The sequence below is a fragment of the Mesorhizobium sp. CAU 1732 genome (assembly GCF_039888675.1).
Lineage (GTDB): Bacteria > Pseudomonadota > Alphaproteobacteria > Rhizobiales > Rhizobiaceae > Aerobium.
This window is the reverse complement of sequence record NZ_JBDQQR010000003.1, coordinates 338,405-392,874: the sequence shown is the minus strand read 5'-3', so window position 1 is coordinate 392,874 and position 54,470 is coordinate 338,405. Positions and strand designations below refer to the sequence as shown.

The 54,470-nt window shown below is 62.9% G+C and carries 58 protein-coding genes (2 of these 58 running past the window's edge); 20 read left to right on the top strand and 38 right to left on the bottom strand.

The window, feature by feature from the left end:
* Positions 1–572, bottom strand: partial view of a DUF459 domain-containing protein gene (locus AAFN55_RS23505; protein ID WP_347801411.1) — the 5' portion only. Its footprint begins 655 nt before the window's first position; only the first 572 of its 1,227 coding nucleotides appear in the window; its start codon is at positions 570–572; the stop codon falls past the left edge of the window.
* 26 nt (positions 573–598) lie between these two features.
* On the bottom strand, positions 599–1,822 hold the full coding sequence (locus tag AAFN55_RS23500) for a lytic murein transglycosylase (protein WP_347801410.1): 1,224 nt from the start codon (positions 1,820–1,822) through the stop codon (positions 599–601).
* Positions 1,823–2,020: 198 nt separating this feature from the next.
* Between AAFN55_RS23500 and galU the strand changes: the two genes are divergently transcribed.
* Entirely contained in the window at positions 2,021–2,899 is an 879-nt protein-coding gene (galU, locus tag AAFN55_RS23495; protein ID WP_347801409.1) for a UTP--glucose-1-phosphate uridylyltransferase GalU, read from the top strand.
* A gap of 14 nt (positions 2,900–2,913) precedes the next feature.
* Here galU and AAFN55_RS23490 read toward each other — a convergent pair whose 3' ends face one another.
* A complete protein-coding gene (locus tag AAFN55_RS23490; protein WP_347801408.1) occupies positions 2,914–4,233 on the bottom strand; it encodes an outer membrane beta-barrel protein in 1,320 nt (439 codons plus the stop codon).
* Between the two features lie 474 nt (positions 4,234–4,707).
* On the opposite strand from AAFN55_RS23490, the gene AAFN55_RS23485 reads away from it, so the two are divergent.
* On the top strand, positions 4,708–5,706 hold the full coding sequence (locus tag AAFN55_RS23485; protein ID WP_347801407.1) for a KpsF/GutQ family sugar-phosphate isomerase: 999 nt from the start codon (positions 4,708–4,710) through the stop codon (positions 5,704–5,706).
* Here AAFN55_RS23485 and AAFN55_RS23480 read toward each other — a convergent pair.
* The 12 genes from AAFN55_RS23480 to AAFN55_RS23425 form a co-directional block, all read right to left on the bottom strand.
* Positions 5,703–6,170 carry an NfeD family protein gene (locus AAFN55_RS23480; RefSeq protein WP_347801406.1) on the bottom strand — a complete coding sequence of 156 codons (468 nt, stop codon included), beginning with the start codon at positions 6,168–6,170 and terminating at the stop codon, positions 5,703–5,705. The genes AAFN55_RS23485 and AAFN55_RS23480 overlap by 4 nt on opposite strands.
* A 35-nt stretch (positions 6,171–6,205) precedes the next feature.
* Positions 6,206–7,159 (bottom strand): SPFH domain-containing protein, encoded by a 954-nt coding sequence (locus AAFN55_RS23475; RefSeq protein ID WP_347801405.1) that lies wholly within the window; start codon positions 7,157–7,159, stop codon positions 6,206–6,208.
* A gap of 124 nt (positions 7,160–7,283) precedes the next feature.
* Entirely contained in the window at positions 7,284–8,492 is a 1,209-nt protein-coding gene (locus AAFN55_RS23470) for an FAD-binding oxidoreductase (protein ID WP_347801404.1), read from the bottom strand.
* Positions 8,493–8,553: 61 nt separating this feature from the next.
* Positions 8,554–9,618: a ferrochelatase gene (hemH, locus tag AAFN55_RS23465; protein ID WP_347801403.1), complete on the bottom strand. Its 1,065-nt coding sequence runs from the start codon at positions 9,616–9,618 to the stop codon at positions 8,554–8,556.
* A gap of 90 nt (positions 9,619–9,708) precedes the next feature.
* Positions 9,709–10,962 (bottom strand): AMP-binding protein, encoded by a 1,254-nt coding sequence (locus AAFN55_RS23460; protein ID WP_347801402.1) that lies wholly within the window; start codon positions 10,960–10,962, stop codon positions 9,709–9,711.
* Between the two features lie 37 nt (positions 10,963–10,999).
* Positions 11,000–11,677, bottom strand: a complete 678-nt coding sequence (locus tag AAFN55_RS23455; RefSeq protein WP_347801401.1) for a zinc metallopeptidase — start codon at positions 11,675–11,677, stop codon at positions 11,000–11,002.
* 20 nt (positions 11,678–11,697) lie between these two features.
* On the bottom strand, positions 11,698–12,108 hold the full coding sequence (locus AAFN55_RS23450) for a hypothetical protein (protein ID WP_347801400.1): 411 nt from the start codon (positions 12,106–12,108) through the stop codon (positions 11,698–11,700).
* A 94-nt stretch (positions 12,109–12,202) separates the two neighbouring features.
* The gene (locus AAFN55_RS23445; protein WP_347801399.1) at positions 12,203–13,648 is read right to left on the bottom strand and encodes a homospermidine synthase; all 1,446 of its coding nucleotides are present in this window, start codon (positions 13,646–13,648) and stop codon (positions 12,203–12,205) included.
* 76 nt (positions 13,649–13,724) lie between these two features.
* Entirely contained in the window at positions 13,725–14,651 is a 927-nt protein-coding gene (locus AAFN55_RS23440) for a DUF3445 domain-containing protein (protein WP_347801398.1), read from the bottom strand.
* Positions 14,648–15,322: an aminotransferase class IV family protein gene (locus AAFN55_RS23435; protein WP_347801397.1), complete on the bottom strand. Its 675-nt coding sequence runs from the start codon at positions 15,320–15,322 to the stop codon at positions 14,648–14,650. Before AAFN55_RS23435 ends, AAFN55_RS23440 begins: the two co-directional genes overlap by 4 nt.
* On the bottom strand, positions 15,271–16,428 hold the full coding sequence (locus tag AAFN55_RS23430; protein ID WP_347801396.1) for an aminodeoxychorismate synthase component I: 1,158 nt from the start codon (positions 16,426–16,428) through the stop codon (positions 15,271–15,273). The genes AAFN55_RS23435 and AAFN55_RS23430 overlap by 52 nt, the downstream gene beginning before the upstream one ends.
* A 29-nt stretch (positions 16,429–16,457) precedes the next feature.
* A complete protein-coding gene (locus AAFN55_RS23425; RefSeq protein ID WP_347801483.1) occupies positions 16,458–18,260 on the bottom strand; it encodes a M3 family oligoendopeptidase in 1,803 nt (600 codons plus the stop codon).
* 188 nt (positions 18,261–18,448) lie between these two features.
* Here AAFN55_RS23425 and AAFN55_RS23420 point away from each other — a divergent pair, with 188 nt between their 5' ends.
* Positions 18,449–19,981 (top strand): sigma-54 dependent transcriptional regulator, encoded by a 1,533-nt coding sequence (locus tag AAFN55_RS23420; protein WP_347801395.1) that lies wholly within the window; start codon positions 18,449–18,451, stop codon positions 19,979–19,981.
* A 246-nt stretch (positions 19,982–20,227) separates the two neighbouring features.
* Positions 20,228–22,033 (top strand): DUF882 domain-containing protein, encoded by a 1,806-nt coding sequence (locus AAFN55_RS23415; protein ID WP_347801394.1) that lies wholly within the window; start codon positions 20,228–20,230, stop codon positions 22,031–22,033.
* A gap of 98 nt (positions 22,034–22,131) precedes the next feature.
* Here AAFN55_RS23415 and AAFN55_RS23410 read toward each other — a convergent pair whose 3' ends face one another.
* Positions 22,132–22,782 (bottom strand): 2-dehydro-3-deoxy-phosphogluconate aldolase, encoded by a 651-nt coding sequence (locus tag AAFN55_RS23410; RefSeq protein WP_347801393.1) that lies wholly within the window; start codon positions 22,780–22,782, stop codon positions 22,132–22,134.
* A gap of 72 nt (positions 22,783–22,854) precedes the next feature.
* Complete coding sequence (locus tag AAFN55_RS23405) at positions 22,855–23,754, bottom strand: N-acetylmuramidase domain-containing protein (RefSeq protein WP_347801392.1); 900 nt, start codon at positions 23,752–23,754, stop codon at positions 22,855–22,857.
* Positions 23,755–23,880: 126 nt separating this feature from the next.
* On the opposite strand from AAFN55_RS23405, the gene AAFN55_RS23400 reads away from it, so the two are divergent.
* Complete coding sequence (locus tag AAFN55_RS23400; protein ID WP_347801391.1) at positions 23,881–24,807, top strand: rhodanese-related sulfurtransferase; 927 nt, start codon at positions 23,881–23,883, stop codon at positions 24,805–24,807.
* Positions 24,808–24,917: 110 nt separating this feature from the next.
* Entirely contained in the window at positions 24,918–25,652 is a 735-nt protein-coding gene (locus tag AAFN55_RS23395; RefSeq protein ID WP_347801390.1) for a tellurite resistance TerB family protein, read from the top strand.
* A 3-nt stretch (positions 25,653–25,655) separates the two neighbouring features.
* Here the strand turns inward: AAFN55_RS23395 and AAFN55_RS23390 are convergent, their stop codons facing one another.
* On the bottom strand, positions 25,656–26,282 hold the full coding sequence (locus tag AAFN55_RS23390) for a TetR/AcrR family transcriptional regulator (protein ID WP_347801389.1): 627 nt from the start codon (positions 26,280–26,282) through the stop codon (positions 25,656–25,658).
* 135 nt (positions 26,283–26,417) lie between these two features.
* Here AAFN55_RS23390 and AAFN55_RS23385 point away from each other — a divergent pair, with 135 nt between their 5' ends.
* From AAFN55_RS23385 to AAFN55_RS23375, 3 genes are all read left to right on the top strand, one after another.
* On the top strand, positions 26,418–26,852 hold the full coding sequence (locus AAFN55_RS23385; protein ID WP_347801388.1) for an ABA4-like family protein: 435 nt from the start codon (positions 26,418–26,420) through the stop codon (positions 26,850–26,852).
* 13 nt (positions 26,853–26,865) lie between these two features.
* Positions 26,866–27,723 (top strand): hypothetical protein, encoded by an 858-nt coding sequence (locus AAFN55_RS23380; RefSeq protein WP_347801387.1) that lies wholly within the window; start codon positions 26,866–26,868, stop codon positions 27,721–27,723.
* Between the two features lie 197 nt (positions 27,724–27,920).
* Positions 27,921–28,679 (top strand): SDR family oxidoreductase, encoded by a 759-nt coding sequence (locus AAFN55_RS23375; protein ID WP_347801386.1) that lies wholly within the window; start codon positions 27,921–27,923, stop codon positions 28,677–28,679.
* Positions 28,680–28,736: 57 nt separating this feature from the next.
* Here AAFN55_RS23375 and AAFN55_RS23370 read toward each other — a convergent pair whose 3' ends face one another.
* Together AAFN55_RS23370 and AAFN55_RS23365 are read right to left on the bottom strand one after the other, a co-directional pair.
* The gene (locus AAFN55_RS23370; RefSeq protein ID WP_347801385.1) at positions 28,737–29,108 is read right to left on the bottom strand and encodes a YciI family protein; all 372 of its coding nucleotides are present in this window, start codon (positions 29,106–29,108) and stop codon (positions 28,737–28,739) included.
* A gap of 47 nt (positions 29,109–29,155) precedes the next feature.
* A complete protein-coding gene (locus AAFN55_RS23365; protein ID WP_347801384.1) occupies positions 29,156–30,340 on the bottom strand; it encodes a pyridoxal phosphate-dependent aminotransferase in 1,185 nt (394 codons plus the stop codon).
* Between the two features lie 82 nt (positions 30,341–30,422).
* On the opposite strand from AAFN55_RS23365, the gene AAFN55_RS23360 reads away from it, so the two are divergent.
* From AAFN55_RS23360 to denD, 4 genes are read left to right on the top strand one after another with little or no spacing between them, the layout of a single operon-like run.
* Positions 30,423–31,109, top strand: coding sequence for a GNAT family protein (locus tag AAFN55_RS23360; protein ID WP_347801383.1), 687 nt, complete (start codon positions 30,423–30,425; stop codon positions 31,107–31,109).
* 8 nt (positions 31,110–31,117) lie between these two features.
* Positions 31,118–32,071: a cation diffusion facilitator family transporter gene (locus tag AAFN55_RS23355; RefSeq protein WP_347801382.1), complete on the top strand. Its 954-nt coding sequence runs from the start codon at positions 31,118–31,120 to the stop codon at positions 32,069–32,071.
* Between the two features lie 12 nt (positions 32,072–32,083).
* On the top strand, positions 32,084–32,290 hold the full coding sequence (locus AAFN55_RS23350) for a hypothetical protein (protein ID WP_347801381.1): 207 nt from the start codon (positions 32,084–32,086) through the stop codon (positions 32,288–32,290).
* 1 nt (position 32,291) lies between these two features.
* Entirely contained in the window at positions 32,292–33,266 is a 975-nt protein-coding gene (gene denD, locus AAFN55_RS23345; RefSeq protein WP_347801380.1) for a D-erythronate dehydrogenase, read from the top strand.
* 15 nt (positions 33,267–33,281) lie between these two features.
* Here the strand turns inward: denD and AAFN55_RS23340 are convergent, their stop codons facing one another.
* From AAFN55_RS23340 to AAFN55_RS23325, 4 genes are all read right to left on the bottom strand, one after another.
* A complete protein-coding gene (locus tag AAFN55_RS23340; RefSeq protein WP_347801379.1) occupies positions 33,282–34,370 on the bottom strand; it encodes a nickel/cobalt transporter in 1,089 nt (362 codons plus the stop codon).
* 5 nt (positions 34,371–34,375) lie between these two features.
* The gene (locus AAFN55_RS23335; protein ID WP_347801482.1) at positions 34,376–35,017 is read right to left on the bottom strand and encodes a DUF1007 family protein; all 642 of its coding nucleotides are present in this window, start codon (positions 35,015–35,017) and stop codon (positions 34,376–34,378) included.
* Positions 35,018–35,120: 103 nt separating this feature from the next.
* Positions 35,121–36,020, bottom strand: a complete 900-nt coding sequence (locus tag AAFN55_RS23330) for a LysR family transcriptional regulator (protein WP_347801378.1) — start codon at positions 36,018–36,020, stop codon at positions 35,121–35,123.
* A 2-nt stretch (positions 36,021–36,022) separates the two neighbouring features.
* A complete protein-coding gene (locus AAFN55_RS23325) occupies positions 36,023–37,219 on the bottom strand; it encodes an amidase (RefSeq protein WP_347801377.1) in 1,197 nt (398 codons plus the stop codon).
* A 546-nt stretch (positions 37,220–37,765) separates the two neighbouring features.
* Here AAFN55_RS23325 and odc2 point away from each other — a divergent pair.
* Both odc2 and AAFN55_RS23315 read left to right on the top strand, forming a co-directional pair.
* A complete protein-coding gene (odc2, locus tag AAFN55_RS23320; protein ID WP_347801376.1) occupies positions 37,766–38,899 on the top strand; it encodes an ornithine/lysine decarboxylase in 1,134 nt (377 codons plus the stop codon).
* Between the two features lie 90 nt (positions 38,900–38,989).
* Positions 38,990–39,604, top strand: coding sequence for an N-acetyltransferase (locus AAFN55_RS23315; protein ID WP_347801375.1), 615 nt, complete (start codon positions 38,990–38,992; stop codon positions 39,602–39,604).
* 77 nt (positions 39,605–39,681) lie between these two features.
* Here AAFN55_RS23315 and AAFN55_RS23310 read toward each other — a convergent pair whose 3' ends face one another.
* Positions 39,682–40,008: a hypothetical protein gene (locus tag AAFN55_RS23310; RefSeq protein ID WP_347801374.1), complete on the bottom strand. Its 327-nt coding sequence runs from the start codon at positions 40,006–40,008 to the stop codon at positions 39,682–39,684.
* A 145-nt stretch (positions 40,009–40,153) separates the two neighbouring features.
* Positions 40,154–40,435 carry an SCP2 sterol-binding domain-containing protein gene (locus AAFN55_RS23305; protein ID WP_347801373.1) on the bottom strand — a complete coding sequence of 94 codons (282 nt, stop codon included), beginning with the start codon at positions 40,433–40,435 and terminating at the stop codon, positions 40,154–40,156.
* Between the two features lie 516 nt (positions 40,436–40,951).
* On the opposite strand from AAFN55_RS23305, the gene AAFN55_RS23300 reads away from it, so the two are divergent.
* From AAFN55_RS23300 to AAFN55_RS23285, 4 genes are all read left to right on the top strand, one after another.
* Complete coding sequence (locus AAFN55_RS23300) at positions 40,952–42,124, top strand: acyl-CoA dehydrogenase family protein (protein WP_347801372.1); 1,173 nt, start codon at positions 40,952–40,954, stop codon at positions 42,122–42,124.
* 90 nt (positions 42,125–42,214) lie between these two features.
* Positions 42,215–44,092, top strand: coding sequence for a feruloyl-CoA synthase (locus AAFN55_RS23295; protein ID WP_347801371.1), 1,878 nt, complete (start codon positions 42,215–42,217; stop codon positions 44,090–44,092).
* A complete protein-coding gene (locus AAFN55_RS23290) occupies positions 44,089–45,336 on the top strand; it encodes a thiolase family protein (RefSeq protein ID WP_347801370.1) in 1,248 nt (415 codons plus the stop codon). The genes AAFN55_RS23295 and AAFN55_RS23290 overlap by 4 nt, the downstream gene beginning before the upstream one ends.
* Positions 45,337–45,345: 9 nt before the next feature.
* Positions 45,346–45,768, top strand: coding sequence for a thioesterase family protein (locus tag AAFN55_RS23285; RefSeq protein ID WP_347801369.1), 423 nt, complete (start codon positions 45,346–45,348; stop codon positions 45,766–45,768).
* Positions 45,769–45,775: 7 nt separating this feature from the next.
* Here the strand turns inward: AAFN55_RS23285 and AAFN55_RS23280 are convergent, their stop codons facing one another.
* Complete coding sequence (locus AAFN55_RS23280; protein ID WP_347801368.1) at positions 45,776–46,243, bottom strand: MarR family transcriptional regulator; 468 nt, start codon at positions 46,241–46,243, stop codon at positions 45,776–45,778.
* Positions 46,244–46,458: 215 nt separating this feature from the next.
* Here AAFN55_RS23280 and AAFN55_RS23275 point away from each other — a divergent pair, with 215 nt between their 5' ends.
* On the top strand, positions 46,459–47,253 hold the full coding sequence (locus tag AAFN55_RS23275) for a crotonase/enoyl-CoA hydratase family protein (RefSeq protein ID WP_347801367.1): 795 nt from the start codon (positions 46,459–46,461) through the stop codon (positions 47,251–47,253).
* A gap of 24 nt (positions 47,254–47,277) precedes the next feature.
* Here AAFN55_RS23275 and AAFN55_RS23270 read toward each other — a convergent pair whose 3' ends face one another.
* The 11 genes from AAFN55_RS23270 to AAFN55_RS23220 all read right to left on the bottom strand — a co-directional run.
* Positions 47,278–47,799: a hypothetical protein gene (locus tag AAFN55_RS23270; protein ID WP_347801366.1), complete on the bottom strand. Its 522-nt coding sequence runs from the start codon at positions 47,797–47,799 to the stop codon at positions 47,278–47,280.
* The gene (locus tag AAFN55_RS23265; RefSeq protein ID WP_347801365.1) at positions 47,796–48,146 is read right to left on the bottom strand and encodes a hypothetical protein; all 351 of its coding nucleotides are present in this window, start codon (positions 48,144–48,146) and stop codon (positions 47,796–47,798) included. The genes AAFN55_RS23270 and AAFN55_RS23265 overlap by 4 nt, the downstream gene beginning before the upstream one ends.
* A gap of 96 nt (positions 48,147–48,242) precedes the next feature.
* Positions 48,243–48,794, bottom strand: coding sequence for a rod-binding protein (locus AAFN55_RS23260; RefSeq protein WP_347801364.1), 552 nt, complete (start codon positions 48,792–48,794; stop codon positions 48,243–48,245).
* Positions 48,795–48,858: 64 nt separating this feature from the next.
* Complete coding sequence (locus AAFN55_RS23255) at positions 48,859–49,245, bottom strand: hypothetical protein (protein ID WP_347801363.1); 387 nt, start codon at positions 49,243–49,245, stop codon at positions 48,859–48,861.
* Between the two features lie 2 nt (positions 49,246–49,247).
* Complete coding sequence (gene fliR / locus AAFN55_RS23250) at positions 49,248–50,006, bottom strand: flagellar biosynthetic protein FliR (RefSeq protein ID WP_347801362.1); 759 nt, start codon at positions 50,004–50,006, stop codon at positions 49,248–49,250.
* A gap of 14 nt (positions 50,007–50,020) precedes the next feature.
* Entirely contained in the window at positions 50,021–52,108 is a 2,088-nt protein-coding gene (gene flhA, locus AAFN55_RS23245) for a flagellar biosynthesis protein FlhA (RefSeq protein ID WP_347801361.1), read from the bottom strand.
* 113 nt (positions 52,109–52,221) lie between these two features.
* A complete protein-coding gene (gene fliQ / locus AAFN55_RS23240; RefSeq protein WP_347801360.1) occupies positions 52,222–52,488 on the bottom strand; it encodes a flagellar biosynthesis protein FliQ in 267 nt (88 codons plus the stop codon).
* A 31-nt stretch (positions 52,489–52,519) separates the two neighbouring features.
* A complete protein-coding gene (gene flgD / locus AAFN55_RS23235; RefSeq protein WP_347801359.1) occupies positions 52,520–52,915 on the bottom strand; it encodes a flagellar hook assembly protein FlgD in 396 nt (131 codons plus the stop codon).
* Positions 52,916–52,919: 4 nt separating this feature from the next.
* Entirely contained in the window at positions 52,920–53,351 is a 432-nt protein-coding gene (flbT, locus tag AAFN55_RS23230) for a flagellar biosynthesis repressor FlbT (protein WP_347801358.1), read from the bottom strand.
* Positions 53,348–53,695 (bottom strand): flagellar biosynthesis regulator FlaF, encoded by a 348-nt coding sequence (flaF, locus tag AAFN55_RS23225; RefSeq protein ID WP_347801357.1) that lies wholly within the window; start codon positions 53,693–53,695, stop codon positions 53,348–53,350. Before flaF ends, flbT begins: the two co-directional genes overlap by 4 nt.
* Before the next feature lie 43 nt (positions 53,696–53,738).
* Positions 53,739–54,470: the 3' portion of a flagellar hook-associated family protein gene (locus AAFN55_RS23220; protein ID WP_347801356.1), read on the bottom strand. 318 nt of this gene lie beyond the right edge of the window; the window shows 732 of its 1,050 coding nt (coding positions 319–1,050); its start codon lies off the right edge, out of view; it ends in the stop codon at positions 53,739–53,741.

Sequence of the window (54,470 nt, the reverse complement as noted above, 5' to 3'; positions counted from 1 at the left end):
CAGACTTGGGAACGGGGCTGTTCGCGGTTGTCCTGCACACGCATCTGCTGGCGGTCGTTTGACCCGAGCATGATGACCACGACCGCGGGCTTCTCCGCGTCGATGACCGAGCCGATCTGGCTGGGCCAGTCGTAGTAGTCGTCACGAACCAGCCCGGACGAACCGTTCGACCGATCGACGACGAGGGCATTGGCATTCTCGCCAAAGGCGACGGTCAGGCCATCGGCCAGTCCGCCGGCCAGGAAGTCGCCGACGACGAGAATACGCTTGGCGTTCTCGGCTTTTTCGACCACGGGTTTTTCGGGCACGGCAACCACTCCGGGTTGCGCGCGACGGGTGGTGGCCGGCGCACGCCTGGCCGGTTGCTGGACGCGCTCCCGCGGCACCGCACGGTCCTGCCTCTGGCGCTCCGCTGGGCGCTGGAAGAAGAAGCGCAGGATGCCGGTGCCGCCTTGCCGCTCGCCGGCCTGTTGAGCTAGCGCGAAGGACGGCGATCCCGGCAGTGCCGGCAGCATGACGACGAGCGCCAGGGACAGACAAAGCAATTGCCCCAGTCGCCCGAATGCCGCCATTGCTGCCTTCATCTCAGTCCCGAGCCTTACTGGCCTCTCAGCCGCGACAGGAGTTCCTTGCTTGGATGGCCGTCCTGCTCCATGCCAAGGCGGTTCTGTATCGCCATGATGCCCGCGCGCGAACCGCTGCCGATCTTGCCATCGATCTTGCCGTCATAATAGCCATGCGCCGACAGGTGCTTCTGCAATTCCTGCGTCTCGCCGAAGGACAGGCGCGTGAACGGCCTGTTCCAGTCGCGGACGAGGCCGCCATGGCCGGCGATCTCGTCGGCAAGAAGACCGACGGCAAGTGCGTAGCGATCCGAATTGTTGTAGCGCTTGATGACGTTGAAGTTCTTCACCATCAGGAAGGCCGGTCCCTCGCGCCCGTCGAGCACCTTGAGTTCCGAACTCTGCGACGGAGATGGGAACGGCTTGTTGCGGGCGCGTTTGACGCCGATCGAATCCCACTTCGACAGAGACATGGACCCAGCGGGGAACTTGCGTCCTGCCGGCAGTGTCACTTCGTAGCCCCAGGTCGCGCCCGACTGCCAGCCATTCTGGCGAAGCAGGTTTGCGGCCGTCGCGAGGGCGTCGGGGACCGAGTTCCAGATGTCGCGCTTGCCGTTGCCGTCAGCATCGACCGCATAGGCGAGATAGCTGGTGGGGATGAACTGGGTGTGGCCCATCGCGCCGGCCCATGAGCCCGTCAGATGGCTTTCGTCGATATCGCCGCTTTGCAGGATCTTCATCGCCGCGACAAGCTGCTGCCGGCCGAACTTCGCGCGGCGCTTGTCGGCATAGGCGAGCGTTGCCAGTGAGCGGATGACGTTGCGCATCACACTCTCATTCTTGAGGATTTCGCCGTAATTCGATTCCATCGACCAGATAGCCAGGAGAATGTGGCGATCGACGCCGTAGGCGCGCTCGATCCGGTCGAGCCAGGGCTTCCACTCGCGCGCCATCTGCCGACCGACCGCGATGGAGTTCTCGTTGACGCGATTGTCGAAGTAATCCCAGACAGGCGCCGTGAATTCGGGTTGGTAACGTGCCTTCTCCAGAACTTCCGGGTCGGGCGCGGAGACGTTCCTGAAGGCGCGATCGAAAGTCGAATTGGAAATCCCATTGCTGGCAGCAACGCCCCGGAAATCCGCGACCCAGCGCTGGAATCCGGCATCCGCGAATGCATGAGACGGGACGAGCAGGCCCAGCGCGACCGTGGCCGCCATGAAGGGCGCAGCAAAACGTCTTGCAGGTGAGCGAGCGATCATATGTGCCTCCTTTTGCTTGCTGGAACCATTCATCGACCATCTAAGTTAGTAAACGGTTTACCATGCCCCCTGCGATCACGCGATCTCACGCCACTGAACTCCTCCCAGGCCCAGAAACGGTGCAATATTTATCAATAACGGCGTGATAGTGTCGCACCCATCGTGAGCCTGTCCAAACATACAAGATCGTGAGCGAGAATGACAAAAGTAAGAAAAGCGGTTTTCCCCGTTGCTGGACTGGGCACGCGATTTCTTCCGGCAACGAAGGCCGTTCCGAAGGAGATGCTGACTGTCGTCGATCGACCCGTCATCCAGTATGTCGTCGACGAGGCGAGGGCCGCCGGCATCGAGCACTTCATCTTCGTGACCGGTCGTAACAAGACCGTGATCGAGGATCATTTCGACATCCAGTTCGAACTCTACGACACGCTCGAGCACCGCGGCAAGGTGGAGCAACTGGAGCGGCTTCGTTCCATGCAGCCGGCTCCCGGCGAGACAAGCTTCACCCGCCAGCAGGTGCCGATGGGCCTGGGCCATGCGGTCTGGTGTGCCCGTGATCTGGTGGGCGACGAGCCGTTCGCGCTGCTGCTTCCGGACATGATCATGCAGTCGGACGAGAGCTGTCTCAAGGGCATGGTCGATCTCTACGCGCAGACCGGAAACAACATCGTTGCCGTTCAGGAATGCGACCCGGCCGAGACACACAAATACGGCATCGTCGCGAAGGGGGCGGATGTGCATACGGGCTTCGAGATTTCCGACATGGTCGAAAAGCCGGCGAAGGGCACCGCGCCGAGCAATCTCTACATCAACGGGCGGTACATCCTGCAACCGCAGATTTTCGATCTTCTGGCCAAGCAGGAGCGTGGCGCGGGCAACGAAATCCAGCTCACCGATGCGATGCTGAAGCTCGGCAAGGAACAGCCGCTCTACGGCTATCACTACCGTGGCGAGACGTTCGACTGCGGCTCGCCTGACGGGTTCGTGGAGGCCAACATCGCATTTGCGATGCAGCGCGCCGATCTACGCGACGTGGTGATCAACACCGTGAACAGGCTGTCAGCCAGGAAGGGCTGACCTTCGATCGCGGGTCAGCGCTGCAACGTCATGCCGAGGAAGACGCTCGTCGCGTCATAATCGCGATCGTCGATGCTGCTGCGCTGGACTTCGTGGCGGGCTCGTCCCGTCACGCCGACGAAGCGGTTCATCCACCATGTCAGGCCGAGTTCGCCGCTCAGGATAAGGTCGTGCTCGCTGCTGCCGGAATAGTCGCGCCAGTCGAGCCCGGCCGATGCCGTGCCGGTGAGGTTGGCGCGAAGCTCGCGCCGCAATGCCAGACTTCCCGAATAGAGAAGCGAGCCCGGATCGCCAGCCGTGGTGGAGCCTTCGACGGTCGTCGCGCCGTTGAGCTCGACGATCGTGCCGCGAACCGGCGACCATTGCAGGTTGCCGGCGAGCGCCAGACCGGAGATCGAGGACAGGCGATCGTCGTCGGGACGTTCTTCGAGCCAGCCGATCGAAAATTCGCCCGTCGTCTTTTCGCTCAGGTCGAGTTCGACGCCGCCTCGTATTGCGTAGCGATCGGCCGACCGGGCGAAGCCGTCGCGGTCGAATTCCTCATCGTAGTTGCGTCGTCCGATCTCGGCTTCGAGGAACGGCGTGATCGCGGGCGACAGTTCGAAGCCCGTGCGCAACGCGACCGTGGACAGGACCGAATCGCGATCCGCCTGGGAGATCACGCCGCCGCTCGACAGATCGGCATCATCGTAGAGATTGCGCTCCACCGCGCCGGTCACGCCGAGCTTGAGGCGGCCCAGTTCACGCGACACGCCGGCACTGCCGCTGAACGTGTGGCGGAGCGGCTGCGAAACCGTGCCTTCGATGAAGGTCGGTGACGAGGCCGATTCCGGCCGGACGCGATAGGCGACGGACCCGGTCGCTTGCCATTGGTCGCCGAGATCAAGCCTGATGTCGGCGCTGATCCCGCCTTCGAATTCATCGATCTCCTCGCCAGACAGCGATTTGCGGTAGATTCCGTCTGCCTGGAGCGCGGCGCTGTGGCGCGACCAGTCGGAGATCGCGTTGAGGCGCAACGCGGTTTCGGAAAAGACCGAACTTCCGCCACCTGGACTGGAACTGCCATTGGTCGTGGCGCCGATGCCCTGCTCAAGCCTCGGCGTGAAGACGAATGTGCCGAGCCGCATGCCGAGTGGTGCATAGGGGTCTTCTTCCGGCGTACGCGCGAGGCCTTCGATCGCACCGATACGCTGGTTGTCCCGCGTCATGCGCGTGTTGCGGTCCTCGTCGGCCAGGTCGATCTGTTCCGCGCGCACCGTGCCGGTCGTGAGGTCCTCTTCGGGCTCAGCCGCGGCGGTCGGGCTTGCCGCTTGCGTCGTTGTTCTGCCGCTCATCTGCTGTTCGGCGGCGTCCAACGCTCCCGGCTGTTCGTCCAGGGCGTCCAACGGGTCTGACGCAGAGTCGTCCAAGATTGCGCGCGAGCCTATGGCTTCGTAGGGTGGCGCATCGAGGGTGCTTGCGCCTCCGAGCGGCGACGTTGCTTGCGTGTTGTCGTTTCCAAGCAGATCGCCGATGCGTCGATCGAGCGCCGACCCACGCATCTCCGGCTGCTGCTGCGCCCATGCAAATGCAGCGCTGCATGCCAATGCGGTCGCCGCCAGCGTCAGAACGCCGGCGCGGCGTCGCGTCGGAAATCTCAATGACGGATGTCGTGCCATTGCTGCCTGGTCGATAGGGACGCGGAAATGCGCCGAAACTTTACCGGACCGTAAACAAGGTTGGTTAATGGAAGGTTGAACGTCCGATCCGAAGCCCGGTTGAGCAGTCAGGATTGGACAGCGCCAATCGGACGCGCTAATCGCTTCGCCATGCAGAGAAAAGCGATCACCAAGCCCCTCGACACAGCCCTCGTCAGCGCCTCGGCGCTGCGCACGGTCCGCACCGAAATGAGCGGGCTTACGGCACTTGCAACAGCGCTCGAAAACAATCTGGCGGAGCCGTTCGCGGAAGCGGTCGAGACGATCGGCAGCATCACGGGCCGCGTGATCATCACGGGCGTCGGCAAGAGCGGGCATATCGGCTCGAAGATCGCCGCGACGCTCGCTTCGACCGGCACACCGGCGTTCTTCGTGCATGCGGCGGAGGCGAACCACGGCGATCTCGGCATGATCGCGACCGACGACGTGATCGTCGCCCTGTCCTGGTCCGGGGAAACGGCGGAGCTCAGGGGCATCGTCGCCTATGCACGACGCTTCGCGATCCCGCTGATCGCCATCACGTCGGGTATCGACTCCGCGCTTGCGCGCGAATCCACCATCGTGATTGCCCTGCCCAAGGCGGCCGAAGCCTGTCCGCACGGCCTAGCCCCCACGACATCGACCCTAATGCAACTCGTCGTCGGCGATGCTCTGGCGATCGCCCTGCTCGAAGCACGCGGTTTCACTCGCGACCATTTCCGCACCTATCATCCGGGCGGAAAATTGGGAGCGAGTCTCATCAAGGTCGGCGAGATCATGCATAGCGGCGACGAGCTTCCGCTGGTGCGCAGCGGCACGGGCATGCGCGAAGCGGTTCTGGAAATCTCGCGCAAGGGTTTTGGCTGCGTCGGCATCGTCTCGGAGGATGGTGTTCTTCAGGGCATCATCACCGATGGCGACCTGCGCCGTCACATGGACGGCGACCTGCTTTCGCGGACCGTCGACGAGGTGATGACCCGCAACCCGAAATGCGCCGAGCCCGACGATCTGGCAGGTGCGGTGCTGCAACTGGTCAACGCATCCTCGATCACGACCGTGATGGTTGTCGAGGACGGCAGGCCCGTCGGCCTCGTTCACATGCACGATCTCTTGCGGATCGGCGCAGCCTAAGCGTCCACCTGCTCGACGGTCAGTTGACCGCTGCTTGCAGCAGTGACCCGCACGCGCGCGCCTGCGGGCAGATCGGGACCGGACACGCGCCACAGCGTGTCGCCCAAACGGATGCGCCCGCGGCCTTCGCGGATAGCCTCTTCCAGCGTGGCGGTGCGGCCAACCAGTTGCTGGTCGCGCTGGTTCAGGAGCGGCTGGTCGGTGTCGCCAACCCGGTCATTCCCGTAAAACCGCCTGCCGACGAGTGCCGAGATGACCGACAGAACCAAAAAGGTCAGGACCTGGATTTGCCAGATCCAGACGCCGGTGTCCCAGAGCTGAAGCGACAGGGTTCCCGTCAGGACGGCCGCGATGCCGAGCCAGAGCAGGAAGACGCCCGGCACCAGGATCTCGAGCGCGAGCAATGCCGCGCCGAGAACCATCCAGTTCCAAGGTCCCAAATCCGCAATCCATTGCGCGATCATCGCCATGCTCCGACATCAGCCTCCGCGACTCGTTTTCACTTTTGGTCCGACCCGGCGGCGGGCGGGCGCGAGCCTCCGCGAATGGGGGTTGGACGCTGCGACTGATCGCCGAACACTTCCTTCGCGATGGCGCCGATGCCGCCCAGCGAGCCGATCAAGGACGATGCCTCCATCGGCATCAGGACGATCTTGCTGTTGTTGGCCGAGCCGATCTTGGCCATCGCTTCGGTGTACTTCTGTGCGACGAAGTAGTTGATCGCCTGCACGTCGCCCTTCGCGATCGCCTCGGACACGACCTGCGTTGCGCGCGCCTCTGCCTCGGCGGAACGCTCGCGCGCCTCTGCGTCGCGGAACGCTGCTTCCTTGCGGCCTTCGGCTTCGAGAACCTGGGCCTGCTTGAGGCCTTCGGCTTCGAGGATTTGTGCGCGCTTGTTGCGCTCGGCCATCATCTGGCGGCCCATCGATTCCACGAGGTTCGCCGGCGGGTTGATGTCCTTGATCTCGACGCGCGTCATCTTGATGCCCCATGGGCTCGCCGCTTCATCGACGATGTGGAGCAGCCGGTCGTTGATCACGTCGCGGTTCGACAGGAGTTCGTCGAGATCCATCGAACCCATGACCGAACGGATGTTCGTCATGGTGAGGTTGAGGATCGCGTTCTGGAGCCCGGAGACCTGATAGGCAGCCTGCGGCGCGTTCAGCACCTGATAGAAGGCGACGCCATCGACTGCGACGATCGCATTGTCGCGGGTGATGACTTCCTGGGTCGGCACGTCGAGCACCTGTTCCATCATGTTCATCTTCGCACCAAGGCGATCGATGAACGGGACGATGATGTTCAGGCCCGGCGAGAGCGTGCGGGTGTACCTGCCGAAGCGTTCGACCGTGTAGTTGTAGCCCTGCGGCACCGTTTTGATGCCTGCAAAGATCAGCAGCAGGACCAGAACGACCAGAACGGGGATCAGAATGTCGAAGCCAGTAAACGGCATGTGTGCCCTCCAGGGATTTCCGCAACGCCGAAGCGTTGTGCAACGGTTCGGCGGGTTTAGCCTGAGGAGGACTTAAGTATGTTTTGGCGGCATGACAATGATGTGTATGCGCGCACCCTAGGATTCAGGACATTGCGAAGAGATCGGCGTCCGTGTCCTTGCCGCCGTCGAGGTCCGTGCGGATGATTTCTGCCGCCACCCGCGAATAGGTGATGCCATTGCCGCCATAGCCCATCACCGCAGTGATGCGGGGTCGCCGGGGAATGCGGGAGATGTGGGGGAGGCCGGTCGCCGTCGTGCCGAACGATCCCGCCCAGGTGAGCTCGGCCTTGGTATCTATCCCCGGCATTCGCTTCGCGAGCTTCTCGGAAATGCGCGCGGCTTTTTCGGCGATCAGCTCGTCTCGCGCATCCTCGTCGGAGAACTCCTCGTCCTCGCCGCCGCAGATGACCCGCCCATCCGCCGTCGTTCGCATGTAGAGGTAGGGATCGGATGCCTCCCAGACGAACGCCTCGCGCGGCCACAGATTGCGCTTTTGCGGCGCCGTCGCGATCGCCCAGGTGGAAATGACGCTGTGCTTGGCCTCCGCTACGACCGCAGCCAGTTCGTAGCCGGTCGCAAGCACGACGTGGCCGGCCGTGATGGTGGGGCCGTCCTTTGTCGCGACGGTCACGGCGTCGCTGGCGTGCTCGAATTCCGTGGCCTCGACGGGTGCATAAAACCGCGCGCCACGCGCGGCCGCGATGTTGAGGAGGCCTGCGGTGAGCTTGCGCGGGTCGAGCGCGATGTTGTCTTCGCTGATGATCGCGCCATCGCCCTTGATGCGATAGCCCTTCTCCAGTTCGCTGGCGGTGAGATAATCCGCATGGACGCCGGCCGCGCGGCGCGCTTGCGCTTCCGCGCGCAGATCGCTGATGCCCATGACATTGCCGGCCACGTAGATGGAGGGGCGAGGGGCCTTGTTGCAGGCGATGCCCAGGCGATCGATATGCGCGCCCAGATTGGCGACGGCCAGCCGCGAGCGACGCCATGCGCGAACGGCCTTCTCCTTGCCGATGAGGTTGGAGAGCGTCGTCAGAGGCTGGTCGATCTCATATTGCACGAGCGCGGTGCTGGCCGGTGTCGAGCCTTTCAGGGGACCGCGCCGGTCGATGGCGATGACGGAATGTCCGGACGCCGTCAGCGCCTCGACGATCATGGCCCCGCTGATGCCCATGCCGACCACGAGCACGTCGGTCTTGACGTCGCGGCTCAGCTTCGATGTCGGCACGGCTGGCGCGCGGTAGGAGAACCAGACCGGACGTCCGGTGCGCAGGTCGAGTTTACGGATCATGGCTGGCGGTGCTCTCGTTGGCGAACAGCAACGTGCGCCGAAGCACAAGCGTTCCGTGCGGTCAGACCCAGCCGGACAGTTCGTTCCTGACCAAAGCCTCGATCACCATCATGCCTTCATCGCTGTCATTGAGGCAGGGTATGTGGAAGAACCGCTCGCCGCCCGCGTGCATGAAGATTTCGCGGACTTCGCCGTCGATCTCCTCGAGGGTTTCGATGCAGTCAGCCGAAAACCCTGGATTGACGATCGCGATCTGCTTCACGCCTTCCTTCGCCAGCCGCTCGACGGTCTTGTCTGTGTAGGGCTGGAGCCATTCCTGCGCGCCAAAGCGCGACTGAAATGTCGTCATCAGCTTCCTGTCGTCGAAGCCGAGCCGTTCGCGCAGAAGCCGCGTCGTTTTCTGGCAATGGCAATGATAGGGATCGCCGCGCTCGAAATAGGCTTTGGGAATGCCGTGATAGGAGGCGAGGATCACTTCCGGCTCGAAATCCAGCGTAGCAAGGTGACGCTCGATGGAGCGCGCAAGAGCCTCGATGTAGACCGGTTCGTCGTAATAGGGCGGCACGGAACGAACCGTAGGCATGTGCCGGATTTTCATCAGGGCGCGATAGAATTGGTCGTTTGCAGTGGCCGTCGTCGTCGCCGAAAATTGCGGATAGAGCGGAAACATCACGATGCGGTCGCAGCCCTGAGCGATCAGGGATTCCACGCCGCTCTTCATCGACGGGCTGCCATAGCGCATGCCCCATTCGACCACGAGGCGGGTGTCGGCCTTCAAGGCTTCGCTCAGGCGCTCGGCCTGGCCGCGCGTGATGGTGCGCAGCGGAGATTCGTCACGCTCCCTGTTCCAGATCTTTTCGTAGTTCTTGCCGGATTTCTGCGGACGTGTCGTGAGCACTGCGCCATAGAGGATCGGATACCAGATCGCCTTGTTGAGCTCGATCACGCGGGGATCGGAGAGAAATTCGCGCAGATAGCGCCACATCGACTTGTAGTCGGTGCCGTCCGGCGTGCCGAGGTTGGCGAGCAGGACGCCGATCTTTCCCGTGCGCACGACTGGGTGGCCGGTCGGAAGCGGGCCGATCGCTTTCGCCTGTTCGAGATCCAGCGTTGTGCCGATGTCCATGCCAGCCACTCCTTGCAGTTGGCGGGAAACTAGCCATCAGACCTTGCATTGCAAGGGGATCGCTTGACGCACCTTGCCGATCCGCGGATTTCAGCTCGCGTAATCGCGCTCGTCCGAGATGACCTTCCCGTCATTGGGAAGCGATCCCTGTTCGGCCAGATGAACCGAACCGCCGAGCTTGGTGATCTCGCGCAGCGACGTCTCGATCGCGCTGACGTCGGGAACGGAACCCGATGCGGGTTCGACATGCAGCGCCATTGCATCGCGCGCGCCGTCGCGCAGGACGACCAGCCGGGCTTTCTTTATATCGGCATGACGCTTGACCAGATCGGCAATCTGCTTCGGATCGACGAACATGCCCTTGACCTTGGTGCGTTGGTCGGCGCGGCCCATCCAGCCGGCGAGGCGCGTGCCGGTACGGCCGCAGGGCGACGGGTCAGGCAGGATCGCCGAGAGATCGCCGGTTCCAAGCCTCACCAGCGGGTAGGCGGGATTCAGGCTCGTGACGACGACCTCGCCCACTTCGCCGTCCGGCACGGGATCGCCGGTACCCGGCCTCACGATCTCCACGACGAGGTTCTCGCTGACGATCATGCCGGGATTGGGCGTGCCGTCAGGGCCGGCGCTTTCATAGGCGATCACGCCGAACTCGGCGGTCGCGTAGCATTGGAACACCGACACGCCGCGCGAGCGGTATTCCTCGCGCAGCGACGGAAACAGTGCACCGCCGGACACGAGGCCGAGCCTGATCGACGATACGTCCTTACCGGTCTCCTCGGCGCGGTCGAGTATCGCTTTTAGGAAGTCGGGAGTGCCGCAATAGACCTTGGGGCGCAGCGCTACGGCGGCGTCGACCTGCATATCGGTATTGCCCGTGCCCGCAGGAAACACCGTGCATCCCAGCGCGCGTGCGCCTTCGTCCATGATGAAACCCCCGGGCGTCATGTGATAGGCGAAGGCGTTGTGGACGATGTCGCCCCGCCTGACGCCCGCCGCAAAAAGCGCCCGGGCCGATTGGCCCGGATCGACCATAAGGCCCTGCGGTTCCCAGATCGGCCCGGGAGACAGGAAGACGCGACCGCCGGGAAGGTGGCTTGCGCTGGCAAACTCGCCGAAGGGCGGCCGCTGCGCCTGCATGTCCATGAGTTCGGTCTTGCGCAGGACCGGCAGGCGAGCGAGCGCAGCCCGGGAATTGATGCTTGCCGCATCCACATCCTTCAGCCAGCGACCAAGGCCCGGCACGTCCTGCCTGGCGAGGCTGAGAAAGGCAGGCAGGCGTCGAAAGAGATCACGCTCGCGCTCATCAGGTGAACGCTGCTCCAACTCGTCGAAGAACGCGGCCATCAGTCCTCCCTCAGCCTTCGGCTGTCGTTATGGTGCTTTATCGCAGGAGGCGTATCCAGCGCGCAAGGTTGACGAGCGTGATCAATGCGGCGGCGAGGTAGGTGAAGGCGGCCGCACGCAGCACGCTTTTTGCGGCAGGCATGTCGTCTTCCTGGAGATAGCCGCCGTCGCGCAGGATGGGCAGCGCCTTGCCGTAGCTCGCATCGATCTCGACGGGGAGGGTGACGAGCGTGAAGATGACGCGAACGGACAGAAGTGCGATGCCGACCGCGACGAGCGCTGCAAAGGCAAGCGGCGTTCGTGCAAGCGCGCCGAGGACCGGAGCCGCCACGAAAAAAACGCCCGCTGCCTTGTCCGTGAAGGTGGCTACCGTCGCCAGACGCTGGCGAAGCGCAAGCATGCGTTCGCTTCGCCCATGCTGGATGGCGTGCCCGACTTCATGTGCGGCGATGGCAACGGCGGCAATGGAGCGGCCATCATGGTGTGCCGGGAGAAGGCGCACCGTGCGGCTTTCCGGATCATAGTGGTCGCCGCTCTCGGTCGTTTCGACCGCAACGGTCTCAAGACCGAAACGGTCGAGCAGATGTCGCGCCAGTTCTCCGCCGGTGCCCTGAAGGTCCGGGCGCTCGACGCCATGGCGCGAAATCGCCATCCGCACCAGCGCCTGCGGAAGCAGGATGACGCCAAGAACGATGACGATCGCGAGGATAATCATCGCAAATGGCTTTTAGAGCTTCAAGCTGCGCCGCGACGAGCGAGCGAGAATTGCTGTCCCGAAGCACTGGTGCAGTTCAGGAGCGCCGGCGTTGCCATCAGGCAATTGACCTGAACCGTGCTCTGCCTGACCAGAGACCTCATGTTGATGGCGACGTTCGCTTGATCGCTCATCAGGTAGGTGCCTTCTGCTAGGCGATTGCCGGTGTCGGCAGCGACGGTCTCGAACGACCCTGCGGAGAAGCGCGACAGCGAGCTGCCGTCCGTGCTCATCCACTCGCCTTCCACACCGCCCGTCTGTGGCGCAACCGCGACCGGCCTGCCGCCGCCAGGTCCACCCATCGGAGGCTGACCGCCCATGCCCTGGCAACCTGCCAGCGCCATCGCGACAGCCATGACGGCGGTTGCGCGAAGTTTACCCGCATTCATCATGCCGATTGTCCTCTTCTCGGAACGACTGGTGATTCAATCGCCGTTTTCGGCGGCGAAAGCAAGGAGATGTGCCAAAGCGCCGGGGCGATAACGTCTATCTCACCAGAATGTTGCGGAACTGCCATGGGTCTTTTTCGTCGATATCTTCGGCGAAAAGTCCCGGTCGTCCGTCGAGCGGCGTCCAGTCGGTGTAGTAGCCCTTGACCGGTCCCAGATACGGCATTTGCACCTGAAGGCAACGGCGGTAGTCCATCTCGTCGGTCTCGACGATGCCCGCTTCGGGGTTCTCCAGCGCCCAGACCATTCCGGCGAGGACCGCGGACGTCACTTGCAGCCCGGTCGCGTTCTGGTGCGGCGCCAGTGCGCGCGCCTCTTCGAGCGAGAGCTGCGAGCCGTACCAATACGCATTCTTCTTGTGGCCGTAGAGCAGCACGCCGAGCTCATCTGCGCCGTCGATCAACTCGTCTTCGTCGAGCACGTGCTGGACAGACTGGGCCTTGCCCGCTGCGCCGAACATCTCGTGCATGGACAGGACCGCGTCGTTGCATGGATGATAGGCATAGTTGCAGGTCGGCCGGTACGTTGCCTCACCGTCCTTGTCGCGCACCGTGAAAAAGTCGCTGATCGAGATGGACTCGTTATGCGTCACGAGGAAGCCGTATTGCGGACCGGGCGTCGGACACCAGCTTCGCACGCGCGTGTTCGCGCCGGGCTGCTCCAGATAGATCGCCGACTTGTGGCCGTTCTTGAACTTTTTCGCGTTCTTGGGCATCCAGTTTTCGTGGGTTCCCCAGCCGAGTTCCGCCGGTTGCAGGCCTTCCGAAATGAAGCCTTCGACCGACCACGTGTTCCAGAAGGTGTCGAGCGGCTTGGGGTTGCGCGTGCGCTGCGTGTCGCGTTCGGCGATATGAATGCCTTTGACGCCCGCCTTCTTCATCAGCTTGGCCCAGCCTTCGCGATCGTCCTGACCCGGCTCGTCAAACTTCAGTTCGAGTTCGGTGGCCAGATCGACGAGTGCCTTCTTGACGAACCATGAGACCATGCCGGGGTTTGCACCGCAGCAGGATACGGCCGTCGTTCCGCCGGGATGAGCACGCTTTTCAGCGCGCACCGTCTCGCGCAACGCATAATTGGTGCGCGATGCGTTGTCGGCCTTGGTGTCGAAGTAGAAGCCGAGCCATGGCTCGACGACGGTGTCGATGTACAGCACGCCGAGCTTCCGGCAGAGCCTCATCATATCGAGCGAGCCGGTATCGACCGACAGGTTCACGCAGAAGCCCTGGCCTTCGCCTTCGGTCAGAAACGGCGTCAGAAGCTTCTTGTAGTTCTTCTCGGTGACATGCTCCTGCACGTAACGGATGCCGCGCTCGTCGAGTAGCGCGCGATCCTCGTCGCGGGGGTCGATCACGACCATGCGCGATTTGTCGTAGCGGAAGTGGCGTTCGATGAGTGGCAGCGTTCCCCGACCGATCGACCCAAAACCGACCATGATGATCGGGCCGGTTATTTCGCCATATATGGTCGGGTTGGTTTCTGCCATTTTTCAGAACTCCTGATTTTGTTGCGCAATGCCTCGGCTCAAACCACAGAACGATGTCACAATAAAGCGAAAAGCCCTAGTTCGTTGTCGACGCCAGTGCCCGCAGGCGTTCGGCAAGCCCGTCACGATCAGCGACCAGTCCCTTGTAGGCAAGTTGGTTGTGGTCAAGCAGGTCCAACTGGTCCGCGAATGAGTGGGCCAGTTTGGTTCCATCCGGATGCGAGGCGAGCCGGCGCATCGGATCGACAAAAATGCGGATCGTGAACAGGATGTCGCCTGATACGGGCAGCTTGCGCAGGGTCTGTCGCTCCACCCGAATGAAAGCTGCCGCGACGGGATCCTCGGTTGGAAACCACAGGGGTCTCTCTGTGCCCCGGACGTTGCGCTGCGTGTTCGTCAGGGGGTGATAGAGATCGGGACCGGCCTGAAGCGACCAGTTAAACCGCTGGACGGCCTGCCCTTGCAGATTGTCGAACATCCGCTCGATCAGACCGGCAGCGCGGGTGCCGCGTCCGAAATCGGGAACCGGCTCGTGGATATCGGCGAGCGGGCGGCCGAATTTCTCGCGCAGGTCCCAGGATGAGGGGAAGCAAAGCGATGCAGCCGCCAGTCTCCAGCCGTTCTCACCACGGCGCATGAGCACGAGGTCCTCCTGTACCAGCCGCGACGCGGTGACGAGAGGAGAAATTGTCGGAACGTTTTCCACGCGGATCGTGCGGTCGGCCGTGACAATGCGCAGTCCATTGCCCTCGCGAACATAGGTGTCCGGAAACCGTTGCGGCAGATGCTCGGCCAGCATTTGAAGCACTTCGGCTTGCGCGTCATGCGTATCGTTTTCCGCGACAAACACGTTCTCCGGTATTGTCGCGTAGAGCCTATCCTTCTCCGCAAGGTAAGCTCCAAGCAGATCGTCCACCTCGATCCAGTCGGGAAGGGCGAGGGGTTTCAGCCCGATTGTGAACGGTGCCGACGAGCCATCATATGGGGTGTGCTTGAGCCTCATGGTTGTAACGAACTTGCCAGGCGTGCTGGGATCAGGCCGCGCAGCGAATTGCCGACGAAGAGCGCTTCTGCGCCAGTGAGGTCGGAAACGGTCAACACGCGCTCTTCTGCGAATCCGGATGCGATCATCTCCGCGCGCAACACGCCGGCGAGAAGGCCGCTCGACAGCGGCGGGGTGTAGAGTTTGCCGTCGTCCAGCACGGCGAAGATGGTGGTGATGGTGCCCTCGCAAATCTCGTCGCGTTCGTTGCGCAAAAGCACTTCGTCGGCATCATGGATTGGAAACTCGCCACGCGCGGTTTCGTAGACTGCACGGCGGGAGGTCTTGTGGCGCAGGAGTCCGTCTGACGATGCGAGGCGCGTATCTGCGATTCTCACGGTCCAGACGGCATCGGCGGCCAATTTCGTATAGGCCCATGTTTCCAGACTGGTCGTGCCGTCATGCTGCAAGGTGAGGCGTACCCGACGCATCCCGGCGGTGCCGTCGAGCGGTGCAAGCGTGGCGTCTACGTCATCCTCGCGGCAGGCGAAACCGAGTTCGCGCGCGGAGGCTCTCAGCCTCGCCAGATGCAAGTCGCGACGGATCAGCCCGACGTCCGGCTCCCATCGCATCGTCTCGATCAGGTGAAAGCCGGAGCCTCGCCTGTCGCGAAGCGGCCCTTCAGCAGACATTCCTCATATTCTCCCTCAGCGGTGGAATCGAACACCACACCGCCGCCGATATTGTAGACGGCTTCGCCGTCGGGAAAGAGCGAGATCGTGCGGATCGCCACGCTGAAACGCATTTCACCCGTCGGGGCTATCCATCCGATCGCTCCGCAATAGACGTCGCGCGGCTTGTCCTCCAACGCGCGCAGGATTTTCATCACGCTGATTTTCGGTGCGCCGGTGATGGAACCGCATGGAAACAGCCCAGCCAGGATGTCCCGGAACGTCAGCCCCTCGATGAGGCGCGCGCGGACCCGGCTCACCATCTGGTGCACGGTCGGATAGCTCTCGACGCGGAAGAGTTCGGGCACGTCGAGCGTACCGACCTCGCTGATGCGCGAGATGTCATTGCGCAGCAGGTCCACGATCATCCGGTTCTCGGCCTGGTTTTTCGGGTCGTTGCCGAGAAAGGTCTTCAGCGCCTCGTCTTCCTGCGGGGTCTTGCCGCGTGGCGCGGTGCCCTTCATCGGAAGCGTCTCTATCCAGCGGTCGCGCGCGACCTGAAAGAACAGCTCCGGCGAACGCGAGACGACGATCGGCCCGTCGAGGTCGATGAAGGATGCGTACCGCACCGGCTGGCGCTGCCTCAGCGCATTGAAGACCGCGAAGGGATCGCCGCCCCAGCGCGCTTCTACCGGAAAGGTCAGGTTGCCCTGATAACAGTCGCCCTCGCGCAGATGACGATGCAGCCGCTCGAATTTTTCCGCGTAATGATCCGGTCCCCAGGTCGCCCTTGGCTCGACCAGAAAGGAATTGGTTTGCTCGTTGGCCCTGTCCCTGTCGAGCGTGCTCGTGTCGGCCGGTCCATCGAACACGCCGAAGCAGAGCAGCGGCGCGCGCCGGTTGGTCGGTAGGAGTGCTTTCAGTGCCGGGTCGAGCAAATAGCCGGCTTCATAGGAGATGTAGCCTGCCAGCCACTTGCCGTCCGCGCGCGCCTGCTCCACGCGATCGAGCGCGGGCAGAAAATCTTCAGCCGCCCACGCGACGATCATCGCGCCGGGATCGCTGAACAGCGTCTCCTGACCGTTCAGGTCATTGCGAAAATAAGCGCGCTTCGGCCGCGTAGCCATTCGGATTTACCAGTCGACCAGACCGCAGATCAGCTCTTGTCCAGCGCTTCCAGCTCGTCGATCAGATTTTCGATGACCGAGAGCCCCTTGTCCCAGAAGGCCGGATCCGACGCGTCGAGCCCGAAGGGCGCCAGCAACTCGGAATGGTGCTTGGTGCCGCCGGCCCTGAGCATCTCGAAATACTTCTCCTGAAAGCCGCTCTCCGCGTTCTGATAGACCGCATAGAGCGAGTTCACGAGGCAGTCGCCGAACGCATAGGCGTAGACATAGAAGGGCGAATGGATGAAGTGCGGGATGTAGCTCCAGAAGGTCTCGTACCCTTCGCGGATGCGGATCGCAGGTCCGAGGCTTTCGCCCTGTACGCTCAGCCAGAGTTCGCCGATGCGATCGGCCGTCAATTCGCCCTCGCGCCGTTCCGTGTGGATCTTGCGCTCGAATTCGTAGAACGCGATCTGGCGCACGACCGTGTTGATCATGTCCTCGACCTTCTGGGCCAGCATCGCCTTGCGTTCGCGGCGATCCTTCGTGCGGTCGAGCAGCGAGCGGAAGGTCAGCATCTCGCCAAACACGGAGGCGGTCTCGGCCAGGGTGAGCGGCGTCGAGGCCATCAGCGCGCCTTGCGGTGCGGCGAGGACCTGGTGCACGCCGTGACCGAGCTCGTGCGCGAGCGTCATCACGTCGCGCGGCTTGCCCATATAGTTGAGCAGGACGTAAGGATGCGCTGACGGAACGGTCGGGTGCGCGAAGGCGCCCGGCGACTTGCCGGGACGAACCGGCGCGTCGATCCAGTTCTTGTCGAAGAAGCCGCGCGCGATCTCGGCCATCTTCGGATCGAAGAGCTGATAGGCCGACAGCACGGTGTTGCGGGCCTCGTCCCAGCCGATCGTCGCCTTGGGCGTCTCGGGCAGGGGGGCGTTGCGGTCCCAGTGGTTCATCTGGTCCATGCCGAGCCACTTCGCCTTCATCGCGTAGTAGCGGTGAGACAGGCGCGGATAGGCATTGCGGACCGCCTCGGCCAGCGCATCGACAACCTCGCGCTCGACGCGGTTTGCGAGATGCCGGGAATCCGCGATGTCTTCGAAGCCGCGCCAGCGGTCGGAAATTTCCTTGTCCTTGGCGAGCGTGTTGGTGATGAGCGTGAAGGTGCGAATGTTGTCGCGGAAGGTCGCGGCGAGCGCTTCGGACGCCATCTGCCGCACCTTGCCGTCCGGGTCCTGCAGCTTGTTGAGGGTCGGTTCCAGCGCAAGCAGTTCGCCGCCCACGTTGAAGCGCAGCGCCGTCATCGTCTCGTCGAAGAGCCGATTCCAGGAGCCACGGCCCGTAATCGACTTCTCGTGGAAAAGCTGCTCGATGCGGTCCTCGAGCTGATAGGGCTTGTCCTTGCGCAGATCGAGCACCCATGGCCGGTAGTGGCCGAAGGCTGCGTCCTGATCGAGCGCAGAGCCGATGAGATCGTCGTCGATCAGGTTGAGTTCGAGCGTGAAGAACAGGAGCTTGGCGCTGGCATCGGTCAGCTTTTCCTGCACGTCGCCATAAAGTTTCGCCCGCTTCGGATCGGACGTGTCACCCGCATAGAGAAGCCCCGCATAAGAGCCGATCCGGCCCATGAGGTCTTCAAGCGCCTCATAGTCCTGAACCGCTTTGCCGAGGCCGCTCGCAGGCCCCTTCGAAGCTTCGTCAGCCAGCGTACCCTTCCAGCGGTCTTCGAACGCAGCCGCGTCCTTCGCTACGCTCAAGAGGTCGCGCTTCAGTTCGGGCGCATCCATGCCCGAGTAGAGATCGGCCAGGTTCCACTCCGGCAGATCGGTGAGCGCCTGCGCGCCTTCCGTCATCGCGTAAAGCGGCCGTGGGGTGGGGGCTCGATCGAGGTGAGACGTCATCCAGCAGGCTCTTATCATTCGGTTTTTGGCAAATCCGGCAAGGAATCGTTCACCTGATTTCTTGAACGCTTGTTTATGCCGCTGTGCCAAGTTGATCCAATACATATACGTTCAGCGTAGCGATATTCTGCGAAAGTTCCATGGCCCGTTCCGTACTCATTGTCGACGATGATCCCGTCCAGCGCCGCATCGTCGAAGCGGCTGTTTCCAAATTTGGTTACGAAGCCATTGCCGTCGATGGCGGTGAGGCCGCCCTGACGGCCATGGACGGACCGCGTGGCCGCGACGTCGGCGTCGTCATCCTCGATCTGGTCATGCCTGGTGTGGACGGCCTCGAAGTCCTCAAGCGCATGCGCGAACGCGAGATCGGCATCCCGGTCATCGTTCAGACCGCCAAGGGCAGCATCGACACCGCCGTTTCGGCGATGCGCGCGGGGGCGTTCGACTTCGTGGTCAAGCCCGCCTCGCCGGATCGCCTGCAGGTCGCGCTCGCCAATGCGATGAAGGTGGAGGCCTTCGAGGGCGAAGCCAAGCGCACCCGCAAGGGTGCGGCCGGCGCGCTGAGCTTCAAGGACCTTGTCACGGGCAGCCCGAGGATGGAGCGCGTCATCGGGCTCGCAAAGAAAGCCGCCGCATCGAACATCCCGATTCTGATCGAAGGCGAATCGGGTGTCGGCAAGGAACTCGTCGCGCGCGCGATCCAGGGATCGAGCGACCGCAAGGGTAAGCCGTTCGTGACCGTCAACTGCGGTGCGATCCCGGACAATCTGGTCGAGAGCATCCTGTTCGGCCACGAGAAGGGCTCGTTTACCGGCGCGACCGAGAAGCATGCCGGCAAATTCGTCGAGGCGAACGGCGGCACGCTGTTCCTCGATGAAATCGGCGACCTGCCGCTCGACGTCCAGGTGAAGCTGCTGCGGGCAGTGCAGGAAGGCGAGATCGATGCCGTCGGCGCGCGTTCGACCGTGAAGGTCGACATCCGCCTGATATCGGCAACCCATCGCGACCTGCTGCAAAGGGTCAAGGATGGCGAGTTCCGCGAGGACCTTTTCTACCGGCTCAACGTCTTTCCGATCCACGTGCCGCCATTGCGCGACCGCCGCGAAGACGTTCCCATGCTGGTCCAGCATTTCATGGCGAAGGTAGGCCCCGCCGAATCACGTGCCAGGATTTCGGGGATATCCGCCTCCGCGATGGCGATGCTGAAGGCCTATGACTGGCCCGGCAACATCCGCCAGCTCGAAAACGCGATCTTCCGCGCCGTCGTGCTGTGCGAGGGGCCTGTCCTGACCGCCGACGAATTTCCGCAGATCAAGGCGCAGGTCGATGGGATCGATACCGCTGCGCTCGCCAGCGCCGAGGAGGAGGTCGTCTCCACGGGCGAAACGGAGCACGCTTCCGCAGTGCCGGTGATCGGAGATCGGGCCGAATCAGCGGACCCTGCTGCTCCGACCGATCATTTCGGGCTGCTGCGCGCGCTGGACGAGCGCGGAAACGTCAGGCCCCTTGCGGACCTTGAAAACGAGATGATCAAGCTCGCCATCGACCGCTACAACGGCCAGATGAGCGAGGTTGCCCGCCGTCTCGGCATCGGAAGATCCACGCTTTATCGCAAATTGAAGGAGATGGGCATCGATCCGGACGCTGGCCGTTCCGATCGTCTGGCATCTTGACGAGGCACCCCAAACCACTGTTATGAATTGATTTACCCTGTGCAGGCTTGTGGACAAGCGCCACGATGTCGCCACGGTCTTATCGCATTCGTGCTTCAATAAGCGGGGATTAACCATTAGGAATAATACTCGGGTCACGATCATGCCCGAGATTCCGTTCCGGGGACCAATCAACAGCCGATAAGGCGTCGCGTTTTGAGCATTCTAGACCGAACTGACACATTGCGCCGGTTTGAGGGGAATTCCTTGCTGAAATTGCTGGGTTGCCTCGCTGTCGCACTCTTCGTTTCGATCTCCGCTGCGGTCCCGGCCAAGGCCGAAACCCGCTCGTTGAAGCTCTATTTCATCCATACGAAAGAGCGAGCCGAGATCACCTACAAGCGCAATGGCCGCTACGATCAGCGCGGCCTTGACCAGATCAACCGCTTCCTGCGCGACTGGCGTCGCAACGAACCTGCGAAGATGGACCCCCGTCTTCTCGATCTCGTGTGGAGCGTCTACAAGTCGGTCGGCGCCCGCGATTACATTCATGTCGTGTCCGCCTACCGGTCGCCCGCGACCAACAAGGCGCTGCGCGGCCGCTCATCGGGTGTCGCCGAGAAAAGCCAGCACATGCTCGGCAAGGCGATGGATTTCTATATCCCGGGCGTGAAGCTCTCGACGCTGCGCGCGGCAGCCTTCAAGGCCGAAGGCGGCGGCGTCGGCTACTACCCCAAATCCGGGTCGCCCTTCGTCCATCTGGATGTCGGCAACGTCCGTTCCTGGCCGCGCATGAGCCGCCCGGAACTGATGGCGCTCTTCCCCGATGGCAAGACGATCCACGTTCCGACGGACGGCAAGCCGCTGCCCGGCTTCAATCAGGCGCTGGCAGCCTACGAATCGCGCAAGCGCAGCGGTGGCGACATCCAGGTCGCAAGTGCCAACTCACGCTCCGGCTCCGGTCGCGGCCTTCTCGCCACGCTCTTCGGTGGAGGCGGCGGTGCCGATGACGAAGAGGATTCGTCGCCCGCAATGGCCGCGGCGCCCTCGCGTGCACCGACGCCGGCCGCGGCAGTTCCGCAGCAGCCGGCAGCCCAGCCCGAACCGCAGGCGGAAACGCCCGAGACGATCATCGCCTCCTTGCCCGCACGCAGCGTGCCGCTGCCTGGCGCCGCGCCCCGTCCGATGATCGATGTCGGCGCGACAGCATCCGCTCCGCTGATCGCCGGCCTGCCGGCGGCGCAGGTTCCGCCAACCGCCGATCCACTTGCAGTGGAAGCCGAGACCGAGGTTGCGCTCAACATTCCGCTTCCGACGCGCCGCCCGAACTATACCGCTGAGCCGATGCAGGTTGCCGCGGCCGAACAGCCCGATCTGCCGATCTCCGCGATCGCACCGGAGCGCCGTCGCGCCGGATCGGACGCGATTTCCGACATGCTGGCCATGACTGCCAGCGAGGCGCGCGCCGACGTGGTGATCAATGCGCCCGTTCCGGGGCTCCGTCCCAGCGAAGGCCTGGACGTCAATGACGGCATGCAGGTCGCGTCCGTCTCGCCGTCCGAGGAAACCTCGGGCGATGTGTTCGTACTGGCATCGCTTCCGACGACGACGGCTGCGTCCCGTGAAGAGGTGACTGCGGTTGTCCCCGCGGAGCGTCCGAGTGCAAGCTCGACGCAGCCGGCCAGGGATGGTCGCATGGCCTCGCTCAGCGCTTCGCCGCGTGTGGCGGTCATCGGCCGCGAAGCCGGAGCGGATGCCGCGTCGGCGCTCGAATCGGGTGTGCGCACCACGGCGAAGTCGGGCAAGCCCCGTGCAGACGAAGCCCGCCGCGATCCCAAGTCCGTTCTCGTTCCGGTCGAGCACGATCTCACTCGCTGGGCTTTCAAGCGTGAAGTCACCGTCGAGACGGCTGGCGGCACGAAGCAGCCTGCCGAGGCGTTCGACATGGTCCGCACAGCGCCGCAGGCGGTCTACACCGCAGGCTTCCAGCAAGGCGCACCGACTGCCAGCGCCGACCGCTTCAGCGGCAAGGCCGTCACCTTCATGTCGGTCGCAAAGTTCGCCACCAACTGACGCCAATTCGCCGGGCGAAAGCGCCCGGTCCATGAGACGAAAACGCCGGCTCCGATAATATCGGGCCGGCGTTTTGCGTTTCTGCGGCAGCTTGGGTTTTATGCGCGCGTGAGTCCCGCCGCCTCGCGTGCCAGCGCTTCGATCTCGTCCCATTTGCCGGCTGCGACGAGGGCGTCGGGGGCGATCCAGGAGCCGCCGACGCAGATGACGTTGGGCAGCGACAGGTAGTCGTCCGCGTTCTTCGCACCGATGCCGCCCGTCGGGCAGAAGCGGACGCCGGCCAGCGGCGAGGACAGGGCCTTGAGGAAGGCCGCGCCGCCGGCCTGTTCTGCGGGAAAGAATTTCAGCAGCGAATAGCCGGCATCGCCTGCGGCCATGATCTCGCCGGGCGTGATAGCGCCCGGGAGAAGCGGGATTGGGCTCGCCGCCGCAGCGTCGATCAGGGCAGGGGTCAGGCCGGGGCTGACGATGAAGCGCGCGCCGGCGGCGACAGCCTGGCTGAACTGTTCCGGGTTGAGGATGGTGCCCGCGCCGACGATCGCTTCGGGCACGGCATCGGACGCCGCCCTGATCGCATCGAGCGCGACCGGGGTGCGCAGCGTGATCTCGATCGCCGGCAGTCCGCCGCGGGCAAGTGCGCGCGCAAGCGGAACGGCGTCCTCCAGGCGATCGATCTTGAGGACCGGGATGACCGGCTGGCCCGTCATCACGGGCAAAAGCTGCTCGGTTTTCTGTCCGGCTGATCGCATCGGGAAGCTCCTGTCTAAATCGATTTAGGATCGCCCGCATCTACCAGAGGCGGGCAATCCTGTCCACGTTGCTTACCGTGTGCTTGCCTTGTGGGTCAAACGCTTGCGACCCGTGCGCAACCGCCGAAAGACACGCGTTATCCAGCCGGGCATCGACGGTACCCAACGCTCATCTGAAAGGGCCGCACGGGTCGCCTGGCCGACAATGCCATCGACAACGAGGCCCTTGTCGCGCTGGTAGTCACGTACGGCTCGCTCGGTCTGCGCTCCGAAGATGCCGTCGATGGCCAACACGATTCCGCGTTCTGCGAGCGCGGTCTGGACGAAGACGACGTCCTTGCCGCGTGCGCCACGCCGGAGCAAAGCGGTCTTCTGTGCCGGTTCCTGCATCTTTTCGTAGCGGGCATAAGCTCGCGCGAGTTTCGTGTCGTATTCGTTGCGGCGATAGCCGGGGCCATTGTAGCCGCGGGCGAAGCTTGCCCAATCCCGGTTGCGCAAGGCGTCGGCAAGGCCGGCTTTTACGATATAGCGGGTCATCAGGCGCAACTGCCCGCCGACGCCGCTGCGTGCCTGGGCAACCAACGCCTCGACGGTCGCAAAGCCGAGCCACGCCCAGTGCGCACCCATCACCTGGCCGATGCCCCATGATACGGATTCGTAGGCCGCCGCGCGGTCGATCGCGGCGGCGCGTTCGAGCAGTTTCCAGCGTGATGCTTGCGAGGCGGGGTTCGCGATCGCGCCCGCAGTCGGCGATGCAAGCCCTTCCGCGCGGGCGCGATCGCGTTTCGTTCCTGTCAGCCGGCGGTCGAAATAATGGCCTTCGAAGCGGATGAGCGGCTCCACCCGCCCGCCGATCATGGCATGCGTGCGCAGCCCGCTCTCGATATGCGCCACCGCCGCCAGCGCTGCAGTCTCTATGCCGATCTCGCGCGCTGCCGTCTCGATTTCCTTCAATGTCGTCGTGTCGAACATGCTCTCAGCCTCCGTTGCGTTCGGCGACATTCTCCACGCGCTGGCGAGGGGGGTGGATAAGTTCGTTGCAAATTGCTTTTCGGCGTCATCTTGAATCGGCCGCGCTGCGGCGCTAGGCAACGCCGCATGATCGAAAATTCCAACCCGTCCTTCCTCGTCGCGGCGCTCTATCGCTTCGCCTCGCTACCCCAATGGCGCGAGATGCGCGCGCCGTTGACCGCTTTTTGCAGCGCGCGGGATATCAAGGGCACCCTGCTTCTGGCGCATGAGGGGATCAACGGGACCGTCGCGGGCGCGCCTGCGGCGATCCGCGAACTGATCGCGCATCTCGATGCGATGCCGGAACTGGCGGGCATCGACGTGAAATACAGCGAGGCAGCGGACATGCCTTTCCACCGCATGAAGGTGCGGCTGAAGAAGGAGATCGTGACGATGGGCGTGGAGGGTCTCGACCCGTCGCGCGACGCGGGCGCGTATGTCGAGGCCGGAGACTGGAACGCCCTCGTTTCCGATCCGGCCACGATCGTCATCGACACGCGCAATGGCTACGAGGTCGCGCTCGGGACCTTCAAGGGGGCGCTCGATCCGGCGACGTCGAGCTTCAGCGAGTTTCCCGGCTGGGCACAGGCACACCGCGACGAACTGGCCGGGCGCAAGGTGGCGATGTTCTGCACCGGCGGCATACGCTGCGAGAAAGCGACCGCCTATGTGCGCTCGCTCGGCATCGAGGAGGTGTTCCACCTCAAGGGCGGCATCCTCAAATATCTGGAAGAGGTTCCGCAAGATCAGAGCCTGTGGGAGGGCGAGTGCTTCGTCTTCGACGAGCGCGTGTCGGTGACGCACGGCCTGCGTCAGGGCGAGGCGGAACTGTGTCGCGCATGCCGCCACCCCCTGACGGCTGAGGAAAAACTGTCACCGCACTTTGTCGAGGGCATTTCGTGCCATCGCTGCCACGACAGCCGCAGCGATGCCGACCGCGAGCGCTATGCCGAACGCCAGCGGCAGGTCGAACTGGCCGAAAAGCATGGCCGGGCCCCGCATATCGGCGGCTGATCCGTGGATTTTGCCTGGCGACATTGCAATGGACACACGGCCCGCCTACCTCTGACGAACCATTCGCGCCGTCCGGCGTTGCATGGACGTCAAAACTTATGGAGGCGAGGATGTTTGATCCCAAGAAGCTGCTGGACGATCTGCTGGGCTCGAAAGTGCCGGGCACGCAGGGCACGGTGAAGGATAAGGCCGGGCAGGCGGTCCAGATGGCAAAGGACAATCCGCTCGCCGCCGGCGCGCTTGCCGCGGTTCTGCTTGGCACCGGCACGGGCCGGGCAGTGACCGGCTCGGCGCTGAAGCTGGGCGGCATGGCCGCCGTTGCCGGTCTCGCCTACAAGGCCTATCAGAATTACCAGGCCGGCAAGGAGCCGGGAGCCGCGCAGCCCGGTACGCCCGCCGAGCAGGAGCAGGTGCTGTTGCCGCCGCCCACCGATACCCCTTTCCACCCGTCTCAGGCGCCCCAGGGCGAGGCCGAGTTTGCTCTCGTCATCGTCCGGGCCATGATCGCGGCGGCACGCGCCGATGGCCATATCGACGACGCCGAGCGCAGCAAGATCGCCGACAAGCTGAAGCTGGCTGGCGTGGGCGCGGAAGCCGAGCAGTTCATGATCGCCGAACTGGAGCGTCCGGTGGATCTGGATTCGCTGGTCAGTGCCGCGCAGACCGACGCTCAGAAGGCGGAACTCTACACCGCATCGCGGATTGCCATCGAGCCCAAGACCCGCGCCGAGCGCGGCTATCTCGACATGCTCGCCGGTCGTCTTGAACTGCCTGACCCGCTGGTGGATCACATCGAAGCGACGGTGTCCGAGGCGAAGACCGAACAGACCAGTTCGGTCTGGTAGCAGTCATGCTTCCTTCGGGCTGATCAGGGCGCGCAGAATTCCTGTCAGGTCCTGCTCGAGTTCGTCATCGCCCTGCTGGGCGAGAAGTTTCAAACGCTGCGACAGAAGCAGGTCCGAAAGCCCGTGGACGACCGACCATATCGCCGCGACCTGCTGGCGTCCCTTTCGGGATGACAGCGGGTCGTCGCCGTGGAAAGCCGCGACGCTGTCGACGAGCTGATCGAAGGCGGCGGATGCCGCCTTTTCCAATGCCGGATTGCCGTAGTCCGGCTTGCGCGAGGAAAACATCAGTCCGAAGAGCGCGGGATTGGCGCGTGCGAATGCCACGTAGCCCAGACCCGCCGCGACCATGCGGCCTTCCGGCGTCTGATCTGGCGAGGCATCCATCCGTGCCTCGATTGCGGCATGAAACCTCTGATAACCTTCCCCTGCCAAAGCCGAGAGAAGCCCGGTGGTGTCGCCGAAGTGATGTGCGGGTGCAGCGTGCGATACACCGGCGCGCTTGGCACACCCGCGCAGTGTAAAACCCTCGGGACCCTTTTCCGCCAGTTCGTCTTCCGCCGCCTTGAGAAGCGCGCGGCGTAAATCGCCGTGATGGTAGGTCTCGCGAGCCTTCAGGTCATCGGTCATGCGGTCCAGCCCCTGCATCGTTCATAAATGCCATGCCCCATCCGCCTCGAGAGGGCAATCTTTCCATCGGAAAAATCAATCTTGACATAGGAAAGATTTATGATGATCTTGTTGCGTCAAGAACGGAGCAAGACGATGAATCCCGACACGATCTTCGGCCTGAGCGGTCCTGTCGCCATTGTGGGCTGGCTGGCGCTGATCGCGAGTCCATGGCTGCCGACGGTTGCCGAAAGGGTTGCCGGTCTCGTCATTCCCGCCCTCCTGTCGGTCGCCTATACCGGCTTGATCCTCGCGTTCTGGAGCAGCGCCCAGGGCGGATTCGACACGCTCGACAATGTCGCCTTGCTTTTCGAGAGTCGCGAAATGCTGCTCGCGGGTTGGCTGCACTACCTCGCCTTCGATCTCTTTGTGGGTGCATGGATCGTGCGGACCGCACGGGCCGACGGCATTTCTTTCTGGTTCGTCCTGCCGTGCCTGCCGCTTACGTTCCTGTTCGGCCCGGTGGGATATCTGGCTTTCGTCTCGTTGCGCATGGTGCTGCCCACCCGTCGTCAGGCAGTCGCGTCGTAAGCAGGAGGAGGACATGAGCATGACCGTGGCGACGATCGATCAAACACTCGTCGAGACGGTTGAGCGGCGTTGGTCGCTGGAAGCCCTTACGCGTCACGAACCGGCTCTCGCTTCGGTCGGCCTTCTCATGCTGGCTATCATGCCGCCGACATTATTTGCCATGCTGGTGGACGCACGCACAATCCAGGGCGTGAATGTCTGGATGAAGCCGTTCAAGTTCGAGATGGCGCTCGCAGTCTACGTGCTGACGCTCGTCTTCTTCGCGCGCTATCTGTCGGAGGGTGTTCGGCAGCGTCGTTGGTACCGCGTCTATATCGGCGCCGTCATAGCCGCGATCGTTCTGGAGGTCGTCTGGATCGGCGGTGCGGCCGCGATCGGCACGTCCTCACATTTCAACCGGACGCCGATCGGAGACATCATCTACTCCGCCATGGGTGCGGCCGCAGTGTTGCTGACATCCGCCTCCGCCGTCTTCGCCTGGCAGATAGCCCGCAATCGTCAGACGACTCTCGCGCCTGCGCTGAAGGAGAGCGTCGTGATCGGTCTCGCTCTGGTGCTGCCATTCACGCTGTTGACCGCAGGCACGATGAGTTCGATGAGCTCGCATTTTGTCGGCGGGTCAGGAGCGGGCGTCGGCGGGTTCCCGCTCATGGGATGGGCGCGCGATCGCGGCGATCTGCGCGTCTCGCACTTCTTCGCCACTCACGCGATGCACTTCGTCCCGGCATTCGGGTTGTTGTCCGTCGCAATGTTCGGCGGCGATGAGCGCCGCCCTGTGAGACTGTTCGCTCTGGCTTTCGTCATCCTGGTCGGTTTTACATTCATGCAGGCGCTGGCCGGGAATCCGTTCCTGCCGTCGATCGGGGGATGAGTTTGTCGTTAACCAATGGTTAAGACATCGGGTTCACTCTGGTGTCAGTCGGATCGGCTTCTCCTCCTCCCAAGCGCGATTCAGATCAAAGGGCGGTCTCCCATGGCCGCCCTTTCTTTGGCGGCGAATGACCGCTTTGCCTTGCCATCCCGTCTCCCATCTGCAAATCAACATGCTGCAAAGAGGGAGGTACGTTAATGGCTGAAGGACAGATCGCACTCGTAACCGGTGCAGGAAGCGGTATCGGCAAGGCAGTCGCAACCGCGCTCGTGCAGGATGGCTGGCACACCGTTTTCACCGGCCGCAGGCTCGACAAGCTCGAAGAAGCAGCATCCGCAGCGATTTCTTCCGGCTCGGGAAAAGCGCTGCCGATCGCTTGCGACGTTTCCAAATCCGACGAGGTTGATCGTCTTTTCCAGCGCATCAAGTCGGAGTTCGGACGGCTCGATCTTCTCTTCAACAATGCCGGCATGGGCTACAAATCCACCACGATCGACGAGATTCCGGTCGAGGTCTGGCACGACGTGGTCGGTGTCAATCTGACCGGCTCCTTCCTGTGCGCGCGTGGCGCATTTTCCATGATGCGCCACCAGGCGCCCATGGGGGGCAGGATCATCAACAACGGTTCGATCTCCGCCTATGCGCCGCGCCCGGGCTCGGTGCCCTACACGGTGACGAAGCACGCGATCACCGGCCTGACGAAGACGCTCGCGCTCGACGGGCGTCCGTTCGACATCGCCTGCGGCCAGATCGATATCGGCAATGCGCTGACCGAGATGGCCGCGCCGATGACGAAGGGCGTTCCGCAAGCGAATGGCGACATCGCCGTTGAAGCGGTGATGGACGTGGGGCGCGTTTCCGACGCGGTGCGCCATATGGCGAGCCTGCCGCTCGACGCCAATGTTCTGTTCATGACGGTCATGGCGACCAAGATGCCGTTCGTCGGTCGCGGATGATTGTTATCGGGCGGATCGGCGGGAGCCGAACATCTCGGAACCCGTCGATCTGCCGGATTACCCCTGCACCGCGTTACCCGGCAGATAGAACGTGATCGGGCGAATTTCGTAGACTGCGGAGGTGTTCACGCGCCGCAGGTCGCGCGCTGACTCGATCGCCTCCTCGAGAGACGCGCATTCGAGCACATAGAGGCCGAGGAGCTGTTCCTTGGTTTCGGCGAACGGACCGTCGATGACCATCGCGTCGGCGGACCCGCGCAAGGTGACTGCCTTGCCCGTGAAATCGAGCCGTGCCGCAGGACCGAGCGTTCCCTTCTCGTTGATCCGCTCATGGGCCTCCATCAAGCGGTCCATCAGCACATTGTCCTGCTGTGGCGTCATGGCGGTGATGGCACTTTCCTCATGATAGGCGAGTATGGCGTAGAGCATCGGACGTCTCTCATCGTTGGGTTTGCTGCGGGGCTGCGAGTGTCCTCTTATTTCACCAGAAAGGCATGCATGCGCTCCAGCGCCCGCAGAATGTTCTCTTCCGAATTCGCGTAGGACAGACGCAGGTAGCCCTCTCCGAGGACACCGAAGTCCGGGCCGCTGATCAGGGCAACGCCGGTTTCGTCGAGCAGCGCATTGGCCAGTTTCTTTGCCGGCCATCCCGTTCCAGACACGTTGGGGAATGCGTAGAACGCACCCTTCGGCGTGATGCATGAAACGCCGGGCAGGCCGTTCAATCCCTCGACGACGATCTTCCGGCGACGATCGAACGCCTTCATCATCGTCGCGACCTCGTCTTGCGGGCCGTCGATCGCGGCGATGCCCGCGAACTGGCTCGGCGCATTGACGCACGACCAGCAATTGACGGCGAGCTTTCTGACCTTGTCGTAGAGATATCCGCTTTCCGCCGAATTCGGCCAGATCGACCAGCCCATGCGCCAGCCGGTCATCGCCCAGGTCTTCGACCATCCGTTGAGCACGATCAGCCGGTCGCGGATTTCGGGGAACCGGAGCAGCGAGGTGTGCTCCTCCCCGTCATAGGTCATGACGTCGTAGATCTCGTCGGACATGATCGCAACATGGGGGTGCCGCTCCAGACCCTTCACGAGTTTCTCGATCTCGGCGCGCGGCGTGACGCCGCCTGTCGGGTTCGCAGGCGAATTCAGGATTAGCAGGCGCGTCGCCGGCGTGATGAGCGAAAGCGTCTCGTCGGCAGAGAACGCGAAGCCGTTCTCCTCGCGGATCGGAACGGGCACAGGCCGCGCGCCGGTGAATTCGATCATCGAGCGATAGATTGGAAAGCCCGGATCGGGATAGAGGATGTCAACGCCCGGGGCGCCGAACATGAGGATCGCGGCGAACATGGTCGGTTTTCCGCCCGGCATGATCATCACGGTTTCGGGGGAAACCTCGATGCCTGTCGTGGTGAGCGTCCGGCGCGCGACCGCCTCGCGGGTGGCAAGCAGGCCCGTGGCGGGCGTGTAGCCGTGATGGCCATCGCGCAGCGCCTTGATCGCCGCCTCGACGATGTGGTCGGGCGTGCGGAAGTCCGGCTGTCCGATGCCGAGATTGATGACGTCCTTGCCGGACTGCGCCAGTGCCGTCGCACGCGCGAGCACCGCAAACGCGTTCTCCTCGCCTATCCGGTCGAAAGCGTCGATCGTTTGGAGCATCAGGGCGGCCTTTCGTGGTTCTTGGCGTGGAGACGTGTTTTTGTGAGCGTCCCGCCCGATTTGTCAATCACAGGAACGCCCGATGGAAACCGAACTCAGCACATGGACGCCTCGCGAAGGGCCGTCGATCGCGACGATGGAGGGGCGATATGTGCGCCTGGAACAGTTCGACGCCGCAAGGCATGGCGATGGTCTCTACCTAGCTTCCGCGACGGACGACAAGGACGATCGCTTTAGATGGCTGTTCGAGCAACCTGCCGAGACGCGCGATGCGTTCCAGGCCTGGATCGACAAGGCGACCGCATCGAGCGATCCGCTGTTCTACACGGTCATAGACAAGGCGAGCGGCAAGATCGCCGGCCGGCAGAGCTATATGCGCATCGATCGCACGTTCGGCGTGATCGAGATCGGCAACATCTTGTGGAACCCGCCGGTCGCCCGCAAGCCTGCCGCGACGGAGGCGCTTTATCTGTTCGCCAGACACGCTTTCGACGACCTCGGCTACCGCCGCTTCGAATGGAAGTGCAATGCCGACAACGAACCGTCGCGGCGCGCGGCACTTCGCTTCGGCTTCGACTTCGAGGGCATTTTCCGCCAGCATATGATCGTCAAGGGCAAGAACCGCGATACGGCCTGGTTCGCGATGATCGACAAGGATTGGCCGACGATACGCCGCGCCTTTGAGGAGTGGCTTGATCCGTCGAATTTCGATAGTGAAGGGCGGCAACTGAAGCGGCTCGAGGATATTCGAACCTCGATTTCCAGTTAGGCGACGCAATGAGCCACGCGCACGATCATCACGGACACGCTCATGACGATCATGGACATTCGCACGGTCCACTTGGCCATGGGCATGGCTCGAGCGACAAGAACAGGGTTCTGATCGCTGCCCTTCTGACCGGCTGCTTCATGGTGGCGGAAGCGATAGGCGGCATCGTCACCGGCTCACTGGCGCTTTTGGCCGATGCCGGGCACATGCTCACCGACAGCGTGTCGCTGGTGCTGGCCTGGTATGCTTTCCATCTTGCGAGCCGGGCGGCCACGTCGCGGCTGACCTATGGCTTCGACCGGGTGAAGACGCTCGTCGCCTACACGAACGGCTTGACCGTCTTCGCCATCGGCCTTTGGATCGTCTACGAAGCCTTCCACCGCATTTCGGAGCCGTCTCCGATCATGGGCGGGCCGATGCTCGTGGTCGCCGTCCTGGGGCTGCTTGTGAACATCACCGCCTTCTTCGTGCTGCATGGCGGCGATCGCGAGAACCTCAACATGCGCGGCGCGATCCTGCATGTCATCGGCGATCTGCTCGGGTCTGTCGCCGCGATCGCGGCCGCGCTGATCATTCTTTACACCGGCTGGTATCCTATCGATCCGATCCTGTCGTCGCTGGTCGCGGTGCTGCTCTTCCGCAGCGCGTGGTCGCTCGTGCGCGAAGCGGGCCACATGCTGCTCGAAGGCACCCCCAACGGTCTCGATCGTGACCTGATCGCGCGCGATATCGAGACCAACATCCGCAGCGTCGTCAGCGTTCATCACATGCATGTCTGGTCGCTGGACGGCGCGCGCAACATGGCAACCCTGCATGCCTGCCTTCGCGACGGGGCGGACGCGCATGCCGCGATCTGCGACATCAAGCTCCGGCTCGCGAAGGTTCACCGCATCGAACACGTCACCGTCGAACCGGAATTCGGCCATTGCGCCGATCGCCCGACCCACGCACATCTGCATTAGGCAAAGAGGTTCATGACCAAAAGCGACCGGAGTGCCGCTATCGCAGCGGCGATAATTCTCATTGGATTCGGGCTGGTGGCATTCCTGCTGCCGACGATCATGGTCGATCTCGCCGCCTATTCGACCTATGCTGCGGGCGCATTCGGTGCCGTGTTCCTCGTGGCGCCTTTCGTCGTGCTGTGGCTGCGTGGACGCAGCCAGCGGAACAAGGAGAAATAGCGTGCGCATTTTGATCACCGGAGCCGCCGGAATGGTGGGCCGCAAGCTGGCTCATCGCCTGATGGCGGATCGCAAGGTCGGCGGGCGCGAGATTTCGGCGCTCGACCTGCATGACGTCGTGCCCTTCGATGCGCGATCATGCCCCTCGATGCACATCACCGTGCATGTCGGCGATCTTGCCGAGGAGGGCGCGGCAGCGGCGCTCGTCGCACCGAAGCCCGACCTGATCTTCCATCTGGCGGGTATCGTCTCGGGCGAAGCCGAATCCGATCTCGCGCTCGGCTATCGCGTCAATCTCGACGGCTCGCGCGCGCTTTTCGACGCAATTCGCGAGGCGGGCAATTGTCCGCGTGTCGTGTTCACGTCGTCGATCGCAGTGTTCGGCGGCCCGTATCCCGATATCATCCCGGACGACTTCCACACCGTGCCGCTCACGTCATACGGCACGCAGAAGCTGATGTCCGAAGCGCTTCTGACCGATTACACGCGGCGCGGTTTCATGGACGGAATCGGGCTTCGCCTGCCGACCATCTGCGTCCGTCCCGGCAAGCCCAACAAGGCTGCATCCGGCTTCTTCTCCAACATCATCCGCGAACCGCTCGCCGGTCATCCCGCGGTGCTTCCTGTGCCGCGTGACGTCGTGCACACCCATGCAAGCCCGCGCTCGGCCGTCGGTTTCCTGATGCATGCGGCGAGCATCGATGGCGCCAAGGTCGGCCCGCGCCGCAACCTGACGCTGCCTGGCGTCGGCGTCACGGTTGGAGAGCAGATCGAGGCGCTGGAGCGTATCGCCGGGTCGGACACCGTCGCGCTGATCCGGGAGCAGCATGACGATGCGATCTGGGCGCTGGTGAAGAACTGGCCGACTCGGTTCGAGGCCAGGCGTGCGCGGGAGCTCGGCTTTCAGGCCGAGACGAGTTTCGACGAGATCATCCGCGCCCATATCGAGGATGAGCTGACCGACGCGGCAGGGTAGGGCGTCGGGCTTGCGCTACGCGCTCAGGCTCGCCGTCAGCAGCGTCACGCCCAGAAGCAGCACGAACATCGCACCGCCGATCTCGATGGCGGTGTGAATGCGGTTGCCGGTGTGGCCGTCGCCTGCATAGGCTACGGCCAGGTTCTTGGCGGTCACGGCGATCGTCGCGAGGATCGACACTGTGATTGCGGTTCCCAGCGCCATGGCGAAGACCGAAAGCACGCCACGGGCGTAAAGCCCGTTGAGGAACGCGAAGGACAAGACGATCAGCGCGCCGGTGCATGGACGCAGTCCCACGGCGATGATCGCCGCCCAGGCCGTCTTCCAGTCGAAGCGATCGCCCGACAGCATGCGGGGGTCCGGCGCATGGGAGTGGCCGCAGCTCGAGCAGACGTCGCCTTCGGCGTGATGGTGATGTGCATGGGCGTGGTCATGCCCATGATGATGGTCATGATCGTGATGGTGCTCGTGCGAGCAGGTCGAATGATCGTGATCGCCGTGGCTGTGCTGTGCCGCCGATGACAGGCTGTGCGCGGGCGCGCCGAACACACGGCGCCTGACCAGCGGGCCGGCTTTCAGCCAGACAAGCCAAGCGCCGAAACCCGTGACGAGCACGTAGCTGGCGATTTCGAGAAAGCGGGTCGCGTCGGTCATCGACACGCTGGTTCCGCGCAGGATCAGGAACACTGCCGCCATGATGACGATGGCGCTTACGGCCTGCAGCATGGCCGAGACGAATGACAGCATCACGCCACGGCGCAACGCGACCTCGTTGGCGAGCATGTAGGATGAGATGACCGCCTTGCCGTGGCCGGGGCCTGCCGCGTGGAACACGCCATAGGCGAAGGACAGGCCAACCAGCATCCACACGCCTCCGTCGCCGTCTCGCATTTCGCGCAACGCCCCAGTCAGCGATCGGTAGAAGCCCTGTTGCTGCGCATTGATCCAGTTGAGGGTGCTTGCGAACAATCCGGTGGACGGCAGTGTGGCCTCGTTCGCACCGATACCGAGCGAACTCTGCGCATGTGCATGACCGAGGAAATGGGTCGCGACGTAGGTCAGCGCGATGATGGTGAATACGGCGCGGACGGTGGTCTTCTTCATCGCCATCAGCCTTGCGCCGTGCAGTTGAGCTCAAGCCGCGTGGCGAAGATCTTGCTCAAATCGTTGCTGCTCGGATCTTCGAAGAAGGCGTCGGTCAGCGATTGCTGGTTCTGGGCGATCGCTTCGTCGGGGTCCGGTCGCACGACCGTTCGGGTGCAGTTTTGAGGCATGTTCGGGACTGTCAGGTTCGCGTCTTCGTAAAAGTCGATGGCGGTGTAGAAGGTCGGGTCATAGACGCCGAAACTCAGCGAATCCGAAAGTGCGAGCGGCTCCGCTGGCTTGGATTCGAAGAGAATGATGAGCTGGTTATCCTCGAAATTGGCCATGATCCGGTCGGGCGCCTGCATCTTCACGTCCTTGCCGTCGGCAGTGACGATCTGGAAATAGCCGAACTCGGACAGCGAATCGTGGATGACCGCGCCGACCTTCTCAAGCTCGGCAGAATCGAGTTCGAGGTCGGCATTCGCGTCGAATTCGAGCAGAACGGTGCTGGAGAAGAGGTCGTCGAAGCGCCAGACATGGCGCAGTGATTCGACCGTGCCGTCTGCCGCGACCGCCACTTCCAGATTTGCCTCCGCAAAGACATGCGGGTGCGCCCAGGACGGCGCTGCGCCTGCAATGGTCGAGCATACGGCCAGTGCAGGAATCCATCCCGATTTCGCGCTGCGATTCACGTTGGCCCGTCCCCTTCGAGTGCATGCGCGAGCATTACCAGAAACCCGGCGAAAATGGGACGCCACCGGCTCGAATTCACGCGGCGTCGCGCAGCTTGAACCACTGCACGAGGAAATCGACGAAGACCCGGACCTTCGCAGGAAGATAGCGGCGGTGCGGGTAGACCGCGAAGATGCCGCCGCCGCGTGGGAGCCATTGGTCCAGAACGGAGACCAGTTCGCCGCTCTCAAGTGCGGGTGCCGCGATGAAATCCGGGAGCGGCGCAAAGCCGAGGTTCGCGATCGCGGCCGCGCGCGTCGTCAGCGGGCTGTTGGCTTCGATGGGGCCGGAAACCGCGACGCTGAACATCTCGCCATTTTCGCGCATGAAGGGCCAGTTGGAGAGCCAGCGGCCGTTGGTGTCGATGATGCAGGGCATCTTCGCCAAATCCTGCGGCTTTTCGGGCTTTCCGTATTTTTCGAGCGTCTGCGGCGAGGCGCAGATCTTCAGCGCAAACGGCGTCAGGCGCCGAGCGATCATCGAGGAATCCTCCAGCCGTGTGATGCGCACCGCGAGATCGAAGCCTTCCTCGACCAGATCGACGAACCGGTCATCGAGGTGGATGTCGAGCACGATGTCCGGATAGGCCTTTGCGAAGTCGATGAGTGACTGCCCGATCGGCGCGTCGGAGAAGGTACGCGGCGCTGAAAGCTTGATGCGGCCCTTCACGTCACCGGACGAGTCGCGAACCGTATCCGCGAGGCTGTCGATTTCGCGGACGATCTCCGTGGCGCGCTTGAAATAGGTATGACCCGTTTCGGTGAGCGAGAACTGGCGTGTCGTTCGGTTCAGCAGGAGCGCGCCGAGTTCGTCTTCGAGTTCGCGGACATATTTGGAAAGTAGCGCCTTCGAGCGCCCGATCTTGCGGGCGGCGGCTGAGAAGCCTTCAGCCTCCACCACCTCGATGAATGCGCGCATGCGCGTCAGCGTGTCCATGTTCAGCTTTCCTTCGATGCGTCGATGATCATGCGTGAGAGCCCGATGAGGCGACGGTCGGAGCCGGCGGGTCCGAGAAGCGATAGTCCGAACGGCGCTCCCTCGACGCTGCCCAGCGGCAGCGTGATCTGCGGGAAGCCGGAGAGCCCGGACAGGCAAAGCAGGCGCAAGGCGCGCTCGCGATAGGCCTGCAAATCGTCGAAGGGCTCGTTCTTGAGCGGTGCCGCACCAGGCACGGTCGGCATGATGAGAACGCCGTCCTCACCCAGAAGGGCTGCGAGTTCGGCGCGAAACGCGTCGCGTTTCGCGGTCTCTTGTCGATACGTCGCCGCGTCGATGGTCTCTCCGAACTCGAAGCGCTCCTTCACACTTGGCCCAAGCCGGCGATCCGCCGCCGAAATCCACGCGCCGTGGGTTGCCCACGCCTCATAGGCTTGGATGCGCCGGAACGACCAGTACAGATCGTCGATCGAGTGCGACAAAGCAGGGGCGGTATCGACCTTGCCGAGTGCCGTGGTCACCAATCCGACCATGCGTTCGTAGTCGGCGGCTTCCGCCCTGCCGAGCACCAGAGCGTCGAGTGCGGCGAGGCGGAGCGGGTGGGACTTTTCGTCCTTTCGAGGAGACACGCCCAGCAGCACGTCCCCCACCGCTTCATACGTTCCGATGTCCCTGGTGAACCATCCGAACGTATCGAGCGATAGCGCGAGCGGCATGGCGTCCTCAAGCGAGATTGCCCCGTGGGTGGGGCGCAGGCCGATGAGGCCGCAGAAGCTCGCGGGCGCGCGGATCGACCCGCCGGTATCCGAGCCGATTGCGATATCGACAAGGCCGGCGGCAACCGCCGCGGCCGAGCCCGACGAGGAGCCACCGGTGACGCGATCCGGCGCCGCCGCATTGATGGGCTCGGGATAGTGCGCGTTCTGGCCCATGAGTGAAAAGGTCAGCTCGTCGGTCTGTGTCCGCCCGACGAATCGTGCACCCGCATCCAGAAGTTTCTGGATCGACGGTGCGGTGCTTTTTGCAGGCGCGATCTCGGCAAGCCGCTGCGGATTGCCGCCGCCCGACCTCTGTCCCGCTATGTCGTAGATGTCCTTGACCGCAAGTGTCAGTCCGGCGAGGGGGCCTTCGGAAGCGTTGGAAACCGGGGCATCCGAGTGGTCGAGGAAGGCGTTGAAGGAGTCGTGCCGGATCTGCATTGTTCGCACCTGTTAAACGATGCGGGCACCTTCGTTCAGCGAAAGATTTTTTTCAACCTGCCGCATTTTTTTCGTTGATTGTGACAGGGCATATCCATATATCCGCGCTTGCCCAAAGTCGCACGTGCCTGTGGGTGTCCGCCGGTCCCTCGTTTGGTGAGGGACACGGTAAGGTACCTGGAACTAACCCCTCCAGTCGGTCTCGCGGCCAACCGCCAAGATCGAGGACATCTTGAAGCAACGACGGTGCGGGCCTTTCTGGTGTTCTGCCGGTCGTCCAAAGACCGGGGTTACTGAAGAGGCACACCTTCATTGCCGGCAGTGCGGAGGGTTTCTCCAAAGCTGAGGCAGACAAAGCGAGCGCTGGCCGCAAGGCCGATGCTCATCGCCGCGTGATGCGCGTCTCAAGGCTCGGTGTCCTCCACCGGCTGAGCCCTGATTCACACCATCGCGCCCTTTGTCCACCGCGGGTCCGTGGCCGAGCGCCGAAAACCCGCAGCCTGAGATGAAGCGGTCCCCGTTTTGGGACCGCGATTGGAGAGACACATGGCCACCCAGCGCATCCTCGATTTCCTCGCCACCCGTCGTCCCGCCGGCCCATGCCTCGTCGTCGATCTCGACGTCGTTGCCGACAATTTCAACGCCTTCGAAAAGGCGCTGCCGGACTCCAAGATCTACTACGCGGTGAAGGCGAACCCGGCTCCGGAAATCCTGCGGCTGCTCGCCGGCCTCGGCTCGTCCTTCGACACCGCTTCGGTCGCGGAAATCGAGATGGCGATGGATGCCGGCGCGCCTGCGGATCGCATCTCGTTCGGCAACACGATCAAGAAGGAGCGCGACATTCTTCGCGCGTATGAACTCGGTATCCGGCTCTTCGCGGTGGATTGCGTCGAAGAAGTCGAGAAGATCGCTCGCGTTGCGCCGGGCTCCCGCGTGTTCTGCCGCGTCCTGACCGATGGTGAAGGCGCCGAGTGGCCGCTGTCGCGCAAGTTCGGCTGCGTTCCCGCGATGGCCGTCGACGTGCTTCGCCTGGCAGCCTCGCTCGGCCTCGACGCGCATGGCGTGTCGTTCCATGTCGGCTCGCAGCAGACCGACCTCGGCGCCTGGGACAAGGCGCTCGGCGATGCGAAGGCCGTGTTCGCCAAGCTCGCGGACGAGGGCATCGTGCTCAAGATGGTGAACATGGGCGGCGGTTTCCCGACGCGCTACCTCAAGGACGTGCCCACCGCACAGGCCTACGGCCAGGCGATCTTCGGCGCGCTGCGCAAGCATTTCGGCAACCGCCTGCCGGAGACGATCATCGAGCCAGGCCGCGGCATGGTCGGCAATGCCGGCGTCATTAAGTCGGAAGTCGTGCTGATCTCCAAGAAGGCCGACAACGACAATGTGCGCTGGGTGTTCCTCGACATCGGCAAGTTCGGCGGTCTCGCCGAGACGATGGACGAGGCGATCCGTTACCCGATCTCGACACCGCACGATGGCGGCGAGGTTGCGCCTTGCGTGCTCGCCGGTCCGACCTGCGATTCGGCTGACGTGATGTACGAGAAGACCCCGTATCCGCTGCCGCTCTCGCTGACGATCGGCGACGAGGTGCTGATCGAGGGCACGGGCGCCTACACCACGACCTATTCCGCGGTCGCCTTCAACGGCTTCGAGCCTCTCCGATCCTACGTGATCTGACGGCTCACGCCGTCAGATCGTCCGTTGCCCGCGCATTGCGGGCGGCGGGCTCGCTTGTGGAACACACATCCGCTCGTGAAGGATCACGTCATGGCCTTTTCCTCATCCGCTGAAAATGAAGCAATCGTTGGTGATTGGCTGATCTCCCCCACGATCGGGGAGGTCAAGCACGTCACGGCTTTCACCATCCAGACCGAAACGCCAGCCGACGTTCCGGCGCGCGAGGCGCTGCTTGATCGCGCCATGGGGCCGAAGCGCAAGAAGAAGTCGTCGGAGACGCTGCGTCGCGGCAGGCTTCCCGCCGAAGGGCTGGCATTTGTAGCGCGGGACGCTCAAGGAGCGCTTGCCGGCACGGTACGGCTTTGGAACGTCGATGCAGGCGGTAGAGCGGCACTTCTCCTCGGCCCGCTCGCCGTCGAGCCGTCCGTGACGTCTGCGGGCATCGGGTCGGCACTGATGCGCCGGGCGATCGACGAGGCGCGGCTGCGCGGCCATCGCGCGATCCTGCTCGTCGGCGACGCACCCTATTATGCGCGGTTCGGGTTCACCGCAGACAGGACGGGCCATCTCGCGATGCCGGGTCCCTTCGAGACGCATCGCTTTCTCGCACTGGAACTGGAGGAGGGCGCGCTCGACGGAGCGTCCGGCCCCCTCAAGGCGACGGGACGCAAGTCCGCCGGCGCCTCTACGTCGCTCGCAGCCTGATCGGGCCAAGTCTGCGACGGACAACGCCTGGCAGCGGGGGCTGCCGGGCGTTCTATTCTTGAAGCATGCGGATCAAGTCAGTCGGTTACGGTGTAGCTGCCGGTCTCACAAAGATCGGTCGTGTCTTCGGTGACATCACCATCCTCGAACACGATACGCAGGTCGTATTCGCACTGCTCGCGTCCGTCCGCGATGGTCACGCGGCCTGAGTCGCCCGAGGCCATGACATCGGTGCCGAGGATGTCGTCTTCCCAGTTCCCGACATCGCTGGGCGATGCATAGAACTCGACGATCGAATAGCTGCTCTGGTTGTCGAGCATGAAGACCAGATCGTCAGCCTGTGCGGGTATCGCCGTTGCGAGCAGCGAAAGGGTGAGAACGGGCAGCAAGCGTTGAAGGGACATGGATTCTTGGCTCCGGATGATATGAGGCAATCGCTTCTATCCCGCCATCCGCGCGTCGGATATCGCCCTCAGCGTTATGCACCTGAAAAAGAAAAGGCGGCCTCCTGGGCCGCCTCACCGAAACCGCTTCCGTGTCGGCCGGATGCTACAGAACCTGGCTCAACTGCATGGCGACCGACATGTCGCCCTCGACCTTGAGCTTGCCCTGCATGAAGGCCATCGTCGGGTTGAGCTCGCCGGCGATCAGCGATTCCAGATTGTCCTTCGAGAGCTTGATCGTGCAATCGGCATCCGCGTCGGTGGTCGAGACGGACGAACCGTCGATCACGATCACGCCATCGCTGCCCGTGTCGAGCTTTACGGAGCGGCTGAAACCCGAACCGCTTGCCTTGGCTGCAATCTTGTCTGCGATTTCCTGAAGGGTCATGGCGGTCTCCTTGGTTGCCGTCGTCCGGACGGTTGGCGTTGGAACCGGCGCTGCCGGATTGCGTACTGGGATAACAGGCGATTGACGTTTACGTCAACGTGATTTAGCGTCGCAGCCTGGCCACGGGAGGAGTGCCACAGTGGGTTACGCACGTACCCTGCATCCGGATCGTCTTGCGAATGCAGCATATTCCGGCGGTCTTGGAAACCGGTTCTGATGCCGCGTATCGCTTCCATCTCCCGCACATATGCCGACATTTTTCGTACGGAATGCCGGTGCAATTCCGGCGAGGCGAACATCACGGGCGGCGGGACTGCCGGCGGCATCATCGATCCGCGCGATATGCGCCGCGTGCCGGGGCTCTGCCTGACGATCGCTGGGAAGGACGAGGGGCGCACGCCAAGGCCGCGTACTTTCGGCGCGCGCAGGGGAACTGCCGTCCCTCATCCGGCCCCTTCGGGTCACCTTCTCCCCGTGAACGGGGCGGCGAGATAGCGGACAGTTGGGAGGAAACGCATGCACTTCACGGCCGAACACGAAAACCTTCGTCGCACCGTCGCGCGGTTCGTCGATACAGAACTCAACCCGTATGTCGATGAATGGGAGGCGGCGGAAGAATTTCCGTCGCATGAGGTGTTCAAGAAGCTCGGCGATCTCGGCCTTCTCGGGATCAAGTACGACACCGCATATGGCGGGCTGGGGCTGGATTTCTCCTACTCCATGGTGATGGCGGAAGAACTCGGCCTCGTGCATTGCGGCGGCGTGCCGATGGCGATCGGCGTCCACACAGACATGTGCACGCCCGCCCTCAACCGTTTCGGTTCGGACCATGTGAAGCGCAATTTTCTCGCGCCCGCGATCGCGGGCGATGTCGTGGGCTGCCTCGGTGTCTCGGAGCCGGGTGGAGGCTCCGACGTCGCGGCCGTGAAGACGACCGCGCGCAAGGACGGTGACGACTACGTCATCTCCGGCACGAAGATGTGGATCACCAACGGCCTGAAAGCGGACTGGTGCTGCCTGCTTGCCAACACATCGGACGATGCCGCCCATCGCAACAAATCGCTCATCTGTGTGCCGATGGACGCCGAGGGCATCAGCCGCCAAAAAATCCACAAGATCGGCATGAATTCGTCGGACACGGCGCAGCTTTTTTTCGATGACGTGCGCGTTCCCCGCGCGAACCTCATAGGGCAGGAGGGGGCTGGTTTCATGATGCAGATGCTGCAGTTCCAGGAGGAGCGGCTCTATGCGGCTGCAAGCGCGCTGAAGGGTTTTGACAGGCTGATCGACCTGACGATCGACTACACACGCGAACGCTCGGCGTTTGGAAAGCCGATCCTCGACAATCAGGTCGTGCATTTCCGGCTTGCCGAACTCCGCACGGAGGTCGAGGCGCTGCGGGCACTGACATGGAGCGCGGTGGAACAGTACGTCTCGGGCGGCGACGTCACCAAGCTCGCCTCGATGGCCAAGCTGAAGACCGGCAGGCTGGCGCGTGAGATCACCGATTCTTGCCTGCAATATTGGGGCGGCATGGGCTACACGGCCGACAACCCGGTCAGCCGCGCCTATCGTGACACGCGCCTGATCTCGATCGGTGCGGGAGCCGACGAGATTATGCTCGGCATCATCGCAAAGCTCGAAGGCACGCTGCCGGGAACCAGCAACAAGGCGAAACAGCAGCAGTGATTGTTCTCACTCCGTAAGCGAGGACCAGAACCGTGTCTTGCACTCCACCATCGTGATTGTTATGGTAAATAACAATTCTGGAGGAGTTGAATGCCGATCGTCTCTGCGCAAGGGATGCGCCCGGTTCATATGGGGGAGCTTGCTGTCGACATGAACCGCGACGCCGATGGTGTCGTGCGGGTTCGTTCGAAGCTGCCGCTCGATGACTATCCGCGCTCGATCATCGACCGGCTCGATCATTGGGCAAACGTCGCGCCGAATCGCGTCTTCCTCGCCGATCGTGGACCCGACGGAGACTGGCGGCACTGCACATATGCTCAGGCTCGCGCGGGCGCGCGCTCGATCGCGCAGTTCCTGCTCGACCAGGAACTCAGTGCCGAGCGGCCGGTTGCGATCCTGTCCGGCAACGGGCTTGAGCATGGGCTGCTGGCGCTGGGTTGCATGATGGCGGGTGTTCCCTACGCGCCCATCTCGCCATCCTATTCGCTCGTCTCGACCGACCACGCGAAGCTCAAGCACGTCTTTTCGCTGCTGACGCCGGGCCTGGTGTTCGTGGCGGATGGTGCGCAGTACCAGCGCGCGCTCGATGCGGTCATGGGACCGGACATCGGGCCGGACATCAAGCTTGTGACCGTCACCAATCCGCCGCCCGGCAATGGCGCGACGTCGTTCGACAGCGTGCTGAGAACGGAAGCCACTGACGCGGTCGATCGTGCGAATTCTGCCGTCGATGGCGACACGATCGCGAAGTTCCTCTTCACATCGGGCTCGACCGGCATGCCCAAGGCGGTGATCAACACGCAACGCATGCTGTGCTGCAATCAGGTGATGATCGCGTCCGCGCTGGCCTTCCTGCGCGATGAGCCGCCTGTGATGGTGGACTGGCTGCCGTGGAACCACACGGCCGGTGGCAACCACAATTTCGGCATCGTGCTCCACAATGGCGGCACGCTCTATATCGATGAGGGTTCGCCGACGCCTGCGGGCATCCTCAAGACCGTTCGCAATCTGGAAGAGATCGCCCCGACGCTCTATTTCAACGTGCCGAAGGGATACGAGATGCTGTGCGAGCATCTTGGCACCAACGCGACGCTGCGAACGACCTTCTTCTCCCGCATGAACCTTCTGCAATATGCCGGCGCGGGGCTGGCGCAGCACGTCTGGGATGCGCTGGAGCGCCACGCGCAGACCGCGATCGGCGAGCGGGTCATGATCATCACCGGCTACGGCTCGACCGAGACCGCGCCATTCGCCTCGACCACCACTTGGGCGGTCGAGCGACCGGGCGAAGTGGGTCTGCCTGCCCCGGGGCTCGAACTCAAGCTCGTGCCTGAGGGCGAAAAACTCGAATTGCGATTGCGTGGCCCCAGCATCACGCCGGGCTACTGGCGGCAACCCGACAAGACTGCCGAATGCTTCGATGAGGAAGGCTATTATCGGATCGGCGACGCCTTGAAGTTCGTCGACGACAGCGACGTCTCGAAGGGCTTCGTCTTTGACGGCCGCGTGTCCGAAGACTTCAAGCTCTCGACCGGAACATGGGTAAACATGGCGAGCGTGCGCGGTGCGCTGATCCGCGCCTGTGCGCCGCTGGTGAGGGACGCGGTGCTGACCGGGCTCGATCGCAATCACATCGGCGCGCTGTTGTTTCTCGACGTTGATGCCGCCCGCAAGTTCGACCCGGCGCTTGCCTCGGCGTCGGAGGCGCAGCTTGCCGACAGCCCCGCGATCAGGGCCGCGATCGCGTCCCGTCTGAGCGTGCTAGCAGGGACGGCGACGGGCAGTTCAAACCTCGTCGCGCGGGCGATCATTCTCGACACTCCGCCCTCCGTCGACGCGCATGAGATCACCGACAAGGGCTCGATCAACCAGCGCGCGGTGATGGCAGCGCGCACTTTCCTGGTGGAGGATCTCTATGCCGATCCGCCGCCTCATCACGTCATTTGCGTTGAAAGGACCATGTCATGAGCGATCACAAGGGGCTCCGCTACACGTTCGACGATGCGTGGCTCATGGATGGCATTCGCACGCCTTTCGTGGATTATACCGGCGCGTTTGCCGAGATTTCGCCGATCGATCTCGGCATCAAGGCCGCGCGCGCCATCGTCGCGAAGACCGGTATCGACCCGGCCGCGATCGACACGACCATTGCCGGCTCGATGGCCCAGGCCTCGTTCGACGCCTACATGACGCCACGCCATATCGGGCTCTATGCCGGAGTTCCGTGGGATCGTCCCGCCCACCTCGTCCAACGCATCTGCGGAACGGGCATCGAAGTCGTGCTGCAGGCTGCGGATATGGTCGAGCAGGAGCGCGCCGGACTGGTGCTGTGCGCGGGCACGGAATCCATGAGCCGCAATCCGGTCGCGGCCTACACGCACCGCAATGGCTTCAAGATGGGGCAGGTCGCCTTCAAGGATTTCCTGTGGGAGGCACTGCTGGATCCGGCGTGCTCCTGCACGATGGGCGATACGGCTGAAAACCTCGCGAAGCAATATGGCATCACCCGCGAGGAGGTGGATCGGTTCGCGGAGAGGTCCTTCGCCCGCGCGGTCGCCGCACAGCAATCGGGCTTCCTCGAAGGCGAGATCGTGCCGGTGACGAGTGAAGAGTTCGTCGTCGACGGGCTCGACCCTCGCGGGATTCGCCTGCCACGCAAGGTCGATGCGGTGACGACCGACAGCCATGTGCGGCCGTCACCCTATGAGGCGTTGGCGAAGATCCGGCCGGCATTCGGCGGTGTGCAGACCGGTGGCAATTCGTCGGCCGTGGTCGATGGCGCGGCAGCGTCCATCGTGGGATCGAAGGACGCTGCCAGGAAGCATGGGGTGACGCCGCTCGGGCGGATCGTGGCCGGAGCGACCGTCGGCGTGCCGCCGCATATCATGGGCATTGGTCCTGCGCCGGCGATCCGGGCGTTGCTGGACGAGACCGGCCTGACGCTCGACCAGATCGACCGCATCGAGATCAACGAGGCCTTCGGCGCACAGATCATCGCGTGTATCCGCGAGCTGGGCCTCGACGAGGACAAGACGAACGTGAATGGCGGGGCAATCGCGATCGGTCATCCGCTTGGCGCAACGGGCGTGCGGATCACGACCACGGTGGCGCGTGAGCTCAAGCGTTCCGGCTTGCGCTACGGCATCGCGTCGGCATGCATCGGCGGCGGGCAGGGCATCGCCGTCCTGATCGAAAACACCGAACGTGACTAGGAGAGGCTGATGCTGGTCAACCGCCGTGACGTCGAGATCGAGTGGGGCGACTGCGATGCTGCGGGCATCGTCTTCTATCCGCGTTATTTCGCGATGTTCGATGCCTCCACCGCCTATCTGTTCGAGAAGGCGCTCGGCATGAAGAAGATCGCCTGGACGAAGACGTTCGGCATTGTCGGCATCCCGATGGTCGATACGGGCGCGACGTTCAGCGTCCCTTCACGCTATGGTGACGTGATCACGATCGAGACCCAGGTGACGGCCTTTCGCCGTTCGAGCTTCGATGTTCAACACCGCGTGCTCAAGGGGCAGACGCTTGCCATCGAGGCGCGCGAGACGCGTGTCTGGGCCGGCAAGGACCCGGAGGATGCGTCAAAGATCAAGGCGGTTTCTATTCCGGACGAGGTCGTTCAGGCGCTCAAAGGTGGCTGAATCCGGCTCACTCCGACTTGTCGTGAAGCAAACGATCGAGGAGGCGAAGGAGCGCGTCGCGTTCCTCGACGCCACCGAGCCGATCGATCATCCTCTGCTCGTGCGTGTTCCACGTCGCCATCATCTTGGCGACGAAGCGCACGCCTTCGGATGTCAGGTGAAGCGAATGAGAGCGCTTGTCGCCTTGCGCCTTGCGGCGTTCCGCCAGACCGCGTCGTTCGAGACCGTCCATCAGTGCCACGAAATTGGCGCGCTTGATTCCGAGCTGTTCGGCGATTTCGGTTTGTTTCTGGCCAGGCTTCCGGGCGATGAGCGCCAGCACGGAGAACTCGGCCGGACGAAGCTTCATCTTGGCGAAGGTCTCGATGAAATCCTGGAACACGGCAAGCTGCGCGCGACGCAACTGATAGCCGATGATCACGCCCATCTCGGGGATGGGGGGCTGTGCGGTGGTGCCGTCGGACTTGCCTGACATGAACCCTCTGCGTCTTCAGCGTTGACCGACAAGTCCTGGAAAAGCGAACCTGTCGAATCGCAGCGAATGGACTGCCAGTCTATCCCCGACCCGATTGGAAATCACTTCGAATGCGGCCTTGAGGAAAGGGGCAACGCTTGATGCGGTCAATATTGTTATGGTATAAAACAATCTTTGTGGCAATGGCCGAGGATGGTTTCGGTGGAGTACGCTGAATGAGCGGCCAAACGTATAAGTCGAACGATGAGACCGGCGCGGTTGCCGTTCATGTGGATGGCAACATCGCGCGGATCACATTGAACCGGCCGGCGAAGCGCAATGCCGTCAATGATGCCATGCTGGCGGGGCTCCGCAACTTCTTCGATGACATTCCCGAGGGCGTGCGGGCAATCATCCTGAGCGGCGCGGGTGGCCACTTCTCGTCCGGGCTCGACCTGTCCGAGCAGGTGGAGCGCGAGCCGGAGCAGGTGATGCGCCACTCCCGCAACTGGCATCAACTCATGGACACGATCCAGTTCAACGGCGTGCCGGTCGTGGCGGTGCTGTCAGGAGCCGTCATCGGCGGCGGCCTGGAAATCGCAACCGCAGCGCATGTGCGCATAGCCGAACCTTCCGCCACGTTCCGGCTTCCTGAGGGCAAGCGCGGCATCTTCGTTGGCGGCGGTGCGACGGTCCGTGTCGGGCGCATACTGGGTCCCGATCGCATGACTGAAATGATGCTGACCGGCCGAAGCTATGATGGTGCCGAAGGCTACCGGCTCGGCCTTGCACATCATCTGGTCGGTGACGGCGAGGGGCTCGCCAAAGCGGAGGAACTCGCCAGCGAAATCGCCGGCAACGCGTCGCTCGTGAACTATCTGATCATCCAGTCCATCGCGCGTATCAACAACATGTCGCACGAGGATGGGCTCTACACGGAAAGCCTCAGCGCTGCGCTATCGCAGACGGGGGCTGATGCGAAGGAGGGGCTGCGCGCCTTCCTCGAAAAGCGCAAGCCGCGTTTCGGCTAAACCAAGCCCTTGTCAGCGTGCTCTTCAGTGCCCTGTTGCCGCATTGGCGGGGGCCGCTTCCGGCGTAGCTTGCGTCGGGCGAACTGTGGTCTTGCCGACCTCGCTCTTCGGCAGGAAATCGATCTGCTCGACCAGCACCTCACGCACCAGATCCTCTCCAAGGCGTGCGTTCACGCCGGTCCGGATCGTTTCGCGAAAGGCATCGACGTCGAGATCGGCGCGTGTCGTGAAGTCGATCTGCGGATTGGCGAAGAGGTGCGAATAGACCTGGTCGGCCAGGAGCGCCTTTGCCGGCAGCTTCAGTTCGGCCAACCGCTTGGCCTCGGCGGTGAAGACCAGACGCGCCAGGAAGTAGCCATAGACGCGGCCATTGTCGAAGACCGGCACCGAGATGATGTCGGTCTGAACATAATCGAGCCCCTGGAACGCGGTCGCGCCAGCGTCCTGCGTCGTCTCCGTCGGGGCTTGCCCCGACTGAAAGGAATACAGCAGCGCACCAGTGGTGGCGATGCTGATCCAGAGCGCTGCGACGATGAACTTGATCATGCCGTGCCGGCCATCCCGCCAAACTCGTTGGCGGAATAGGTTCCGTCGGCCTCGGCGCGCTGGATCGCATCCTGCATCAGCGCCGCGACTTCCGTCACCGCATTGAGATGCGCCAGGATCGCCGCCTCGTTGGCGGCGAGCTTTTCGCGCAGACGAACGATGCCGTGGCGATGCTCTTCGTGAAGCGTCGTCGCGCCCAGGCCTGTGATGGCCTTGTTCAGCTCATAGAGGTAGCGGCTCTTGCGTGCGTTGGACGACTTGATGTCGAAGCGCACATCCGTGCGGATCGAAGCCGTCTCGGCCTCGACCGTTTCCTCAATGCGGCCGATGATGGCGGACAGATTCATGAGTGCCTTCCCGGCGTCTTCGGCGCCTTGACCTGCTGACTGCATGGAATCCAAGTGGTCTGACATAGAAATTTTCTCATCTGACTCTAACTGGGCTTAGCGGCTTGTGGGGGCCGACGATTGGGACATGTCTTCATGCAGCGCACGCGCCATGGTGCGCTGGATCTCCTGGACGAGTGCCACGGACATCATTTGCTTCGACGCCTGATCGCCCGCCTCGATCGAGTTCGACGCACCGGTGAGCGAGAGCTTTTGCTCGCCGGCATAGTAGTGATCCTTCAGGATGCGGTCGGCGATTCCGATGCCGCCGCGGGCGGATACGGCAGCACCCAACTGCTCCGCCAGAAGCGACTGCCACATCTCGCCGGCCATGCCTTCGCCGTAGACCGATTCCGTGTCTTTCGGCAGCATCGACTGGATGAATGTCTGAAGCACCATCGCCTCGAATTTCGCGAAGGCTTCCGGTGTTCCGCTGCTGCTGCGCGCAGGCGATGCGCCGTCAGCCGACGCGCTGCCGTCGACGGAAAACGTCGCGCCGGCGCTTCTGCTTGAGAACGAAGCGAGCTTCGTCCGCGCCGCCTCAACGGAGGCGGGGTCTGCTGCCCGCACCACGTCCAGTACGATGTCACCCGGTGTTGAAATCGCCAAGGGCCGAACCTCCCATGTGATGTTCTGTTGCCGACGAATATGCCTGCACAAACTTGTGGCAGGCTTACTTGTGGTCGCCGAGCTTGCGCTCGACGTTCTCAAGCTGCTCCTTCTCGGCAAATTCGCGCTTTTCGAGCCTGAACGCGTCGCGATAGGCGCGCTCGACGATGTTCGTTCTTGCCGTCGCGGTCGCCACCAGACCCGCCTCGATGCTGGCTCGACGGTTCTCGCGGTGTTCCCGGTCGATGGCCGCACCGATGCGCCGATTGTAGATATCCGGAAACAGACCCGGCAGCGGCGATGCCGTGTTGAGCGAATCAAGCAGCTCCGTCGCTTCCTGTTTCGCTGCGATGGCCCTGGAGACGTGCGTCGCGTGCTTGGTCTCATGCAGTGCCTTGATCTGGCCTTGCAGGCGCACCAGCCGTTTCAATCTGTCCGCGCGTGACGTCATGGCTAGCGTCCGATCGTTGTGGGGATGAAGCCGTCGACGAACAGGCTCAGCATCATGCCGATGCCGAAATACATCAGGATCAGGCCGCCGGCGATGACGAAGGGCAGGGAGACGAAATAGACCGGGATCTGCGGAGCGAGCTTGTTCACGAACCCGATCGCCAGATTGACGAGGATCGCATAGGCGACGAACGGGCTGGCGAGCCGCAGCGTCAGGTAGAAGGACTGCGATACCGTATCCGTCAGATCGATCAGCGCCGACTGCGCGCTGAACATCCCGGCAACCGGTGCGACCTGGTAGGACATGACGAGCGCCTTGAGGATCTCGTGATGGAAGTCGAAGACGAAGAGCAGCAACAGGGCGCTGAGCGTGATGATCGCCGTCAGCGCCGATTGTGGTTCGGGTTCTTCCACCGCAGACCCACCCATGCCGCCGAAGCCGGCCATCATGGCGACCGCTGACGCACCGAATTGCAGCGCCAGCGTGTAGATGCGCGTGACGAGACCGATCGTTGCGCCGATCAGCAGTTCCGAGCCAATCAGCAGGATCATCCGATCCGTGGTGCCGGCGATGTTAGGCAGGATCGCGTCCCACAGATGCGCGATCAGCGCCCAGCTCACGGCGATGGCGACGAACAGCCTCACATGCATCGCGATGCGAACGCTGGAGAAACCCGGCATCAGCATGAAGCACGCGCCGATGCGGCAAAATGCGAGGAACCCGGCGAATGCAAGGGTCTCGATCGGCAGCCCGGCAAACATCAACGGCCGCCGGCCTAGGATACGGAACCGAGGACGCGAACCTCGACGCCGCGGGCGATCTCGACATGGCTGAGCACCGGCAAGGTCGCGAAGAGGCGCTCCACGATCATGCGGACATAAGGCCGCGCGTCTGGCGCCGTCACGAGCACGAAGCGCTCGCCCGCGTCGAGATGCGTGCGCACCGCCTTCGTCGCCTCGTTGCCGAACTCCTCCAGCAGGCGGGGATCGATGTCGAATTCGCGGATTTCGCCCTTGGCGTCGCGCTTGAGCGCCTGATGGAAGGCGAGATCCCAGCGATTGCCGAGACGGAGGACCTTGAGCGTGCCGCCTTCGGTCAAGTCACCGCAGATCTGCTGTGCCATGCGGATGCGCACATGCTCCACGATCTGCTCGGTGCGCCGGACATGCGGCGCGATCTCGGCGATCGCCTCGATGATGAGGTGCAGGTTGCGGATCGAGATGCGTTCGGCCAGCAGCAGCTTCAACACAGCCTGCAGGCCGGGATAGGAAATGTGCGAGGTGCAGACCTCGTCGATCAGCTTGCGGTATTCGCTGTCTTGGCGTTCGATAAGCGCCTTCATGTCCTTGTAGGACAGGAGCTGGGGCAGGTTGTTGCGGATCACTTCGCTGAGATGCGTCAGAAGCACCGACATATTGTCGGCGAAGGTGAAGCGGTCACGCTTCAGGTCTTCCGAAAACATTTCGGACACGGAGAAGGCGCGCATGCCGAATGCCGGTTCGCGGACTTCCTCACCGGGTACTTCCGGCAATGCACCGTTGCCGAGAAGAACCATCACCTCGCCGACGCGCATCTGATACTCCGCGACGACCGTGCCGTGAATCTTGATCTGGTAGCTCTTGGGCGGGATCGAGAAATCGTCCGTCAGGCGCACTTCCGGCACGACGAAGCCATATTGCGTGGCGAACTTCTTGCGCATCTTGCCCATGCGGAACGCGAGTTCCTGATGCGCTGTCAAAAGGCGCGTGGAGAGCTGCTTGCCGATGAGGAGCTCGATCTCGGCCGTCTTGAGCGACGACTTGATCGACTGCTTCTCTTCCTCTTCCTTGGTTTCGGCGATCTTTCTCTCGACTGCCTGCTCGGCTTCCTTTTTCCGGGCGCGCTGGCGGGGGATCACAAAGGCGATGCTGGCCATGCCGACTGCGAGGATGAGAAAGGGCAGGAGGGGAAGGCCAGGCATCAAGCCGATGCCGAACAGAAGTGCAGCCGCAACCGACAGGGCGCGAGGGTATGCGCCGAGCTGACCGAAGACCGCCTCGTCGGTCGAGCCGCGCGTTCCGCCCTTCGAGACGACGAGACCTGCGGCAAGCGAGACGATCAGGGCCGGAATCTGCGTGGCAAGACCGTCACCGACGGACAGCTTGACGAAGATATCGGCGGATTCGCCCATGCTCATGCCGTGACGCGTGTAGCCGATCGCTATGCCGCCGATGATGTTGACGGCGGTGACGATGAGGCTGGCGATGGCGTCGCCGCGTACGAATTTCGACGCGCCGTCCATGGAACCGAAGAACGAGCTCTCTTCTTCCAATTCGCGGCGGCGGCGCTGTGCCTCCTTGTCGTCGATGACGCCGGCGGACAAATCCGCGTCGATCGACATCTGCTTGCCGGGAATGGCGTCGAGGGTGAAGCGCGCGCCCACTTCAGCGATACGGGTCGCGCCCTTGGTGATCACGATGAAATTCACCACGATCAGGATCAGGAACACGATCAGACCAATGACGAAATCGCCGGCCATGACGAGATTGGAGAAGCCGCCGATGACGTATCCGGCAGCGTTGGTGCCCTCGTTGCCATGTGACAGGATCGCCCGTGTCGTGGCGATGTTGAGCGCAAGGCGCAGCATGGTGACGATGAGCAGAATCGTCGGAAACGACGTGAAATCGAGTGGCCGCTGCATCCACAGCGCGACCATGAGAATGAGAACGGACACGGCAATCGACAATGCGAGGCCGAAGTCGATCAGAAAGGCCGGTATAGGCAGGAACAGGATCGAAAGGATCGTGATCACGCCGAGCGCCAGCACGACGTCGCGACCGCTATTCTTGGGAATGGGTAGGGAACCGACTTCGGTAAGTGCCATGCCTGATCGACCGTCTGTCATCTGCGGACGTGCGGGCGCACGCCTTCGACATCAGACTAAGCCGTCAACCTTGCGCGAGGATGAGGCGTGTTCCACGCGATCTGACGCGAAGCTCAGAAGCCGGTTTCGATGCGCTGGAACATGACGTTGGTAAAAGCAGCGATCTGAGCGCCGACGAAGGGCGCAGAGAAGGCGACCGTCAACAGGATCGCGACGATCTTGGGGACGAAGGTCAGCGTGATTTCCTGCACCTGCGTCAGCGCCTGGAGAAACGCGATGCCGACGCCGACGAACATGGCGACCGCGACGGCCGGGCCGGACGCGGTCAGAACGGTCCAGATCGCATACTGGGCAATGTCCAGCGCGTCGGCTTCATTCACGCTCGTGTCCTCCGGGGCGTGCGATCAGGATTTACTTGATGACGATGCCGGGGCCGACGATGAGTTTCTCGCCGCCTTCGAGAACGGCCACAAGGCCGTCGCTGTACAACTGAACTTCCTTGACGATGCCGGAAACCTTGCCGTCTGCGGAGGCAACCTCGCGACCGATCAGGTCGCCGGCCTGCGCGAAGCTGGAGGCCTGGAGAATCTGATCCAGCTTGCTGTTCATCTGCACCGACTGCTCGACCTGCGAGAACGTCGCCAACTGGGCGACGTAGTCGGTCGAGTCCATGGGCGAGGTCGGGTCCTGGTTCTTCATCTGCGCGACGAGCAACTTGAGGAACGACTGATAGTCCACGGTCTGAGCGGCATTCGCGACACCAGGACCGGTGTTGGTGGTCATGTTGGTAAGAGCAGAAATGTTCATTGCTTCACTCCGCAGCAGTCAGAATCGATGGCGTATCGGTGCCTTCGTTCTCGAGAATCTTGGCTTCGAGCGTGTAGAGACCGCGCAGCGATCTCAAAGCATCGTAGACGTGGCCTTCGGCGACCATCTGATCGACATGCTTGAGCGAGGCGAGCATCTGCTCGTCGGAAAAGCATGCCAGCAGGAGAGGCAGCGTCCTGCGCAGCATCTCGCGCGCCTCGGCAGCCCCGTCCGGGTTCATCAGGATCACCTGAACGATGAAATAGAGTTGCTTGAGCGGCGTCGTTGCCTTCTCAGGCTGCATCACATGCCCTTCCAGAAGGAACTGCACGTCATTGAGGAATTCGAGAGACACCTTCCGGTCCGTGCGGATGACGGCGCCGTTGACGTAAATCTTCTCGTTCGCCTTCAGCGTGATCTTCAACGGGTTTTTCATTGAATGCCGTCGCGAATGATCTGCGAAACCTCGATCAGGCCCTCGAAATTATCGGACCGTCCCTGCCTCACTTCCTCACCCTCGCGAAGAAGCCAAAGCCCGATCGAAATCAGGTTGGCGCGCAATTCGTGCGGAAGCTCGTTGTCGTCGCTTCCGAGATCTTCGACGAAGGAGGTCCAGACCCTGTTCATGTAGTGAATGGCCTGAACCGTCTCGATCGACTGCACGCCCTTGTTCTTGGCGGCGACGAGGAGGTCGATGGACCGTGACAGGAGTTGTCTCTCGCGATCCTTGGCGTCTGCGACGGAATCCGTCTGAACTTCGGCGTAGGAGAATTGATACATTCGATGTCCGTGTGGTGTTGCGAGACGACAGTAGGAACCGTGTTCAGGAAATGTATTTCAGCAGGCTCATCTGCTGGATTCGGCCAGTCAGCGAATAGGAGAGTTCGATCTGGGCAATGAGGCCCGTGACCTTCGTGGATGCGGCGAACTCGTCGACACCTTCAAGGTCGATCAGGCTTCTGCTGAAGAGGTCGATCTGCATCGACATGCGATCATTTGCCTTGTCGATGCGCGTCTCGGTGATGCCGGTCGCGCTTTCCTGGTTCGCGAGGTCGTTGACCACTTCACCAAGCAGGTCGATCGCTCGCTCGAGGACGACCCGGCTTGCCGCGCTGCTCATGTCGCTGCTGATGAGCGCCGCAACCGTGGATGCAGCCATCGCAAGCTTCCTGAAGCCCGGAATGTTCGCGGATACCGAGGTCTGCGCGGTTTCGGTCAGAGTGATGCGCGATACGATCTGCTGATCGGTCGCCGACGACCAGACATCGTTCCAGCCGGTGCCGAGAAACTGCGGCTCGACCATTGTCTGGAGGAAATCGGTCATGTCCGCCGCCGCGATGTCCGCGGCCTGCGGGGCGTTCGGCGTGAAACCGAAATGCGTCTGGAAGGCGTCTTCGAAAGCCTGCCTGTTCGACGAGGCCGGATCGAGAAAATCGTTCATCGGTTTCACGTCGGTATTGATGCCCGCGAACAGATAGACGCCGCCTACATTGGTGTTCAGCACCGACGACATCATCGACAGCACGCCTTCGGCCGCCTTTTTCGCGATCGACGG

What these genes read in the sequence shown, in the direction of transcription:
- AAFN55_RS23310 (WP_347801374.1), bottom strand. Translation starts at nt 40,008, where the DNA reads ATGTCCCTTCAACGCTTGCTGCCCGTTCTCACCCTTTCGCTGCTCGCA.
- AAFN55_RS23445 (WP_347801399.1), bottom strand. Translation starts at nt 13,648, where the DNA reads ATGGCAGAAACCAACCCGACCATATATGGCGAAATAACCGGCCCGATC.
- AAFN55_RS23270 (WP_347801366.1), bottom strand. Translation starts at nt 47,799, where the DNA reads ATGATCAAGTTCATCGTCGCAGCGCTCTGGATCAGCATCGCCACCACT.
- flaF (WP_347801357.1), bottom strand. Translation starts at nt 53,695, where the DNA reads ATGTATCAATTCTCCTACGCCGAAGTTCAGACGGATTCCGTCGCAGAC.
- AAFN55_RS23425 (WP_347801483.1), bottom strand. Translation starts at nt 18,260, where the DNA reads ATGACGGAAGGCGCGCAGGCGCTCACCGATCTGCCGGAGTGGAACCTG.
- AAFN55_RS23400 (WP_347801391.1), top strand. Translation starts at nt 23,881, where the DNA reads ATGATCGAAAATTCCAACCCGTCCTTCCTCGTCGCGGCGCTCTATCGC.
- AAFN55_RS23435 (WP_347801397.1), bottom strand. Translation starts at nt 15,322, where the DNA reads ATGTCTGCTGAAGGGCCGCTTCGCGACAGGCGAGGCTCCGGCTTTCAC.
- AAFN55_RS23450 (WP_347801400.1), bottom strand. Translation starts at nt 12,108, where the DNA reads ATGATGAATGCGGGTAAACTTCGCGCAACCGCCGTCATGGCTGTCGCG.
- AAFN55_RS23285 (WP_347801369.1), top strand. Translation starts at nt 45,346, where the DNA reads ATGCTGGTCAACCGCCGTGACGTCGAGATCGAGTGGGGCGACTGCGAT.
- AAFN55_RS23475 (WP_347801405.1), bottom strand. Translation starts at nt 7,159, where the DNA reads ATGCCGTTTACTGGCTTCGACATTCTGATCCCCGTTCTGGTCGTTCTG.
- AAFN55_RS23255 (WP_347801363.1), bottom strand. Translation starts at nt 49,245, where the DNA reads ATGACGTCACGCGCGGACAGATTGAAACGGCTGGTGCGCCTGCAAGGC.
- AAFN55_RS23360 (WP_347801383.1), top strand. Translation starts at nt 30,423, where the DNA reads ATGGAAACCGAACTCAGCACATGGACGCCTCGCGAAGGGCCGTCGATC.
- odc2 (WP_347801376.1), top strand. Translation starts at nt 37,766, where the DNA reads ATGGCCACCCAGCGCATCCTCGATTTCCTCGCCACCCGTCGTCCCGCC.
- AAFN55_RS23350 (WP_347801381.1), top strand. Translation starts at nt 32,084, where the DNA reads ATGACCAAAAGCGACCGGAGTGCCGCTATCGCAGCGGCGATAATTCTC.
- AAFN55_RS23315 (WP_347801375.1), top strand. Translation starts at nt 38,990, where the DNA reads ATGGCCTTTTCCTCATCCGCTGAAAATGAAGCAATCGTTGGTGATTGG.
- AAFN55_RS23275 (WP_347801367.1), top strand. Translation starts at nt 46,459, where the DNA reads ATGAGCGGCCAAACGTATAAGTCGAACGATGAGACCGGCGCGGTTGCC.
- AAFN55_RS23395 (WP_347801390.1), top strand. Translation starts at nt 24,918, where the DNA reads ATGTTTGATCCCAAGAAGCTGCTGGACGATCTGCTGGGCTCGAAAGTG.
- galU (WP_347801409.1), top strand. Translation starts at nt 2,021, where the DNA reads ATGACAAAAGTAAGAAAAGCGGTTTTCCCCGTTGCTGGACTGGGCACG.
- AAFN55_RS23485 (WP_347801407.1), top strand. Translation starts at nt 4,708, where the DNA reads ATGCAGAGAAAAGCGATCACCAAGCCCCTCGACACAGCCCTCGTCAGC.
- AAFN55_RS23410 (WP_347801393.1), bottom strand. Translation starts at nt 22,782, where the DNA reads ATGCGATCAGCCGGACAGAAAACCGAGCAGCTTTTGCCCGTGATGACG.
- AAFN55_RS23325 (WP_347801377.1), bottom strand. Translation starts at nt 37,219, where the DNA reads ATGCAGATCCGGCACGACTCCTTCAACGCCTTCCTCGACCACTCGGAT.
- fliR (WP_347801362.1), bottom strand. Translation starts at nt 50,006, where the DNA reads ATGTTTGCCGGGCTGCCGATCGAGACCCTTGCATTCGCCGGGTTCCTC.
- flbT (WP_347801358.1), bottom strand. Translation starts at nt 53,351, where the DNA reads ATGAAAAACCCGTTGAAGATCACGCTGAAGGCGAACGAGAAGATTTAC.
- AAFN55_RS23390 (WP_347801389.1), bottom strand. Translation starts at nt 26,282, where the DNA reads ATGACCGATGACCTGAAGGCTCGCGAGACCTACCATCACGGCGATTTA.
- AAFN55_RS23265 (WP_347801365.1), bottom strand. Translation starts at nt 48,146, where the DNA reads ATGAATCTGTCCGCCATCATCGGCCGCATTGAGGAAACGGTCGAGGCC.
- hemH (WP_347801403.1), bottom strand. Translation starts at nt 9,618, where the DNA reads ATGGACATCGGCACAACGCTGGATCTCGAACAGGCGAAAGCGATCGGC.
- AAFN55_RS23455 (WP_347801401.1), bottom strand. Translation starts at nt 11,677, where the DNA reads ATGATTATCCTCGCGATCGTCATCGTTCTTGGCGTCATCCTGCTTCCG.
- AAFN55_RS23300 (WP_347801372.1), top strand. Translation starts at nt 40,952, where the DNA reads ATGCACTTCACGGCCGAACACGAAAACCTTCGTCGCACCGTCGCGCGG.
- AAFN55_RS23370 (WP_347801385.1), bottom strand. Translation starts at nt 29,108, where the DNA reads ATGCTCTACGCCATACTCGCCTATCATGAGGAAAGTGCCATCACCGCC.
- AAFN55_RS23365 (WP_347801384.1), bottom strand. Translation starts at nt 30,340, where the DNA reads ATGCTCCAAACGATCGACGCTTTCGACCGGATAGGCGAGGAGAACGCG.
- AAFN55_RS23305 (WP_347801373.1), bottom strand. Translation starts at nt 40,435, where the DNA reads ATGACCCTTCAGGAAATCGCAGACAAGATTGCAGCCAAGGCAAGCGGT.
- AAFN55_RS23375 (WP_347801386.1), top strand. Translation starts at nt 27,921, where the DNA reads ATGGCTGAAGGACAGATCGCACTCGTAACCGGTGCAGGAAGCGGTATC.
- AAFN55_RS23290 (WP_347801370.1), top strand. Translation starts at nt 44,089, where the DNA reads ATGAGCGATCACAAGGGGCTCCGCTACACGTTCGACGATGCGTGGCTC.
- AAFN55_RS23460 (WP_347801402.1), bottom strand. Translation starts at nt 10,962, where the DNA reads ATGGCCGCGTTCTTCGACGAGTTGGAGCAGCGTTCACCTGATGAGCGC.
- AAFN55_RS23295 (WP_347801371.1), top strand. Translation starts at nt 42,215, where the DNA reads ATGCCGATCGTCTCTGCGCAAGGGATGCGCCCGGTTCATATGGGGGAG.
- AAFN55_RS23405 (WP_347801392.1), bottom strand. Translation starts at nt 23,754, where the DNA reads ATGTTCGACACGACGACATTGAAGGAAATCGAGACGGCAGCGCGCGAG.
- AAFN55_RS23420 (WP_347801395.1), top strand. Translation starts at nt 18,449, where the DNA reads ATGGCCCGTTCCGTACTCATTGTCGACGATGATCCCGTCCAGCGCCGC.
- AAFN55_RS23440 (WP_347801398.1), bottom strand. Translation starts at nt 14,651, where the DNA reads ATGAGGCTCAAGCACACCCCATATGATGGCTCGTCGGCACCGTTCACA.
- AAFN55_RS23490 (WP_347801408.1), bottom strand. Translation starts at nt 4,233, where the DNA reads ATGAGCGGCAGAACAACGACGCAAGCGGCAAGCCCGACCGCCGCGGCT.
- AAFN55_RS23380 (WP_347801387.1), top strand. Translation starts at nt 26,866, where the DNA reads ATGAGCATGACCGTGGCGACGATCGATCAAACACTCGTCGAGACGGTT.
- AAFN55_RS23340 (WP_347801379.1), bottom strand. Translation starts at nt 34,370, where the DNA reads ATGAAGAAGACCACCGTCCGCGCCGTATTCACCATCATCGCGCTGACC.
- AAFN55_RS23385 (WP_347801388.1), top strand. Translation starts at nt 26,418, where the DNA reads ATGAATCCCGACACGATCTTCGGCCTGAGCGGTCCTGTCGCCATTGTG.
- AAFN55_RS23480 (WP_347801406.1), bottom strand. Translation starts at nt 6,170, where the DNA reads ATGATCGCGCAATGGATTGCGGATTTGGGACCTTGGAACTGGATGGTT.
- AAFN55_RS23280 (WP_347801368.1), bottom strand. Translation starts at nt 46,243, where the DNA reads ATGTCAGGCAAGTCCGACGGCACCACCGCACAGCCCCCCATCCCCGAG.
- AAFN55_RS23355 (WP_347801382.1), top strand. Translation starts at nt 31,118, where the DNA reads ATGAGCCACGCGCACGATCATCACGGACACGCTCATGACGATCATGGA.
- flgD (WP_347801359.1), bottom strand. Translation starts at nt 52,915, where the DNA reads ATGAACATTTCTGCTCTTACCAACATGACCACCAACACCGGTCCTGGT.
- AAFN55_RS23330 (WP_347801378.1), bottom strand. Translation starts at nt 36,020, where the DNA reads ATGGACACGCTGACGCGCATGCGCGCATTCATCGAGGTGGTGGAGGCT.
- AAFN55_RS23430 (WP_347801396.1), bottom strand. Translation starts at nt 16,428, where the DNA reads ATGGCTACGCGGCCGAAGCGCGCTTATTTTCGCAATGACCTGAACGGT.
- flhA (WP_347801361.1), bottom strand. Translation starts at nt 52,108, where the DNA reads ATGGCACTTACCGAAGTCGGTTCCCTACCCATTCCCAAGAATAGCGGT.
- AAFN55_RS23500 (WP_347801410.1), bottom strand. Translation starts at nt 1,822, where the DNA reads ATGATCGCTCGCTCACCTGCAAGACGTTTTGCTGCGCCCTTCATGGCG.
- AAFN55_RS23470 (WP_347801404.1), bottom strand. Translation starts at nt 8,492, where the DNA reads ATGATCCGTAAACTCGACCTGCGCACCGGACGTCCGGTCTGGTTCTCC.